The sequence below is a fragment of the Rhodococcus sp. B50 genome (assembly GCF_013602415.1).
Classification (GTDB): Bacteria; Actinomycetota; Actinomycetes; order Mycobacteriales; family Mycobacteriaceae; genus Rhodococcus.
On sequence record NZ_WPAG02000002.1, the window covers coordinates 2,416,865 to 2,473,600 of the forward strand.

Consider the following 56,736-nt stretch of genomic DNA (forward strand, 5'->3'; position numbering starts at 1 on the left):
CGGCAGCGGTGCGCTGCCCGAGACGAGCAGACGCGCACCGCTCAGCGCGCGAGCGGATTCCTCGTCCTCGACGACGCGCGTCCACACCGTCGGCACCCCGAAGTACAGGGAACCCTGCGCGTCCGCATAGGCCTTCGGCGTGGGCCTGCCGGTGTGGACCAGCCGACTGCCCACGCGCAGCGCACCCACCACGCCGAGCACGAGTCCGTGCACGTGGAACAGCGGAAGCCCGTGCACGAGCGCGTCGCGTTCGGTCCAGGCCCACGCCTCGGCGAGCGCGTCGATGCCCGCGGCGATCGCCCGTCGGCTCAGGAGCACACCCTTCGGAGCGCCGGTGGTACCGGAGGTGTAGAGCACGAAGGCGATTCGCGCCGGGTTCGGCTCCGGCAGATGGTGCCAGTCGCGGGCGTGCAACCGGACCGGCAGGCTCGGCAGCTCCGGGACGTCGGGATGCTGTACCTCGGGCGCCGGACCGAGCCAGGCCTGCGCGCCCGAATCGGTCAGGATGTGCGCGAGTTCGGCCGGCCCCGAATCCGGTGGCACCGGCACCACCGTCGTCCCGGCGAGCAGAGCGCCCGTCACGGCGACAACGGTGGTCGCGCCGGGAGTCGCGAGGACGGCCACCCGATCGGCCCGTGCCACCCGCGCGGCGACCGCGGTTGCCGCACCGAGCAGATCGCTACGGGAGAGGGTGTGGCCGTCGATACGAACGGCGTCCGGGAGATCGTCGCCGCGCGCGACGGCCAGCGGGTTCAGCGAACGAAGCAGTGCAGACACAGCAGCCACGATCCCACATCGTCGCCGCGCTCCCATCGGGGCGGTCAGGTGCGGACGTCGCCACGCGTCGCCGACACCGATGCCCGCGCCAGGTGCGGTGGGGGAAGCACCGTGGCCAGTACCGCGCCCAGCAGCATCCCGATCAGGATCGCCACGCCGTGCGCGTCGCCCGCGACCACGAGCACCACACCGAGAACGAAGGTCGTCGCGGACGCGACGAGCAGCGGGCGTGTCGCCCCGACGACCGGCCACAGTCCCGCCAGGGTCGCGGCCGACGCGAGCGTCGCGCCGGTCGTTCCCGCGCCGTCGGACGGGAAGACGAAGGTGGTGAACAGCCCCCACAGCAACTGGCCGACCACGAACAACCCGAGCGCCCGGTACCACCCCCATACCCGCACGATCGCGACGGCGACCACCGCGAACAGCACGAGGTTCACGACGGTGAGGAGCACTCCGCCGTCCTCGATCAGACCGGCGGTGAGGACGCGCCACCACTCCCCCGCATCGCGGGTGCGGACCGGTTGTCTTCGGAAGACGTCGAGCAGTTCCGGGAAGATCAGCCGGGTCAGCGACGCCATCGCGACGATCGACCACAGGACCGTGGCCGCGACGGGCGGGGGCCACCAGAACGATCGGGTCCTTGTGTGCGTGGCACTCCCGGACCAGGAGCGCGACGCACTCACCCCGGCGATCGCCACCGCGGCGACGTAGAGCATCCACAGCAGCGGATCCTCACCGGACGAACTCACGGGGCCAATCTACCGGCGACCCGCCCGCCAGGCGCCGGGTCGAGCGATGACTGCGCTCGATCAGCGCAACCGAGCAGCGGCAGCGGCGATGTCGTCGTCGGTGGCGGTCAGCGCGATCCGGACGTGCAGGACACCACCGGGACCGTAGAACTCACCGGGCGCCACGAGGATTCCTCGTTCGGCGAACCAGTCGACGGTCGCGCGGCATTCCTCACCGCGCGACGCCCACAGGTACAGGCCCGCCTCCGAATGGTCGACGGTGAAGCCGGCCCCGCGCACGGCGGCGAGCAGCACCTCGCGGCGCTTGCGGTACTTCTCGCGCTGCGCGTTCTCGTGCTCGTCGTCGTTCAGTGCCGCGGTCATGGCCGCCTGGATCGGCAGCGGCAACATCATGCCGGAGTGCTTGCGGACCTCGAGCAGGTCGGCCACGAGGGCGGCGTCGCCGGTGACGAAACCGGCCCGGTAGCTCGCAAGATTCGAGGTCTTCGACAGCGAGTGCACCGCGAGGAGGTTGGTGTGGTCGTCCCCGCACACGCTCGGGTGCAGGATCGACAGCGCCTCACCCTCCCAGGTGAGACCGAGATAGCACTCGTCGGAGACGACGATCGCGTCGCGGCTGCGCGCCCAGTCGACGACCTTGCGGAGGTGGTCGGGGCCGAGCACCTTGCCGGTGGGGTTCGACGGCGAGTTCACGAAGACCAGCGACGCCACCTCGGGGCCGAGGCGGGTCAGTCCGTCGGCGCGGATGATGCGGGTGCCGGCGAGCAGGCCGCCCACCTCGTAGGTCGGGTACGCCAGTTCGGGGATGACGACGAGATCGTCGGCGCCGAGACCGAGCAACGACGGCAACCAGGCGATCATCTCCTTGGTGCCGATCGCCGGCAGGATCGCGGCGTCGTCGAGACCGGTGATGCCGTAGCGGCGCTCGAGCGCACCCACGGCCGCCCGCCGCAGTTCGGGGGTGCCGTGCGTGGCCGGGTAGCCGGGCTCTTCCGCGACGGAGACGAGTGCCTCACGGATCACGGGAGCAACCGGGTCGACCGGTGTGCCCACCGACAGGTTGACGATGCCCTCGGGATGCGCCGCGGCCTTCGCTTTCGCGTCGGTCAGGGAATCCCAGGGGAAGTCCGGCAGGTTCTTGGCCACCGAACGGCGGACACGAGCGCTCACGACAGTTCCACCGGTCCGTTCGTCACTCTTCGCCCATGGGAGGGAGGTTCTTGACGAACGGCGGGTCGTAGTCGACCTTGCCGAGCTTCGCGGCGCCACCGGGCGAGCCGAGATCGTCGAAGAAGTCGACGTTGGCCTTGACGTACTCGGACCACTCGTCCGGGACGTCGTCTTCGTAGAAGATCGCTTCGACGGGGCACACGGGCTCGCACGCACCGCAGTCGACGCACTCGTCGGGGTGGATGTACAGCATGCGACCGCCCTCGTAGATGCAGTCGACGGGGCACTCCTCGATGCATGCCTTGTCCAACACGTCCACGCACGGTTCCGCAATCGTGTACGTCACTGCTGTTCTCCCTGCCTCTCTGTAAGCCCGCCGACCTGCGCGGCCTCGCCCGAGCGGACGCCCTCGGCGCCCACGGTCCTCCAGTATCCCCCGACCCTCCGCAGACGTCCGGAGTAAGGGTCCCCTACTTCGACCGGGAGAATCCGCGACAGGTCAGCCCGAGGTGACCGGGATCTCGATGGGGGTGTACGCGGTGGTCCGCTGACGCGCCGGCCGCCCGATGCCCTCGGCGATCGCGACGAGTTCGGCGACGGTCTTCTCCGAACCGTGCTGCGATCCGGCCATGCGCGAGATGGTCTCCTCCATCAGGGTGCCGCCGAGATCGTTCGCGCCGCCTTCGAGCATGGCCCGGGTTCCGGCGACACCGAGCTTGACCCAGCTGGTCTGGATGTTGTCGATACGACCGTGCAGCATGACCCGGGCGAGAGCGTGCGCGGCACGGTTGTCGCGCATGGTCGGGCCCGGCCGCGACGCGCCGGCCAGATACAGCGGCGACGACTGGTGCACGAAAGGCAACAGCACGAACTCGGTGAATCCTCCCGTGCTGTCCTGGATCCCGCGGATCACGTTCAGATGACCCACCCAGTGGTGCGGCTGGTCGACGTGGCCGTACATCATCGTCGAACTCGAGCGCAGACCCACCTCGTGTGCGGTGGTCACCACCTCGATCCACTCGGCCGTCGGGAGTTTGCCCTTGGTGAGCACCCACCGCACCTCGTCGTCGAGGATCTCGGCGGCGGTACCCGGGATGGTGTCGAGTCCGGCCGCACGCAGTTCGGTGAGCCACTCGCGGATCGACGTGCCGCTGCGCGCGACCCCGTTGACGATCTCCATCGGCGAGAACGCGTGGACGTGCATCGACGGCACCCGCGCCTTGACGGCGCGGACCAGGTCGGCGTAGCCGGTCACCGGCAACTCGGGGTCGATGCCGCCCTGCATGCACACCTCGGTGGCACCGGCGACGTGCGCCTCCCACGCCCGGTCGGCGACCTCGCTCGCCGAGAGGGTGAACGCGTCGGCGTCGCCCTTGCGCTGCGCGAAGGCACAGAACCGGCAGCCGGTGTAGCAGATGTTGGTGAAGTTGATATTCCGGTTGACGACGTAGGTCACGTCGTCGCCGACGGTGTCGCGGCGCAGCTGGTCGGCGAGCGCCACGAGCGCTTCGAGGCCGGCGCCGTCGGCGTTGGCGAGGGCGATGTACTCCGCTTCGGAGCAGCCGCCCGGATCGCGCTCCGCGGAGCGCAGCGCCGAGAGCACGTCGCTGTCGAGCCGCACCGGCGCGGAGGCACCGAGCTCGAGCACCTGTTCGCGGACGGTCTCCCAGTCGCCGAAGGCACTCCCCAGATCCGACCGGTGCTCGGTGTTGCGGCCGGTCACGTCGATCTCGGAGTTCAGGTCGACCCGTCCCGACGACTCCCAGTCGACGTCGGGTTCCTGCCAGGGCAGTCCGGACGGGATCACCTCGCGGGCGAGGCCCGTGGCCGGGTCGGCGAGGGCGTGTACGTGGGCGGTGATGCGCGGATCGATCCATGGCTGGCCCGCGAGCACGTACTGCGGCTGCGCGGCGATCCGTTCGGTGAGTTCGAAGCCGGCCTCGGCGCTCAGGCGCGCGAGGGTGTCCAGACCGGGCCACGGCCGCTCGGGGTTGACGTGGTCGGGGGTCAACGGCGAGACACCGCCCCAGTCGTCGACACCCGCGCCGAGCAGCGCGCGGCATTCGTCCGGCGACACGAGGTTCGGCGGTGCCTGGATGCGCATGCCCGGTCCGAGGACGAGTCGCGCGACGGCGATCGCGGCGAGGAACTCGTCGAGCTCCGCATCGTCGTGCTCACGCATCGCGGTGTCGTCCTTGGCACGGAAGTTCTGGACGATCACTTCCTGGATGTGACCGAACGCCTTGTGCGACTTGCGGATCGCGTGGATCGATTCGGCACGCTCGGTGAAGTCCTCACCGATCCCGACGAGGATGCCCGTGGTGAACGGCACCGCGAGACGTCCCGCGTCGGTCAGCACCCGCAGTCGCACCGCCGGATCCTTGTCGGGGCTGCCGTAGTGGCACTGCCCCTTCTCGGTGAACAACCGTTCGGAGGTCGTCTCGAGCATCATGCCCATCGACGGGGCGACCGGCTTCAGCCGCGAGATCTCGGCCCAGCTCATCACCCCGGGATTGAGGTGCGGCAGCAGTCCGGTCTCCTCGAGGACGCGGATCGCCATCGCCCGCACGTAGTCGAGGGTCGAGTCGTATCCGCGCTCGTCGAGCCACTGCTTCGCTTCGGGCCACCGGTCCTCGGGCCGGTCGCCGAGCGTGAACAGGGCCTCCTTGCACCCCAGTTCGGCCCCCTGACGGGCGATCTCGAGGATCTCGTCGGGTTCGAGGTACATGCCGCGCCCCTCGGCGCGGAGCTTGCCGGGGACCGTGACGAAGGTGCAGTAGTGGCATCGATCCCGGCACAACCGGGTGATGGGCACGAACACCTTGCGCGAGTAGGTGACCGTACCGGGACGCCCTTCGGCGAGAAGCCCGGCGTCGCGCACCCGCGCCGCCGACGCACAGAGATCCTCGAGATCGGCCCCCCGGGCCTGCAGCAGGACTGCCGCTTCGTCGACGTTCAGTGCGACCCCGTCGCGTGCCCGGCGCAGCGCACGACGCATTCCCGAGGGTGCCGCCGTGGATCGGGACGCGGCGCCGGGACGCACGGTGGGGATCGGGAGCATCGCGGACTGCGGGGTGTCGTCTGCGGAATCGGTCATGCGCCCGATCATGCGCCTACGCGCACCCCCATGCCACCTCGGGGTCTATTCGTGCGGGTAGTCGTCGTCCACGGGGATCTCGCGGTTCTGCTCGTAGGTGTCGGCGGGGTCCGCCTCCAGCGGCACGCTCGAGGGCAGATCGTCGGCAGGATCGTCGTAGACGGGAGTGGCCTGCTCGAGCCGGTCGGCCTCGGAATCGTTGTCGGACTGGATCTCGATGCCGAGCGCATTCGACTCTGTCATTGCGATCTCCTCCTCTGAACGGACCGATCCGCACTCGTCGGATCGGGCGAGTCCGGCCGGGTTCTACGGATCCCAGCCTAGCGTGGAACCGGACACCGGTCCCGGTGGAGCAGGAGGCGTGGGTGGAGGACGACGAGGTGGCGGTCGAGGGTGCATCGGCGGGGCCGACCGACGGTGCGCGGTCGGAGGCGCGCGTGGTCATGAGGGAACCCTCGTGGCGGCCGAGCCCGAAGGCCCGTGTGCTGTGGGCCGTGAGTGCTGCACTGATGTGGATGCCGCTCGTCGTCGCGCAGGTCGTGTGGGTGCTCGTCGCACCCGTGGGGGCCGGATGGCACATCGCCGCGGCGGCAGCGACCGTCATCCTCGGCGGACTGCACGTCGCGGTGGTGCCGGCCTGGCGTTTCCGTGTCCATCGCTGGGAGATGGACGACACGGCGGTCTACACCCGTTCGGGCTGGTGGACGCAGGAACACCGCATCGCGCCGATCTCGCGGATCCAGACCGTCGATACCGAACGGGGCCCGCTCGACCGTTGGCTCGATCTGACCACCGTCACCGTCACCACCGCGTCCGCGGCAGGTGCGGTGGAGATCGTCGGGCTCGACAGCCGGGTCGCCGACGAGACCGTCGCTCGCCTGACCGCGCTCGCGGCCCGCTCCGAGACGGACGCGACATGAACGACACCGCCGCGCCCGCGGCCGAGACGGACGAGCAGGTGCCGTGGTCGCGCCTGGACCGCAGGATGTTGCTCATCCATCCGATCGAGGAGATCCTGCGCCTGCTGCCCGTGCTCGCCGGATCGTTCGTCATCGGCACCACCAGCGGAAATCCGGGGTGGGGGCTGGTGGCGACGGGCGTGCTCGTGCTGGTCGGATTGCTGCGCTGGTTCACCACCACCTACCGCGTCGGGCCCGTGCACGTCGAACTCCGCCGCGGCCTGCTGCAGCGACGCGAGTTGTCGATCCCCCGCAGTCGCATCCGCTCGGTGGACGTCGAACAGCGCCTCCTGCACCGCGTCCTCGGCCTGGCCGTCGTGAAGATCGGTACCGGGCAGAGCGGAGGTGCCGACCGCAACCGGTTCGAACTCAACGGGCTCCCGATCGCCGCCGTCCCCGAACTGCGTGCCGTTCTCCTGACCGGCGGGGAGCAGGGTGCCGCGCCGTCCGAGCTGTCCGAGCCGATGCCTGTGTCCGCAGTCCCGACCGAGCGGCAGCTGGCGCGGTTCGATCCGGGTTGGGTGCGTTACGCCCCCTTCTCCACCACGGGACTGCTCGCCGTCGCAGCGATCGCCGGTGCCGCCTTCCAGTTCGGACTAGGCCGGTGGATCGCCGAGTCGCAGGTCGTCCGCCGCGCGGTCGAGGCCGCGGAGGATCTGGGACTGGTGGTCGCGCTGGTGATCCTCGTCCTGGTGGTCGTTCTGGTCGCCAGTCCGGCCGCGTGCGTGCGCTACCTGATGGTCTACGGCGACCTGCGCGTCACCGACGACGACCGGGTCCTGCGCATCGCGCACGGCCTGCTCACGACCCGTCACACCACCCTGGACCGGGCGCGGCTGCGCGGTGTCGCACTGCGCGAACCGCTGGCACTGCGACTGGTCGGCGCCGCGCGGCTCGACGCCGTCATGACGGGCAGGACGGCGCAGCAGGGTGGTTCGTCGCTGGTCCTGCCGTCGGCGCCGGACGGGGAGGTCCGGCGGGTCGCGGCCGAGGTGCTCACCCAGCGGCTACCGCTCGATGCGCCGCTGCGCAGTCACGGTCCCCGAGCCCGTCGTCGCCGCTACGTGCGGACGTTGTGGCCGGTGGGTGTCGTGGTGGTCGTGGGGCTCGCCGCCCTCACCGTCACCGAGCGGCGCGTGCCCGTACCGGTGCTCGTCACGGTGATCGTGCTGCTGGTCGCGGGGGCGTGCGCACTGGCGCAGGACCGCTACCGGGGTCTCGGCCACGCCGTCGTCGACGGTCATCTCGTCGCCCGCAGCGGCTCGATCGACCGGCAGCGCATCTGCCTCGACGCGGACGGTGTGATCGGATGGACGGTGCGGCAGACCTTCTTCCAGCGCCGGGCCGGTCTCGCGACCGTCGTCGCGGCGACTCCGGCGGGCTCGGGCCGTTACGAGGTGATCGACATCCCGGTGGACGAGGCATGGGCCCTGGTTCAGGAGGTCACACCGGGTATGGGGGAAGGATGGATCGAGACATGACACCCTCCTCGGGCCGAGGACCGTTGCGCGGCACTCCTCCCGCGACGCTGGCCGAACTCGATGACGTGCTCGTCGACTGCCGCGCCTGTCCGCGGCTGGTCGCGTGGCGCGAGCAGGTCGCGCGGGAGAAACGAGCGGCATTCCGCGACGAGGAGTACTGGGGCCGGCCCGTCCCGGGATTCGGGCCGGCCGATGCATCCCTGCTGATCGTCGGGCTGGCGCCCGCCGCGCACGGCGGGAATCGCACGGGACGGATGTTCACGGGCGACCGGTCGGGCGACGTGCTGTATGCGGCCCTGTACGACGCGGGGCTCGCGTCGCAGCCGACCGCGACGCACATCGGCGACGGCCTCGAACTGTTCGGCACGCGCATCACGTCACCGGTGCACTGCGCGCCGCCGGCCAATCGCCCCACCGTCGTGGAACGCGACACCTGCCGGCACTGGCTGGAACAGGAGCTCGACCTGCTCTCCCCCACCCTGCGGTCGGTCGTCGTCCTCGGCGGTTTCGGATGGCAGGCGCTACTGCCCGTCCTGTCGGCTGCGGGGTGGACGATCCCCGTTCCCCGTCCGAAGTTCGGGCACGGTGCGCACGCGCTGCTGGCTCCGACCGCGGCGCGGGAACGTCCGCTGCACCTGTTCGGTTGCTATCACGTCAGCCAGCAGAACACCTTCACCGGCCGGTTGACGCAGGAGATGGTGACCGACGTACTCAGGGACGCGGCCCGGGCTGCGTCGCTCCTACCGCCTGGGTAGCTTCTACCGCTCGGGTGATCTCTTTGATGCGGGCCGAGAACAGGTAGCCGCCGGCCGGGGCGAGCGCCGCCACCGGCAACAGCAGGGTCCGCCAGTCGCCGATTGCGAGCTGATCGCCACCCGGCCCGCCCACGAGGCAGACGAGAAAGACGACGGCCCACGCCACCAGCGGCAGGGTCGCGGTGCGCAGGGAACCGGTCTCGGCGCGGACGGCCACCACCAGGAGCAGGTTCGCGAGTCCGGCCAGCAGGATCGTGATCGGGAAGGGCACCCCGGCGATGTACAGACCGAGGTAGAAGACCGACAACAGGGCGCACAGCGCCCCATCGAGCACGAGCAGCGCGACGAGGCCCCGGCGTGGCCGGACGTCCGCCGGTGACTCGAGGGGTGCAGCGGTTGCTGGATCGACCGTCATGCTTCGATGGTGCGCTACCGGACGGGCGCGAACGCAACCGGGGTCTGCGGAACCGCCCGTCGCTCACCTACGGGGCGTCAGGGAACCGGCGGGTATCCGAGCATGGTGAGCAGGGCGCTCTGCTGGTCGACGAAGGCGTACAACGCGTGCCAGTAGTCGGCCCTGATCTCGTCGGCGTAGGGCCTCAGCGAGTCCACGAACGCGACGATCTGGTTCTGGACGGACCAGTTGTACATCGACAACCCCCTGCACGGTATGTGTCTGCGTGACGTGAGGACGGGTGACCTGCGCCACTGCCGACCTCACTGATGACGCAGATCACACTAACCGATGCCGGAGAAGAGGTCGTCCTCTCGTCCCGTGGGGTCGGTGAGGCCGAGCCGACCGCGAACGAGCACGAAGTGCTCGTGGTCGAGGACGGGCTGGGCGACGAGGTTGGACAGCACGAACTGCTCGCCGTCCGGCGCGACCAGCACCTGGGTCGCGTGCGCCGCCATCGCGGTTCGCTTCGCGTCCAGCACCGAACGGACGTCGACGACGGTGGTGACCTCGTCGTCGGGCACGCTCGGCAGTTCGCCCGACTCAGGGCGGCGCCATCCTTCGGGCAGCGAGCCCATGGCCGCGACGCCGCGTTCGAGTGCGGACCGTTCGGTGACGGTCCAGTAGACCTTCGCGGGAGTCCAGGCCGCACCGGCGGACGGGTAGTCCTCGGTTCCCGCCGCCTCGACGGCCGCGGTCACCCGTTCGTGTACCGCGATGTGGTCGGGATGGCCGTAGCCGCCGTAGGGGTCGTAGGTGACGACCACGTGAGGACGCGTCTCCCGGATCGCCGTGACGAGCGCCTCGACCGCCTCGTCGCGATCGGCGTTGACCCAGGCGCGGGGATTGTCGGCGGAAGGGGTGCCCGCCATCCCCGAGTCGCGCCAGTGCCCGGCACCGCCCAGGAACCGGGGACGATCGACGCCGAGGGCGCCGAGCGCCCGCGTGAGTTCGAGGATGCGGTAGCCGCCGAGCTGATCGGCACGATCCGCAGTGAGCTGGGCCCACTCGTCGCCGATCACTTCACCTTCCTCACCGAGCGTGCAGGTCACGACGGTGACCTCGGCGCCTTCGGCGACGTACCGGGCGATGGTGCCGCCGGTGGTGAGAGTTTCGTCGTCGGGATGTGCGTGGACGAGCAGAAGTCGGCGATCCGCATCGTTGGGGACGGCCCCCGGAGTGTCGGTCACGGTGTGGTCCTTCCCCACAGATGGGCGTCGCCGAGAATACCGGTGGCGACAGCGGCTGTCAGCGAGACGTTCTCGACACCCGGACCGGCAGCGACGACGGCCCTGTCCTGCAGGATCGGCAGGTTCACCGCGAGATCCCACAGCCTCGGCTGTGCGTCGGCGACGACGTCCGCCGGATCGGCGGCGCCGTTCAGAGCGGCCAGCAGATCCGGTTCGAGGCCCGGATCGCATGCGCCCGAGAGGTTGCTCGGAGCCTCGAGCTGCGCTGCGACGGCGTCCTCGCGTTCCTCCACGTCGTCCTCGTCGAGTGTGGTGGTCGGAGGATCCGACGGGGTTCCGCCCGGTGGCCGTGTCGCCTCCGGGGCGGCGGGTGCGGGCGTCGGCGGGAGGTCCTCCCCCGCCGCGGTGGGTGCTGCGGCCACCGGTACGCATCCGAACCGGGACAGCGCTGCCGTGGCGGGATCGCCTCCGGCGCGCATCCAGCCGACGATCGCGTGCACGCTGCCCTCGACGAGAGCCTCGCCGTACAGCTCGTCCGGGGGCAGTTCGTCGACCGACGCGTCGATCCCGGCGCTGCGCCACAGGTCGACGGCGGTGCGTGCGACGGCCCGCGCGGTCTCGTCTCCCTCCGGCACGCCCAGCACCAGCGTCAACGGCTCCCCGTTCCGGGCCAGGGCGCCCTCGGGCAACGCCGCAGCACCCGCCCGCGTCAGCTCGGGAGCCCCGCTCGTCGGCGATGCGGACGTCGTGGTCTCGGGTGTGGCAGGCGCGGCCGGATCTGCGGGTGCCGGGAGCTCAGCGGGTGGGACCGGCAGATATCCGGCCTCGGCGAGTCGGCCGAGGGCCTCCTCCCGGGGCAGTCGCGGCGGCATCGTGTCGGCGTAGCCCGGATCGGACGGCGCGAGAACCTGAGCACGGGCGCGCACCATCTCGGTGCTGTCACCGGTGGCGACGAGCCCGAGCAGGTCGGGATCGAGCAGGTCGAGCACGCCTCGCCGGACCCTCGGATCGGCGAGTTCGGCGGTGCGGGTGTTGAGGGTCAGGTCGAGTGTGCGCGGCTGGAGCTGAACACCGGTGCGCACGCCCGGCACGGCGGCGAGCTGCGCTTCCAGGGCGACGCCGCCCGCGCTCTGGACCACCTGGGCGTCGTCGCTGCGCACGGATTCGGTCACCTGGGCATCGGTGCCGGCGCGGCGCATCAGCAGTTCGTCGGGTCCGGCCGGGGTGGCCCAGAACCGGTCGTTGCGTTCGAGCAGGACTTCGGCGCGCCCGCGATCGACGTTGTCGACCTGGAACCGCCCACCGGACACGGGGATCGTCTCGGACAGCCCGGTGGAGAATCCACCCGGTGTGTCCTTCACCAGGTGGGCGGGCAGCAGATCGGTGAACAGTTCGCGCCACGCGGGATACGGCTCGCGCAGCGTGACGGTGACGGTCTTGCCTCCGCCCGACGACCGGATGTCATCGATGAGCCGGTAACCGGCAGGGTCGACCACGCCGACCTGGGTGATCATCTGCTGCCACAGATACCGGAAGTCCTCGGCGGCGATCGGCGCACCGTCCGACCACTGGGCCTCGTCGCGCAGGCGGTAGGTGATTGTGAACGGAGCCTCGTCGGTGACCTCGGCGGACAGGAGCAGCGAGTCGTCGGGAACCAGCAGCGTCGCCGCGGGATTCTCCGGATCGGGCACGGCCCGGAAGGCACTGGGGAGCACGAGTTCGGCGACCGCGTTGGCGACCGGCGACTGATCTGCGAGCAGATGCGGGTTGAAGCCCGAGCCGACCTCGTCGATCGCGACCACCACCGTGCTGCGCTGCGGTGCGGGAGCGGGAGTCGTGGTGGGCTCCGCTTGTTCGATCGGCGGAGGCGGGTCGGCGGTGCAGGCCGTCAGGACCAGCGCAGCCACGGCCATGCCTGCCGTCGCCCCGATCAGTCGGCGACGAGCGCGCGTACGCGACACTCGGGCTCCTTCCGTGAGGCAGGTGGTACGTGGGTGGCCCCGGCCAGCATGCGCTCGCCGGGGCCACCCCACACCTGGACTACTTGTTGCGGGCCTTCTCACGGGACCGTGCGCGGGCCCGGTCGGTCTGCGACAGGTGCAGCTTGCGCACCCGCACGATCTCCGGGGTGACCTCGACGCACTCGTCGGCCGCACAGAACTCCATGGCCGCCTCGAGGGTGAGCTCGATGGGCTTGGCGAGCGTCTCCATCACATCGGCGGTGGAGGAGCGCATGTTGGTGAGCTTCTTCTCGCGGGTGACGTTGATGTCGAGGTCCTCGGCGCGCGGGTTGATGCCGACGACGTGGCCCTCGTAGGTGTCGCTGCCCGGCTCGACGAAGAACGTGCCACGGTCGGCGAGCTGGATCATCGCGAACGGGGTGACCGAACCCGCGCGGTCGGACACGAGCGAACCGGTGTGGCGCGCGCGGATCTCGCCCGCCCACGGCGCGTAGCCGTGGAAGACGGCGTTGGCGATGCCGGTGCCGCGGGTCTCGGTGAGGAAGTCGGTGCGGAACCCGATGAGGCCGCGCGACGGCACGATGAACTCCATACGGACCCAGCCGGTTCCGTGATTGGTCATCTGGACCATCTTGCCCTTGCGCGCTGCGAGCAGCTGGGTGATCGAGCCGAGATACTCCTCGGGCGAGTCGATGGTCAGCTCCTCGTAGGGCTCGTGCACCTTGCCGTCGACCTGCTTGGTGACCACCTGGGGCTTGCCCACGGTGAGCTCGAAGCCTTCGCGGCGCATCTGCTCGACGAGGATCGCGAGAGCGAGTTCGCCTCGGCCCTGGACCTCCCACGCATCGGGTCGGCCGATGTCGAGCACACGCAGCGACACGTTGCCGACGAGCTCGGAGTCGAGGCGCGACTTGACCATGCGCGCGGTGAGCTTGTGGCCCTGCGCCCGGCCGACCAGCGGCGAGGTGTTGGTGCCGATGGTCACCGAGATCGCCGGCTCGTCGACGGTGATGCGCGGCAACGCGACCGGGTTCTCCGCGTCGGCGAGGGTGTCACCGATCATGATCTCGGGGATGCCGGCGACGGCGACGATGTCGCCTGCGACCGCGACGTCGCCGGGCTGCCGCTCGACACCGACGGTCTTGAGCAGCTCGGTGATCTTGACGTTCTTGACCCCGTCGGCGTGCATCCACGCAACGGTCTGGCCCTTGCGCAGCTGACCCTGGTGGATGCGCAGCAGCGCGAGACGTCCGAGGAACTCGGAGGCGTCGAGGTTGGTGACGTGTGCCTGCAGCGGGGCCGACGCGTCACCCTTGGGTGCGGGGATGCACTCCATGAGGACTTCGAAGAGCTCGTCGAGGTTCTCCGCGTCGGGGACCTGCCCGTTCTCGGGCTGCTTCCGCGACGCCTTGCCCTCGCGGCCGGAGGCGTAGAGGACCGGCAGTTCGAGTGCGAGTTCGGCCGCCTCGGCAGCTTCGTCGTCGAGGTCGGATGCAAGGTCGAGCAGCAGGGTCTGGCTCTCCTCGACGACCTCGGCGATACGCGCGTCGGGACGGTCCGTCTTGTTGACGACGAGGATCACGGGCAGCGAGGCAGCAAGAGCCTTACGCAACACGAAGCGCGTCTGCGGCAGCGGTCCCTCGGAGGAGTCGATGAGCAGGACGACACCGTCGACCATGGACAGGCCGCGCTCGACCTCACCACCGAAGTCGGCGTGGCCGGGGGTGTCGATGACGTTGATGACCGTGACGGTGCCGTCGGCGTTGTGGCGGTGCACGGCGGTGTTCTTCGCGAGAATGGTGATGCCCTTCTCGCGTTCGAGGTCTCCCGAGTCCATGACACGGTCGACGAGTTCCGCACGTTCGGCGAACGCGCCCGACTGGCGCAACATGGCGTCGACGAGAGTGGTCTTTCCGTGGTCGACGTGCGCCACGATGGCGACGTTCCGAAAATCTGCGGTGCTCACGCGATAGCTCTCCTGGCTGTAGTCCGGCCACACGGCACTGGACCCGGTCGGCACCTCGCCCGTACGGCGTTCGTATCGATGGCCGCGACGCGAAATTGCGAGCTACCTGCCCCGTCCGATACTCGGCGTGCAGGCACTGCGGCCGTCAATACACTTTACAGGCCGCTCGTCGGTTGCCGCGTCTACCTCACCCGATATCCGCAGGTCGGAAACGATCGGGGTGACGTTCGACACTTCCAGGAGAGATGCGCGGGCCGAATCCGGTGCCACGTCGACCCTTGGTCTAGAAGTAAGGGAATGCTAACCTTCGCCAGCCGGTGGATTCGCCGCGCGCTGGTCTGTGAAAGGCAGGCGGGACGTATGGGGAAGGTGAAGGCGAGCAAGGTCGCAGACCTGAAGCCGAAGAAGAAGTGCTGCCGCAAGAAGACTCGGTGCCTGAAATGCCCCGTCGTCGTCATGCGCATGAAGAAGGTCGAGAACGACGGTCTGAGCAAGAAGGAACTGCGCAAATATCTCGACCGGGCCCGTGCCGCCTGACTCAGCGCTGCAGATGCTCCCGTAGATCCGGAATCCACGCGCGGTCGGCCGGGACGAGATCGATCCGCCCGAGTTCGTCCGCATCGACCCACCGCAACGCCGCATGATCGAGCGGCTCGGGGTCACCCGAGACGAGCTCGACGCGGTAGGCACACAACTCCCGGCCCCCGGCCAACGGCACCGCGACGCCCAGACGTTCCGCGCCGCGCACCTCGACACCGAGTTCTTCCCTCAGCTCCCGAACGAGCGCCGCTTCCGCGCTCTCCCCCGGTTCGGCCTTGCCGCCCGGCAGTTCCCACAGACCCGCGAGCTCGGCGGGCCGGAGGCGCTGGGCGAGCAGCACGCGTCCGCCCCGGATGACGGCACCGGCCACGACGTGCCCGTCGGGCGCCGGTGTACTCGCAGACGAAGTGCTTGCAGACATGACCTGCATCGTCCCAGAATGAGTCATGTCCCAGCTGCTGACGGACGGAGAGATCGACGCCGCACTGGCCGAACTGCCGCACTGGCACCGCACAGGGCAGTCGCTGGTCCGCACGATCGAGGCGCCGACCTTTCCCGACGCGATCACGCTCGTCGACCGGGTGGCCGTTGTCGCCGAGGAGGCGAACCATCATCCGGACATAGACATCAGGTGGCGGAAGGTGACCTTCGCGTTGAGCACACACTCGGCCGGTGGCATCACGGAGTCGGATCCGGCTCTGGCGCGTCGGATCGACGAGGAGGCCCGACGCTCGGGTCTGTAGTTCCCTGCTCGTCCCGTCCCCCGCGGCCGACGAGGATCATGGCGACGTAGACGGCGAGGACACCCACGACGTTGACCGCGCCGAGCCAGGCGAGCGGAGCCGGGCGTTCGACGTCCCAGATCGAGTTCTGCGCCGTGCTGAGCACCCAGGGGACGCCGATCAGCGTGATCGCCGCCCAGCTCACGGCGACGGTGCGGGCACCGAGTGTGCGTGCCGCAGGTCCGTAGACCAGCCACAGCAGCAGCGGAACCACCCATACCCAGTGATGGACCCACGAGATGGGCGAGACGAGCAGGCCGAACAGCTGCACGACCAGCAGCGTGCCGAGACGATCGTGGGTTCCGTCGGGCAACGGCCGGAGCGACCGCCACGCCGCGAACGCGAGGACGGCGCAGACGAGGACGGCGAGCAACCACATCGGGCCGAGTCCCACGTCCTCACCGGCGACGCGGCTCAGGGCGCCGCGCAGCGACTGGTTCCACACCGAGACGACCGGCCCGATCCGGTCCGCGTCGCCGAAGAGGGAGCCGAAGTAGGTGGTGGCCTGGGAGCCGAGCACGAGCAGGCTCACCAGGACCGTGCCCGCGAAGACGACGGCGGAGAACGCCGCCTCGCGCCGGCGCCGTTGCGCGAGGAAGTACAGACCGGTGATCGCCGGGGTGAGCTTGATACCGGCGAGCACGCCGACGAGACCGCCCGACAGCCACCACCGCGAACTGTGCACTGCGAGCATCACGCCGAGGACGAGGAAGACGTTGATCTGCCCGTAGTCGAGGGTGGTGCGGACCGGTTCGGTCCATATCCCGACGGCCGTCCACACCATCGCGGTACCGAGCCGCGACCTGCTCCGCGCCCGCGCGTCGGCGCCACCCTCGTCGACATCACCGTCACCTACGACGAGTTCGAGGGAGATCCACACGACGGCGAAGAGCGCAGCGACCGTCAGCAGCTGCCATGCCACGCCCAGGACACCGAACGGGATCAGGTGCAGGGGCAGGAAGACGAGCGCGGCGAAGGGTGGGTAGGTGAACGGAAGGGGGAAGTCGGGGGTGTCCTCCGAATAGGTGAACCCGTAGAGATTCCCCTGCAACAAGGCAGCCGATCCGTCGACGTAGACGTGCAGGTCGACGAGGTTCATCCCGTTGGGAGTGATGAATCCCCAGGCCAGGCGGACGACGACGGACAGCGCCAGTAACGCCGCGCACCACCACATCCGGTGCGAAGGAAACCCTCGTGGCACTGCGGTGCGGCCTCTCCCGTCGAACGTCCGTCCGGTGAACCGGACCCGGCGAAGGAGATTACCGTTCCGATAGGCATGCAAACGAACCGGAGTTCACTCCTGTAACGATTTCATCTACAGTCACAATCTTCTCAGGTCGGACGCGTTATGTTCGACAGGATCCGAGGGACGGAACACCCCGTGGTTAGAATCCCGAACCAGCGATGGGCGCGCCGTTCCGAAACGGCAGGCTTGTCCCGTGTGCGGGGGGTCCATAGAGTGTCCCCTCGAGCCGTCAGCATCCGGTCGTTCGTCCCGAACAACCGGATGCTTCAACGACAAGGATGGGGAACAGTGCTTCGTACTCGAGGAATGCGACGGGCGCTCACGCTGTGCGCACTCGCCGCCACCGCGGGATTGGCCGTGCCTACTCAGGCCGTCGCGCAACCGGCGCCACCCCCGCTGCCGGATCTGGCAGGGCTCGTCGAACTGCCCCAGTTCGAGATTCCCGCCGATCTTTCCGTCGAGTCGTTGACCGACCTGCTCGCCGGGGTCCGGGCAAACCCCGAAGAGGTCGAGGCCCTGGCTTCCCTCGCACCCGCGATCATCGGTGCGGCTGCAGGCCCCGCCGACGTCGCCGACGCGGCCGACGGCAAGAACGACCTGCTCGCGCAGGCCAAGGAACTGCTCGCGAACTCCGAACTCCCCGAGTCCGTGAAGAGCACGCTCCAGCGCGTCATCACCTTCCTCGACGGCAGCGGCGGCGGCGGACCCGACATCCCCGAGCCCGGCGCCGTGGTGATCTCGCAGTTCCTCTACCCGACGATCGGCAAGGGCTGCATCGGCGACAGCCAGGACTCCGTGGGCACCGCCCTCGCGGTCGCGGGTCCGTCGCACCTTCCCCCTCCCGGACCGGGCGCAGGCCAGACCGGCTTCGTCTTCACCGCGCTGGGCACCGCACCCGCCGCCGGCGAACAGCAGCAGCCGCTCACCCTGAGCTGGGTCAACGTCTCCAACGGACGCACGGGCACGCAGCCGCTCACCAACGACGCGAAGATCAACCCCGAGGGCCCGACCACGCTGAGCGCGATCGCCGACACCGGTTCGGGTCAGGTCCTCGCCGTGATCTCCGGTGGAATCACCACGCAGGACGAGGGTGCCGATCCGCGTTCGTGCACCTTCCTGCCCACCGTGGGTCTCGTCGCCGTTCCCTGATTCACGTACTCACCGAAGGCCGCCGGGAGTTTTTCCCGGCGGCCTTCGTGTCTTCCCCGTCGACGCCGGGCGTGATAGACCGGAGCATGGCCTTCACCGCGTCGCGCAACCCGTCGAAGCAGCGTCGTCTCCGGCACCCGGCCGGCGCCGCGTCCGTGAATTCCCGCCGCTCGGTCCTCTCCCACCGTTCGATCCTCTCGATCGCGTCGGAGCGGTCGATCCTGTCGATCGGTTCCTCGTACTCGATCCTGTCGATCGGTAGCTGCGGGTCGGTCCTGTCCATCGGCTCCGTGGGATCGTTCGGTTCGGCCTTGTCCTCGCTGTCGTTCGCGAGCCTCGGTTCGGCGCTGTCGGGCCTGTCGCGCTGGTCGCTGCTGTCGTGGCGCGGCGACCATTCCGCACCCGACGACCATCCGCTGTTCTCCATCACAGTCGACGAATCCGAGCCCGACAAGCACTGTCAGTCCTGACGCAAGGCGACCGATCGCACGGCCGCACGGGACCGGACTGCGGGAAGGTACTAGGGATCGTCGGCCCCGCCGTGTTAGACACGAGATGAGCGTCGTTCGTATCGCGCACGAATTTTCGTCGGCCGCGTCACCCCGGCCCCGGACCGAGGAGTCGCATGGCCATAGAGACACCGATCCCCACCAGGGAGGTTCCCGCTCCGCGGGGCATCGTGCCGGTTCTCGCGACCGTCGGTATCAGCGTCGCGCTCATGCAGACCCTGATCGTCCCGATCCTCCCCCGGCTTCCGGTGCTCGTCGGCGCGACACCCCAGAACACGTCCTGGGCCGTGACGGCAACTCTCCTCGCCGGCGCGGTGATCACCCCGATCAGCGGTCGCCTCGGTGACATGTTCGGCAAGCGCCGGATGCTCCTCGCCTCGTTGACGATGATGGTCCTCGGTTCGACCGTGTGCGCACTGTCGTCCACACTGATCCCGCTCGTCGTAGGCCGTGCCCTCCAGGGCGCCGCGGTGGGTGCCATCCCGCTCGGTATCGCGATCCTCCGCGACGAACTGCCCCCGCGACGCCTGCCGGGCGCGATGGCAACGATCAGCGCGACGATGGGTGTCGGCGGCGCGATCGGATTACCTCTCGCCGCCTTCGTCGCCCAGGCGACGGACTGGCACATGCTGTTCGTCGCGTCGCTGGTGCTCGGGCTCATCGGTATCGCCGCGATCCTGCTCGTCGTGCCCGAGTCGTCACAACGCAATCCGGGACGCTTCGACATCGCCGGGGCGCTCGCGCTCTCCGTCGCCCTCGTGCTGTTGCTCCTGCCCGTCACCAAGGGCAACGACTGGGGATGGACCTCCCCGGCCATCCTCGGGATGCTCGCCGGGGCACTCGTGGTGTTCGTCGGCTGGGGCCTGTACGAACTGCGGGTGCCGAGGCCGCTCGTGGACCTGCGGTTGTCCGCCCGCCGGCCGATCCTCATGACGAACCTCGCGTCGGTGGCACTCGGGTTCTCGATGTACTCGAACATCCTGGCGTTTCCTCAACTGCTGATGGCACCCACGGAGACCGGCTACGGCTTCGGGCAGACGATGGTCACCGCCGGGATCGCGCTCGCTCCCGCAGGACTCGTCATGATGGCACTGTCCCCCGTTTCCGCCCGCATCACGACGCGGTTCGGAGCCCGCGTGACCCTCGGCTGCGGCGCGGTGCTCGTGGGCCTGGGGTATCTCATGGCATATGTGCTGTACCAGGAGGTCTGGCACATCGTGGGCGCCTCGATGCTCATCGGCGCGGGTGTGGGCCTCGCCTACGCCGCGATGCCGGCGCTCATCATGGGTGCCGTACCGCTGCGCGAGTCCGCCGCGGCCAACAGTCTCAACACCCTGATGCGCTCGATCGGCACGACGAGCGCCGCGGCCGTGATCGGCGTGATCCTCGCGGCGATGACCCAGCGGATCGGAGACTCCGTCGTCCCCGCCCTCGACGCCTTCCGCGCCACCTTCCTCGTCGCGGTGGGAGCGGCGGTGCTGGCACTCGTGTTCACGGCGCTCATTCCGTCGGCGGACCGTACGCTGCGACCCGCCGACGAGACCTGACTCGGGGCGCTAGCTGCCCAGGAGCCCCGGGCCGGTGTTCGGTGCGCTGCCTGCGCGCGACCACTGGCCGTAGTCGGGCGTGAGCACGTGGTTGATGTCGACGCCGATGCCGTCGATACGGACCTCGCCCGGGATCTGGTGCAGGTTCGCCCGCGGATGGACGTAGCCCTTGGGCGTGCCCCAGTCGTGCTGCCAGTAGAAGGACCCGAGGGAGACCGCCGATGCCCAGTCGATGGTCGGCGAGTTGGCGTACACACCGAGATTCCCGGCTCCCACGACCTCCTGCCAACCCAGCAGATACGGCACGATGCGGGTCGTGAACTGCTCGAAGTTCGGGTTGTCGTCGATCGAGGCGTAGATCGGACGGTTGTCCGGTCCCCCGGCCGCGTAGTGCAGTTCGAGACCGCGCCGGGCGTGCTTCAGACCCGCCTCGTAGCCGCCGAGCCAGTCGGCGGTCTCGGCCCTGCCGAACTGGTAGCACGAGACCACTTCGAGTCCGCTGCCGATCAGCGCGTCCGCTTCCGATCCGGTGAGCGGCTTGGCCCGCATCCACGCGGCGTCGGGCCGCGCATCGGACACGTACCGGATGGCGCCGATATGGCCGGCGGCACGGATCGAGGAGGGCGACGGCACGGCGGCCGAATAGTCGACGATGGTCCCGAGCACTTGGCGTCCCTGGGCGAGCCCCGGTGCGCCGAGCGCAGAGATCAATGCGACGCCCGATCCGAGCGTCGCGTACCGCAACATGTCCCGCCGCGAAAGGGTCATCGAAAACCTGTCCTTCGTATCGCCGTATGTACGTCCGCCGTATTGCACCACAATCACAGGCGGCTCACCGGCCACACCAGGGAATTGGACAGGTCGCGGCTACAGCGCCTGTCCCGGCGAAGCGGCGTGCTCAGCGACCGGACAGTTCGGCGAAGAAGGCGGGCACCAGGGCGACGTCCTCCACCGTCCGCACGGTGGAGCGGACACCGAGACCGTGCTCCTTGAGCAGATCGCACAACCCGTCGCCGTCGACGAGATCGATCGGCGGGGCACCGTGCCGGTGGGCTTCGGCGCGCGCGTCCTCGGTGAACGATCCGGTGGTGACGAGCAGGCCCTTCTCGCCCCGCCCGACCATCGCGGCGCGGAACTCGCGGACCACGTCGGCACCCGCCTTCTCCGGTGCCCGCAGGAAACGGAAGAACACGGAGAAGCTCAGCAGCGACACGCGCAGGACTCCGGTGCCCTCGACATGGCCCTCGGGGGCGTGGGATCCGCCCGGAGCCGGAATCGTCAGGGTGGTGAATCCGGCCGCGCGCAGCACCGCGGTGGCGAGCCGTTCGAAACCGTCCTCGGACAGGTCGGCGACGGCACCGAGGACCGGTTCGCGCCACAGTTCGGGATCCTCGGGGGCGGCTGCGAGCGGCACGACCTGGGCGCCCTGCGAGACGTTCCGCACCATGCGCTTGCGGCGCTTCTCGGCCGTGTACGCGACCTGCATGGGCTTGATCTCCGACTCGCGCACAGCGCGGCCGCGGTCGGTCACGCTCCACACACCGCGGCGCGTGTTCGACAGCAGACCCATGCCCTTGAGGTACGTCCGGGCCCAGGCCAGCCGGTATTCGATCTCCGTTCCGGGGCCGTCGCCGTGGAGCACTGCCCGTGCTTCCTCGGACAGTCCGGTCCGGGCGATCACGGCGGAATCGATCTCCTCGATGACGCCGGATCCGCCGAGCTCGATCACCGCCTGCACGGTCGGCCAGAGAAGATCCGTGTACGGCGGCAACGTGGCCTCGCCACCTCCGGTGTTCCGGACGGAGTTTCCGATCGCGTTCCGGCGCTGCACACCTTCCCCTAACGTCGCGGCCGTGCGGCCGCACTATCGGTCCTGCACGTAGGCAACAACCCTATCCGATGCACGGCCCCTGTCCGCGGGTGCCGGATCGGGCGCGCCGAATCACGAACCGATCGCCCTTCCCGGTCCTACGATTTCCCCACGGAAGAATTTCGCCTCCACCGAAGCGAGTCGCCATGCAACGTCCGGCGCCTGTCGACCTGACACACCATCCGCATCTCAGTGGCCTGTTCGCGCCTCAACGCGAGGAAGTGGACGTCCGCGATCTCGAGGTCGACGGGGAACTCCCCGCCGATCTGCACGGAAGCTACCTCCGCAACGGACCCAATCCGCGCTTCGACCCGATCGGCCACTACGTCTATCCGATCGACGGTGACGGCATGGTCCATCGCGTGCAGATCTCCGAGGGCACCGCCCGCTACACGAACCGGTTCGTGCGGACCCCGCAGGTCGTCGCGGAGGAGAAGGCCGGCCGCGCCCTGTGGGCCGGCATCACCGATCCGTACTTCCCTCCCGAGGAGGAGGTCGGGCCCGACCTCGCGAACACCATGCGCGAGCTGCCGGACATCAACATCGTCCGGCACGGCGGGCGGCTCATGGCGATGGCCGAGGCAGCGCCGCCGTACACGCTGGGTTCCGACCTCGAGACGCTCGGACGCGAGACCTTCGACGGAACGCTGCCGGTCGGGCTGACGGCGCACCCGAAGATCGATCCGCACACCGGCGAGATGGTCGCCTTCTGCTACATGCTCGACCCGCCGTATCTGACCTGGTCGGTGGTCGCACCGGACGGGACGGTGACGCGCGCGCCGACCCCGATCGACGGCGTCGACCGGCCGTTGATGATCCACGACATGGCGTTGACACCGACCTACGTCGTTCTGGTCCTGGCCCCGCTCGTGTTCGACCTCTCGCAGATCTTCTCCGGCGGGTCGCCGCTCGACTGGAAGCCGGATCTCGGAACGCGTGTCGCGCTCGTCCCCCGCGACGGTGGGGCGGTGCGGTGGTTCTCGACCGACACATTCTGGATGTGGCACACCGCCAACGCGTTCGACCTGCCCGACGGCGACGTCGCACTCGACTACGTGGAATGGGCGTATCCGGGCGCGTTGACCGAGAAAACGGGTCCGAACCGGTCCGTCCTGCGACGCGCCGTGATCGGTCGCAACGGGGTGACCCGCACGACCCTGCACGAACGAGACATCGAGTTCCCCCGCATCGACGACCGGTCGATGACCCTCGGCCACTCCGTCGTCGCGACCATCGGACGCAGCAGGTCGCAGAAACTCCCTGCGGGAGCGGCCGATTCGCTCTTCTGGTTCGATGTGGCGTCCGGAACCGAATCGGTCTGGGCACACGAGACCCTCTCCCCTGGCGAACCGGCCTATCTCTCGGGTGATTCGGGCGGCTACTGGGGCGCGATCGCGACCGACCGGGCGGACATGACGAGTTGGTTCCTCGTCTTCCCCGAGACCGACCCGGCGTCGGGCCCGATCGCGCGGGCCCGTCTGCCGATCCGTGTCCCGGCCGGCCTGCACGGAGCCTGGCTCCCGCCGGACTGAGCGTCGCTCCGGCTAGTTTGGGTGGATGGGTTTCACACGAGCCGAACTCGAGTCCTTCCGCGATGCGGTGATCCCCGATCTCGTCGCGCCCGGTTGCCGCCTGTTGTTCGTCGGCATCAATCCGGGATTGTGGACCGCGGCGACGGGAGCCCACTTCGCGCGGCCCGGAAATCGCTTCTACCCCGCCCTGTTCCGTGCCGGCATCGTCGACCGGCTGATCGACGCGTCGTCCGGTATGAGCGATGCCGACCGCGATCACCTGCTCGAGCGAGGTGTCGGCATCACGAACCTGGCGCCGCGTGCGACGGCCCGCGCCGACGAGCTCACCGATGAGGAGCTGCGTGAGGGCGGACGCCATCTGGCGAACGTGGTGGCGGAGTTCCGCCCTCGCGCCGTGGCGGTCGCGGGCATCACCGCCTACCGCGCGGCCTTCGGCCGGCGCAAGGCGAAGGCCGGGCGGCAGGACGACACGATCGGCGACGTCCCGTTGTGGGTGGTGCCCAATCCGAGCGGGTTGAACGCCCACGAGACGGTGGAGTCGCTGGCGCGGGCCTACGCCGAACCGGCCCGGGCGGCCGGCATCCTGTCCTGAACTACCGCTGAGCGCCGAACACCTTGTCGAGGAAGTGGGTGGCGCGGTAGTCGGGCGGTGTGCCCTGCACGACGACCGCCCATCCCTCGGAGTTCTCGGTGCGAAGCGGGAGGATCGCCTGGTACTCCGGGGATTCGTACCAGGACCGGGCACGGTCGACGTCGGGAAATTCGATGATCACGAGGTTCCCCTCGAAGGGTCCTTCCATCCCTTCGGGGTCGACGCCGTGGACGAGGAAGCGTCCGTCGTACGGGGCGAGGGTGTCGTCGATGGTCTCGATGTACCGGACGATGTCGTCGTTGAGGTCGACGTTGCGGAGATGAGCCACTGCGTATGCGTTCATGGGGACCACCCTGCGCCGCGTCGTGCACGGAATCGATTACCCCGGAAGTAATGGTGACCGTTCCCGGTCGGCTCTACTGTCGGGTGCATGACCACGGTCGACACTCCCCACGCCGGCGCCCTGCTGCGGGCATGGCGCGAGCGCCGCGGCCTGAGCCAGCTCGCCCTGGCCCACACCGCCGGCATCTCGTCGCGGCATCTCAGCTTCGTCGAGACCGGCCGGTCCCGCCCGTCACACGCGACCGTGCTGAAGCTGAGCGACCGGCTGGACATCCCGCTGCGCGAACGCAACACCATCCTGGTCGCGGCGGGACACGCGCCTGTCTACCCCGAGCATCACCTCGGCGATATGCCGATGGCGGCGATCTCCGACGCGATCACGCGAATCCTGTCGTCGCACCACCCTTTTCCCGCACTCGTCGTCGACCGGCACTGGACGATGGTCGATTCCAACGACGCCGTCGGGGTGTTCGTCGAGGGGTGCGCTCCGGAACTGCTGGAGCCGCCGATCAACGTGCTGCGACTGACTCTGCACCCGCGGGGACTGGCGCCGCGCATCGTCGATCTCGGGCAGTGGCGCGGTCATCTGCTCGCCCGGCTGCAACACCAGATCGGTGCGACCGCCGACCCCGTCCTGCTGCGCCTGTACGACGAACTCGCCGGTTATCCCTGCGACGATCCGGTCGAGGAGATCGAACCGCATTCGCTGGTCGTGCCGATGCGGTTGCGGACCGAGGCCGGCGAGTTGTCGTTCTTCAGCACGACCACCCTCTTCGGGACCCCGCTCGACGTGACGGTGTCGGAACTGGCGATCGAGGCGTTCTATCCCGCCGACGAGGCGACGGCCCGGGTCCTGAACGGATCGTGATCGCCGAATCGGCCGATCACGAACGGTTTCCGCGCTAACGTGGGAGGTGCGCGTCTGCCGAGCGGATCATGCGGAGGACACCGACATGAGCACTGCGAAATGGTGGGTTCTCGATCAGCGGGAGTCCGGCTTCGCCCTCGAACACCGCCCCAGCGGCGACCTCGTACTGATGAACACCGCGACGTCGGAGGAACACGTCCTGCACGGCTACGTGTGGAAGCACTGTCCGCACTTCGGCCTGCAGATCCAGAGCGAGGGCCCACCCCCGTACGGACCGTGGGTGGAGAACCCCGAGGAGTGAGTTTCCCTCACGGGATCATCCGTAGCGGCGTGTGCTCGCCGGTGGCGGTGTCGATCAGCACCGCGTGATCGAGTGTCGCTTCGATGGGCAGCACGTCGTAGACGACCGCGCCCAGGCGGTCGAGTTCCTCGCGTCGGGTTCGGGGACTCAGCGAACAGTGCGGGGTCCAGCGCCCCGGGACGTAGTAGCGGTGCAGGTCCGCTCCCGTCGTCTCCACGACCCGCACGACGCGGTCCTGCCGCTGTACGAGTTCGGACGAGGGGGCGGGCACGAGCGACGCCCGGCCGCGCCGGAACAGCCCGAGCGTGTCGATGTAGACCGGGACCGGTCCCCCGTCGGGCATGTCCTCGAGGGCCGAGACGACGGCGGCCCGATCGTAGGTCCGCAGCACCGCGTACGACAGGTGCGGCACGTGCTTGCGGTGCGTGTGGGTGAGCAGGGTCGGGATGCCGCTCTCCTCGAGCCGGCCCCACAGGCGCCGGATCGCGCGGTCGGTCTCGGTGTCGAACAGGAGACAGACCGCCAGCGCCATCAGTTGAGTGTGGCGTGCCAGACGAGCGCGGCAGCGAGGGCACCGGCGCCGTTGAGCGACCAGTGCAGCGCGATGGGCGCGAGGATGCTGCCGCTGCGACGACGCAGCCACGTGAACACGAAGCCCGCGGCGGCGGTCGCGATCACCGCGCCGACGATGCCGGCGATCTGCGCGAGCAGCCCGGCGCCGAGGAAGGCGCTGAGGCCGGCATTACCCGCCGTGAGACCGAACGACGAGGCGACGTGCCACAGGCCGAACAGCAAGGATCCCGCGGCGAAGACCCCGCGTGCGCCCCACACCCGCTCGAGGGTTCCGTGGAGCACCCCGCGGAAGGCGAGTTCCTCGGGGATGACGGTCTGGAGCGGGATGATGATCATCGAGGCGACGAGGGCGCCGGAGATCGTGGCGTAGCGCTCGGAGAGGAAGAACTGCCTGGTGAACGGCAGGGCGATACCGATCGCGACCACCGCCAGGACGAGGGCCACGGCTGCTACCGAGTAGAGCGTCCCCTTCTTCCAGTGCCGGGGTGAGAGTCCGAGTTCCGACCAGCGCATGCCGCGTCGGCGCATCATTGCGACCAGCACGCATGCTGCGATCGGCACGGTCGCGATCGACGCCCACGCGGTGGTGAAGTGGGCGATCAGATTGGTGGTGACGAGCACCGCGATCACGACGGCGAGATCGATCCAGGCGTGGAAACGGGGAAGCCAGGCCAGCGACGGCAGGCGTCCGGTCTCGGGCGAGGGCAACCGTTCGATTTCTGCGGTCACGTGCGATCCCTCCGGAAACTCTCGAACATCCGGTCAAGTGTACGGATCGGGGCCTGCCGGCCGCCGTGACGGCGAACACTCCGGCCTCGACTTCCTTGCGGGATTTCCGGCCGTCGGCGACATAAACACGCCGCCGAAAGTCGCGAGACGCAGGTCACATTCAGCCTGCAGGTCGAGTCCGTCACATGCCCCGTTGTCAAGGCCTTGCGTCGGCGCCGCTAACGTGTACGGCGATCATCAGCCCTCTTCCAGGAGAAACAATGGCCGACTTCCTCTACGAGGACCTGCTGCCGATCGGGGAAGACCCCACCGAGTATCGGTTGCTGACCACCGAGGGGGTGTCCACCGTCGAAGGACCCGACGGCCGCACCTTCCTGAAGGTGGAGCCCGAGGCCCTGCGCCTGCTCACCGAGACCGCGCTGCACGACATCTCCCATTACCTGCGCACGGATCACCTGAAGCAGCTGGCAAGCATCCTCGAGGACCCCGAGGCGTCGAACAACGACAAGTTCGTTGCGCTCGACCTCCTGAAGAACGCAAACATTGCCGCCGGCGGCGTGCTGCCCATGTGCCAGGACACCGGCACCGCCATCGTCATGGGCAAGCGCGGCCAGCAGGTGCTCACCCCGGGCGACGACGAGGAGTCCATCGCGCGCGGTGTGTACGACGCGTACACGAAGCTGAACCTGCGGTACTCGCAGAACGCCCCGCTGACGATGTGGGACGAGAAGAACACGGGCAACAACCTGCCGGCGCAGATCGAGCTGTACGCGGACACCGCGAAGGGCCACGAGAACGCCTACAAGTTCCTGTTCATGGCCAAGGGCGGCGGATCGGCCAACAAGTCGTACCTGTACCAGGAGACGAAGGCCATCCTGAACCCGGACTCGATGATGCAGTTCCTCGAGGCCAAGATCCGGTCGCTCGGCACCGCGGCGTGCCCGCCCTACCACCTCGCGATCGTCGTCGGCGGCACCTCCGCCGAGTTCGCGCTCAAGACGGCCAAGTACGCATCGGCGCACTACCTCGACGAGCTGCCCACCGAGGGTGCGATGACCGGCCGCGGCTTCCGTGATCACGAGCTCGAGAAGAAGGTCTTCGAGCTGACCCAGAAGATCGGTATCGGCGCGCAGTTCGGCGGCAAGTACTTCTGCCACGACGTCCGCGTGATCCGGCTGCCCCGCCACGGCGCCTCGCTGCCCGTCGCGATCGCCGTCTCGTGCTCGGCCGACCGGCAGGCCAAGGCCAAGATCACCCCCGAGGGTGTCTTCCTCGAGCAGCTCGAGTTCAACCCAGGCCAGTTCCTGCCCGAGGTCACCGACAGCCGGCTCGACTCCGAGACGTCGGGTGTCTCGGGCACCGGCAAGGGCGCCGCGGTCAAGATCGACCTCACCCGGCCGATGCCGGAGATCCTCGCCGAGCTGTCCAAACACCCGGTCAAGACGCGCCTGTCGCTCACCGGTCCGCTGGTCGTCGCGCGCGACATCGCGCACGCGAAGATCAAGGAGCGCCTCGACCGCGGCGAGGAGATGCCGCAGTACCTGAAGGATCACCCGGTCTACTACGCTGGTCCGGCGAAGACCCCCGAGGGCCTCGCGTCGGGTTCGTTCGGCCCCACGACGGCCGGTCGCATGGACTCCTACGTCGACCAGTTCCAGGCCGCCGGCGGCTCGATGGTGATGCTCGCGAAGGGCAACCGCTCGAAGCAGGTCACCGACGCATGCCACAAGTACGGCGGTTTCTACCTCGGTTCCATCGGCGGCCCGGCCGCGCGTCTGGCGCTCGACTGCATCAAGAACGTCGAGGTCGTCGAGTATGAAGAGCTCGGCATGGAAGCGGTGTGGAAGATCGAGGTCGAGGATTTCCCCGCCTTCATCGTCGTCGACGACAAGGGCAACGACTTCTTCGCGCACACCGGAGAGGTCACGCTCACGGTCGGCAAGCGCCCTGGTCTGTAGACCCGGCTCGCTGTAGACGCACCACCCCGAACGGTCCGGCAGGATTCCTGCCGGACCGTTCGTCGTCTCAGCTCCGGGGCGGGTCTCCGGCCGGTTGCCGGATCGTGGCGTTGACCCGGTTCCACATGTTGATCGTCGCGATCTGCATGACCAGCGCGGCCAGTTGCTTCTCGTCGTAGATGTCGGCTGCGGCGTCCCACACCTCGTCGGAGACGGATTCGGGCCGGTCGGCGATCCGCGTGACGGCCTCGGTGAGCGCGAGTGCGGCGCGCTCGGCCTCGGTGAATCGTCGCGATTCGCGCCAGGCCGCGACCGCCGTGAGCCGCTCGACGCTTTCCCCGTCGTCCAGTGCTTCACGCGTGTGCATCTCCACGCAGAAGCTGCAGCCGTTGATCTGGCTGGCCCGCAGGTGCACCAGGTGGACCGTGCGGGCCGGGAGTCCGGTGTTCTCGTAGGTCCGGCCCGCAGCCTGCAATGCGTCGAGGGTGCCGGGCAGCACCATCACGGGATTGTTCATTCGTGCTTCCATCGTCCGCTCCTGTCACATCGGTTCTTCGGGATCCGTCACTTCCTTGACGGATCCCGACGGAAGAATGTGACGACGATGGACGAGGAATTTCTGGCGAGGGAGTTCGACGCACACCGTGAGCGCTTGCGCGCGGTCGGCTTCAGGATGCTGGGGTCGGCGGCGGAGGCGGACGATGCGGTGCAGGAGACCTGGTTGAAGGTCGCTCGCGCCGACACCGAGTCCGTGGACAATCTCGGCGGCTGGCTCACCACCGTGATGAGCCGCGTGTGCCTCGACATGCTGCGTGCGCGTTCGGCGCGTCACGAGGTAGTCGTCGGCGAACCCGTCGAATCGCCTCGACGGAACGACAGCTCCGAGGATCCGGAAGACGAAGCAGTGCTTGCGGATTCGATCGGTATCGCGATGATGGTGGTCCTCGACGCACTCGGTCCCGCCGAACGTCTCGCCTTCGTGCTGCACGACATGTTCGGCATGCCGTTCGACGAGATCGCGCCCGTCGTCGGCCGATCCCCCGCCGCGACGCGTCAGCTCGCCAGCCGTGCCCGGCGGCGGGTGCGCGGCGCTCGCACGGCGTCACCGGGTGCCGGGGATCCGCGTCGGGTGCTCGACGCCTTCCTCGTCGCGGCCCGCGAGGGCCGTTTCGAGGACCTGCTCGCGGTGCTCGATCCCGACGTGGTGCTCCGCGCCGACACCGTGGCGGCAGCGAATGCCGAGACGGGCCGGTTGCACGGTGGCCCCGCACTCGAGCCGGAACTGCGCGGCGCCGACACGGTGGCACACGCCTTCCACGGCCGCGCACGCGGCGCGGTGCCCGCGACGATCGACGGCCTGCCCGGGGCGGCATGGGCGCCGGGCGGGATCGTGCGGTCGGTGTTCCGTTTCACCGTCGAGGACGGTCGCATCGTGGCGCTCGAGGTGATCGCGGATCCCGCGGCGATCGCCGCGCTCGACACGACCCTGCTCTGACGCCCCGCCCCGATACAGGTCGAGCCCGGCGGGAATGATCCCACCGGGCTCGAATCCTCGGTTGCCCGTCAGGCGGCGCAGGTGTGCGTCCGCGCGAGCACCGCGGGCGACTGCACGACCACCTGCTGCAGGAAGTCGAGGACGATGCCCGGTGCCGGATCGGCGCCGGGTGCGAGTACCGAGCACAGCACCCGGTACTGGTCGTCGCTCATCACCGGCGCGATACGGAAATGCGTGGTCATCGCGAGCGTGAAGTCGATCCCGAAGTCGCGGGCGCGGACCTGCAGTTGCGGACCGTGCTCCCCCGCGATCAGGCAGATCTCGAAGACGGCCCGTCCTGCGGTGTGCTCGAACGATGCGGCCGGAACGTTGTTGCGGACCATCTGCCGGTAGAGAGGCCGCAGTCCGCCGAGCACGACCGGCGGAAGCGTCACTGCTCGAGGACGGTCGGCGGTGAACATGTGATCACTCCTTCAACCCTGCGACCCATCCGGGTCGCCCACTTTTTTCTGGAATAAATCCAATAAATGGAACTATTCCAGAAAAACGTTCACGGCGCAACCACCTCGTTGGCCGATCATCCAACCGGCGCACCCGCGGCGGACCGAACTCTGTAGCGCTTGTACCTCCCCCGCCGCACGCCCACCGGACAGTATCGAATGCACCGACGAAAGGAGGGTCCGTGCAGCTCACAACGGCCCGGTTCGATGCGATGCCCGAGGACGAGGCCGTCGCTCTGTTGCTCGACTGCTGTTCGAGCCGGACATGGGCACACTCCGTCGTCGCAGCGCGCCCGTTCGGTTCGCGCACCGTGCTGCTCACCACCGCAGCTGCCGCGGCCGAGAACCTCGACGGTGACGACCTCGCCGACGCTCTCGCCGGCCACCCGCGCATCGGCGAACGCAGTGAACACGCTGCTTCCCGTCGCGAGCAGTCCGCCGTCGCCACGGCCGACGCCGACATCCTCGACCGGCTCGCCGCCGGCAACCGCGAGTACGAGGAACGGTTCGGGCACGTCTATCTCGTCCGCGCGGCAGGCCGCACGGCGCCGGAACTGCTGGAGATCCTCGAACGTCGCCTCGACAACGACCCGGAGACCGAGAAGGCCGAGATGCGAGCGGCGCTCGCCGAGATCACCCGACTTCGCCTCGAACGGATCGTCACCGAGACCGCACGGAGCCGCGCATGAACACCCTGAGTACCCACGTGCTCGACGCGACGGCCGGTGCACCCGCGGTGGGACTGCATGTCACCCTCACCGATACGCACGGAACCTCGTTGGGCGCCGGCGTCACCGACGACGACGGTCGCCTCACCGGTTTCACCGGCGCGCTGCCCGAAGGCACCTACCACCTGACCTTCGCCACCGGCGACTGGTTCTCGCGCCGCGAAGTCGCGTCCTTCTATCCGGAGGTGACCGTCACCTTCCGTATCCCGAAAGGCAGCAGCCACTTCCACGTGCCGCTCCTCCTGTCGCCCTATTCGTATTCCACCTACCGCGGGAGCTGACCACCATGATCGAACTGACCGGCAGGATAGTCCTCGGACCGCACCGCTACGGCAAGGCAGAGAACCGGGTGGTGCGCATCGTGCGCGACACCGACCGCCACGAGATCCGCGACCTGAGCGTCTCGTCCTGCCTGCACGGCGATTTCGACGCCGCACATCTCGAGGGAGATCAGGGCACGGTGTTGCCCACCGACAGCCAGAAGCAGACCATCTACTCCTACGCCAAGGAGAAGGGCGGCGGTTTCGGCGCCAAGCAGGAGATGCTGGTCGAGGACGTCGTCGCGGCGGCGGTCCTGAGGACGGGACGCCCGGTGCAGTGGGAGTTCACCCGCTCCGATCAGCTCACCGTCGCTCCGTGCCGGCATCCCATGCGGGTCGACGTCACCCTCGCCGCCGACGCCGACGGCGTCCTCACCGCTCTCGTGATCGACGTGCTCGCCGACGCGGGTGCCTACGGCAACCACAGCCCCGGGGTGATGTTCCACGGCTGCACGGAGTCGATCGCGGTGTACCGGTGCCCGAACAAGCGGGTCGACGCCGAATCCGTGTACACGAACAACCGGCCGTCGGGCGCCTTCCGCGGTTACGGACTCGGTCAGGTGATCTTCGCCGTAGAGTCGGCCATGGACGAACTCGCCGGCAAGCTCGGCATCGATCCGTACGAGTTCCGGCGCCGCAACATCATCGTGCCGGGAGATCCGCTGGTCGCGGCGCATCCCGAGGGCGCCGACCTGACGTACGGCAGCTACGGACTCGACCAGTGTCTCGATCTTGCCGAACGGGCGATGGCGCGCACGGCGGCCGGCCCGCGCCGACCGGTGATCACTGACGGATCGGCGAGGGTATGGCGCTGGCCATGATCGCGACCAACCCGCCCAACGGGCACATCTCCGAAGCCTCGATCGAACTCCTGCCCGACGGCAGGTATCTCGCCCGGGTGGGCACGGCGGAGTTCGGCAACGGCACCACCACCGTCCACACCCAGATCGCGGCCACCGCGCTCGGCACCACCCCCGACCGGATCGTCGTCCACCAGTCCGACACCGACGTCACCACCCACAACACCGGCGCGTTCGGATCGTCGGGCACGGTCGTCGCGTCGAAGGCCCTGCTGGCAGCCTCCCACGAACTGCGACGCCGGATGGCCAAGGCCGCCGCGGAGCTGACCGTCACCGACCCGGAGCAGGCCGAACTGCAGGCCGACGGCGTGCGGTGCGGCGATCGTCTCGTCACACCGGGAGAGTTACTGGAGGTCGCGGGTGGCCGGTTGCGCGCCGAGGGCAGGCACTGCGGTCTGCCGCGGTCGCTCTCGTTCAACGTGCAAGCCTTCCGCGTCGCCGTCGACATCCGCACCGGTGAGGTGCGGATCCTCCGCTCGGTCCAGGCCGCCGATGCCGGCACCGTCCTCAACCCCGAGCAGTGCCGTGGGCAGATCGAAGGTGGCGCGGCGCAGGCACTCGGTGCGTCGATGTACGAGGAGATCATCACCGACGACGCGGGTCGCGTGACGACGGATGTGTTGCGCAACTACCACATTCCGCAGTTCGCGGACGTCCCGCGTACCGAGGTCTACTTCGCTGACACCTACGACGGACTCGGGCCGGTGGGCGCCAAGTCGATGAGCGAGGCCCCGTTCAACCCGATCGCCCCGGCATTGGCGAACGCCGTGCGCAACGCCATCGGAGTACGACCGCACGAGCTGCCGCTCTCCCGCGACCGCATCTGGCGCCTCATGCAGTGACCCCTACCCGTCGAGACCGGTGTTGTATGCGATTTCCGGCGGCCGGATTTCGCACACAACATCGGTCTCGTTGCGTAGATCCGGACTATGTTCGGACGCGCTCGGTGCACCAATCCACCAGCGCCACCGCGAGGTCGTCGCGGGCGGACAGCTGTGGTGCATGGTCGGACTCGAGCGACACGACCTGCGCACCCGGCGTGAGGTGTTGCATCTCCCGTTGGGTGACGACCGGGACCGAATGATCCAGTGTCGCTTCGATGTACAGGCGTGACAACCTTCCGAACCGTTCCGGTGTCCAGGTGGGCGCCATGAGCCGGGCGGTTTCGAGTTGCGGCACGAGCCGGCGTGCGGCACCGATCGCGTCGGCCGCGTCCGCCTCGTGGAAGAACACCGCCGCGCCAGCCCCGGGTGGCACAATAGTGCCGCGACCGTCCTCGGTGGGTTCGAGCCACCGCGAGATCCCCACCGGCGCTTCGAGACCGATTCCGTCGCAGAGCATCCCGAAGTCGACCCCGGACAGGAGCATCATCCCCGCCACGTAAGCGACCCCGGCGATACGCTCGGGCGGCATCTCCGCGACCTGCGTGACGACGATGCCGCCACCGGAATGGCCGACGAGGATTACCGGACCGTCAAGTCCGGCAACGTGGTTGGCCACGACCGTGGCGACGTCGTCGAACGTCACGTCGTCGACGCCCCACGATCCGACACCGGGAAGCGTAGGCGGGTGCGGGACGTACCCGGCCCGGCGGAGCGGTTCGAGCAGCGTGTCCCACACCCAGTTTCCGGCCCACGCACCGTGTACGAGCACGACATGACTCACGCGCGGTTCTCCCCCGTCGCCGCCAGCACACGGGCGGCTTCGCGCACTGCAGCGGTGTTGGCCTTGCCGTGCTACGACCCGGCGAGCTTCGCCTTGATGTGATCGCGGATCAGGATGGGTTCGTAGGGCTCCGGGCCCGCATACTCGGGCAGGATGGAGACCACCGCGTCGACGTTGCCGTCGTGGAAGAACGCCACCGAACGACGGCGCCGGATCCTGCCGTCGACGATCGGCGGCATGACGCGGTGCAGCGTCGACATCCACCGGTCGTCGGTGATGCGGGCGGTGAGATCGCCGAGGTTGACCAGCAGGGCACCGGGCAGCGGTTCGACGTCGTGCCAGATGCCGTCGGAGCCGAGCACCTGCAGGCCCGCGACCCGGTCGGCCCACAACACGGTGACGATCCCGAAGTCGGTGTGCTCACCCATGCCGGTGAGATCGCCGTCGAGGTCGACGGTGCCCTCGGGCAGCGCGTAGTTGTTCATGCGCAGCACGTCGATCGAGTGGTCGGTGAGCCGCTCGAAGTAGTCGGGGGCCTGCCCGAGCGCGTCGGCGAAGATCCGGGTGAGGGTCCGCGCGACCCGCGAGGCCTCGGTGAAATAGGTCTGCACGCGGTCCTCGAAGCCGGGGACCTCGGGCCAGACATTGAGTCCGTAGTCGTCCTCCGACAGATCCAGGTGGGGGAACGACCGGGCCTCCACACCGACGTTGTACGCCTCGAAGAAATCGTTCATGCGGCTGGCGGATTCGACGCCGAGGCTCAGGCTCAGCGACTCGCTCTTCGGCGGGCTGTATCCGCGGTTCGCGCTGACCACCCGGTACTGCTGCTTGTCGTCCATCGGCAGGCCGAAGAAGTCGTCGAGGGCGTCGGCGAGGCCGTCGACCACCGGATCGGGTATGCCGTGTCCGAGGATCTGGACGAATCCCACGCGGCTGCAGGCTTCGTCGATCTCACGGGCGACACGAGCGCGTTCGGCGTCCTCGCCGGCCCGGACGTCCGGGCCGATGTCGCCGCCGGCCCGCAGGTACGGGCCGATGTCGACGGCGGGAACGACGAAGGCGTCAGACGGCGACTGGTTCATGGGCAACTCCGTGGGGAGAGGGGGTGCCGGCCGAGGTGACGGGGGCCGGTGTGCCGGACCGGGACGCGCGAGCCGATGTCCCGAGACGAGTGTGGTTGAACAGCAGGTTCAACGAGAACGCCGCGATCGCGGCGAGCGTGATGCCGCTGCCGAGCAGGATCTGCGCGGCGGACGGGAAGCGCTCGAACATGCCCTCGGCGAGTTCGGGCAGCAGACCCACACCCACCGCGACGGCGGCGATCGTGGAGTTGATGCGGTCGGACAGGTCCACCGAGCGCAACGTGTTGATGCCCACGAGGGCGACGGTGGCGAACAGGATCAGGCCGACACCGCCGACCACCGGCTTCGGCAGCGCCGCGACCACCGAGCTCACCTTCGGCAGGGCACCGAGGACCACGAGGATCGCACCCGACGTGGCGGTGACGTAGCGACTGTAGACGCGGGTGGTGGCGACCGCACCGACGTTCTGGGTGAAGACGGTGTCGACGAAGGCGTTGAAGACACCGGCGAGCACAGCGGACGCCCCGTCACCGGCGAGTCCGCGGGCGATGTCACCCTTGGTGACGCGCTTGCCGGTGATCTCGGCGACGGCGAGCATGCTCGCGGTGGATTCGGCGAAGACCACGGCCATGACGATGCTCATGGCGACGACCGCGGTGATCGGGAACTCCGGTGCACCGAAGTGGAAGGGCGCGGGCAGGCCCACCCACGAGGAGCCGGTCACGCCGCCGAGATCGATCAAGCCGAGCGGAACCGCGACGACCGTGCCGATCGCGAGGGCGATCAACACCCCGAGCTGCGCCCAGATGCCGCGACCGAGGCACAGGAATCCGACGGCGACGACGATGACCAGCACGGCCAGGGCGATGTTGGTGGGCGAGGCGAAGGTGGGAGACGACGGGTCGGTGCCGACGATCAGCCCGCCTGCCACGCCGATGAGCGAGATACCGACGACGGTGAGGACGGCACCGGTGACGAGCGGCGGGAAGAACCGGATGATCCTGGCGAACGGCCAGGCCAGGGCGAGACCGATGATGCCGCCGATCAGCATGGAGCCGTAGACGGCCTGCAGGCCGTATTCCTTCGCGATGAGGATCATCGGCGTCAGGCCGGCGAAGGTCGCACCGCAGACGATGGGCAGGCGGACGCCGACGAGTTTGCCGACACCGAGGCTCTGGACGATGGTGATCAGACCGGCGATCAGCAGGTCGGCGCTGATGAGCATCGCGATGGTGTCGCGGTCGAGTCCGACGGCCGCGCCGAAGACCAACGGGACGGTGATGCATCCGGTGTACATGATCAGGACATGCTGGAGGCCGAACCCGAACTGCCGGAGGAACGGCAGTCGCGCGTCGACGGGTGCGGTGAGGTCATGTGATCGCTCCCATTTCGGATGCAGTGCTGTATACGGTGCCGGATACAGCTTGGGGGCCGAAGTTTTCGGGCTCGAGTCATCGTGTTTCGTGCGGGTAAGGAACCGCTCATCACACCGGCATGCCGTCGCTACGAACGCCTGAAGCCGACGTCATCCTTGCGGTCACGTCCCTCTACCGTGCGAGTGATGGTTCCGACCTCGTCATGAATCGGATCACCGTGTTCGGTGAGCTCCACGCACCAGCACCTCACCGATCCGGTATCGCGGGCATCCAGAGGCCTCCGCGAGTTGCACCACCGGAAGTCACGACAGGGTCGGAACAAGCAGAGACCCTCGATTATGCCCTCAGGCCGAGAGCACTCGGTTGACATCGAGAACGTTGTCCCGGGCGATAATCCTTGCTGTGCTGATCAATACATCGATCAAGCTCCGCGCGCTGGCACTCAATGAGCGATCCGAAGGCATCGTGATACCGATCGAGCGCGGAACAGTCGCGAGAGAGGTCGGTAGTAGCGTGAGGTGCTCGTCGCGCGCCCCGATCAACATCGGTAGCGGTGCGATCGCATCGGTGCTGATCAGAATCGGCCGGAGGGTGAGAATCGTCGAGCACTCGATGATGTTCTGAGGCAAGCCCAGCCCTTCGCGTGCGAACAGTTCGTCCAGTTCATGCCGTAGTTGGGTCGGCCGAGCCGGCAGGATCCACGGATAATCCAGCAAGTCGCGAATATCGGGGTTCTCGAGATCGGCGGCGGGGTGCCCTCGCCTCACCACTGCGCGAACGGGTTCGTCGTACAGGCGAATGCTGTGGGTGGCAGTGCTGTACCCCTGCGGGTCGAGCCGACCCACGACCAGGTCGATCTCGTCCCGCGCGAGACAGGTAGCCAGATCTTCCGGCAATTCTTCGATGACCGAAACCGACAACTTGGGGTGATCACGTTTGAGTGCCACAAGGGCCTGTGGCAACAACGAGTACGCACCGGCCAGATTGGTGCCCACCCGTACCGGGCGCACACCGACCCGTTGCATCTCGTCGATGCTCTCGGCGGCGGCGCGCAGCGAGTTCAAAGCCGTCCGCGCGCTCTCGAGGAATATCTCGCCGAGTTCTGTCGGCGCCACCCCTCGCGGCTTTCGTTCGAAGAGCGTCGCCGACAGTACATCTTCGGCCTCACGTACGGCACGGGTGATGGCGGGTTGAGTGACGCGGAGGACCTCCGCCGCACGAACCATACTGCCCTCGTCGGCCAGCGTCGTCAGGAGAATCAAGTGCCGAATCTTGAGGCGCCCGTCGAACATGCGTTGTGGATTCATCCCTTGTCATTCCTCTGAAACATTGACGAAACATTATGTGATCGGTATTACATCCTGGATATACCGGAACGCACTTTAGCATTGGTTTTGCTCTGGCTCCTCTCGCATGATCAGTCCATGAGCTTCTCGTCCACTTCCCCGAGCGCACTGGCCGCTGTAGCGCTTTCGTTGGCTCGCTCCGACATTCGGGTACTCGACTTGACCGCACCGTTGTCGTCGTCGACGCCGGTTCTCCCACTGCCCGAGGGCATGGCTCCGATCCCCCGTTTCGAACTGGAGGAGTTGGCCAGATACGACGACAGGGGTCCGACTTCCTATCAGAACGGTATTCACACCGGTGAGCACGTAGGGACCCATTTCGACGCGCCCTGCCACTGGATCACGGGTGTGGCCCACGGTGACGTCGCCTCCGTACCGGTCGACAGGCTTGTTGCGCCGGCGGTGGTGATAGACAAGACTGCCGAAGTTGCCGAGAATCCGGACTTCCTTCTCGATATCGATGACGTGATGCAGTGGCAGGAAGAGTTCGGCCCCCTGCCCGCAGGCTGGCTACTTTTCCGAACCGGCTGGTCTGCTCGATCCCAACACCAGGAACGCTTCATCAATGCCGATGACAACGGCCCCCACACACCGGGCGTGACGCCCGCTTGCGCGGAATGGCTTGCCAACGAAGCCCCGATCATCGGACTGGGGGTCGAGACGGTCGGCACCGATGCGGGTCAGGCCTTCCGGTTCGAGCCGGAGTTCCCCGTGCATTCGTTCCTGTTGGGAGCCGGTAAGTACGGAATCACCCAGTTGCAGAACCTCGACCGACTGCCACCGGTCGGCACCCTCCTCGTTGTCGCCCCGCTGCGCATCGTCGGAGGCTCTGGGAGCCCAGCGCGCATCCTCGCACTGATCGAAGGCGAAACATCGAAGGAGACCGAATAACAATGCTGGTAAGAGACGCAATCGGGTACGCCCTCGCAGACATGGGCGTGTCCACGGTCTTCGGAGTCGTGGGTAGCGGAAACTTCCACTTCACCAATGCCATGATCGAACGGGGCGCCCGCTTCGTCGCAGCCCGCCACGAAGGCGGTGCCGCCACGATGGCCGATGCGTACGCGCGCATGTCGGGTGAGGTCGGAGTGCTGTCCCTGCACCAGGGCTGCGGTTACACCAACGCGATCACCGGGATCGCAGAGGCGGCGAAGAGCAACACTCCCCTGCTGGTCCTGACGGCCGAGGCCACCGAACCGACCTCGAACTTCTTCATCGATCAGGAAGGAATCGGCAACGGTGTCGGCGCAGTGTCGATGCGTGTCCGGTCCCCGTTGACCGCATTGGACGACGTCACACGCGCTTTCAATCTGTGCCGGGACGGTCAGCGCACCGTCGTGCTCAACGTTCCGCTGGACGTGCAGGACATGCTCTTTCAGGGCAACACCGCAAAGCGCACCTACGTTCGTGCCGCCGCGCCCCAGCCCGCATCGGACGAGGTTGCACGGTTCGCTGAGCTCATCCTCTCTGCCGAAAGGCCGGTCTTCGTGGCCGGTCGCGGCAGCCGATCTCGCGGGTCCAAGGAAGCCGTCCAGGTGCTGGCCGAGCAGGCCGGCGCCCTGGTAGCCACTTCAGCAGTCGCCCGAGGGATGTTCAATGACGACCCGTGGAGCATCGACGTCTCGGGTGGCTTCAGCTCCCCCCTCACCGCCGAGCTGATCGCAGGTGCCGACCTCATTGTCGGGTTCGGTTGCGCCCTCAACATGTGGACGATGCGACACGGCAAGCTGATCGCAGAAGACGCTTCCGTCGTACAGGTCGACACGAACCCCACCGCGATCGGCCGGCACCGCGACGTCACGCTCGGATTGTTCGGCGGGGTTGCCGAAACCGCCGAGGCCACGTCGGCATGGCTCGAGGCGAAGGGTATGACTCATCGTGAGGGCTACCGCACCGCCGAGGTCAAGAGCCGCATCGAAACAGGGCTGCGGTGGAACCAGGTTGCGTTCGACGACGAATCCGGTGATGGACTCATCGATCCTCGAACCCTGTCGGCCACGTTGAACACCATGCTCCCGACCGAGCGGATCGTGTCCGTGGACTCCGGGAACTTCCTCGGCTACCCGAGCATGTACCTCGATGTGCCCGACGAGTACGGATTCTGCTTCACCCAGGCATTCCAGTCGGTCGGACTCGGCCTTGCAACCGGGTTGGGTGCGGCACTGGCACAACCTCATCGTCTGCCCGTCGTGGCGTGCGGAGACGGCGGATTCCTCATGGGCATCTCCGAGTTGGAAACTGCAGTTCGACTGAAGCTTCCGCTGCTCGTCGTCGTATACAACGACTCCATGTACGGCGCTGAGGTTCACCACTTCGGAACGGACGGACCGCCTCTCGACTCGGTGACATTCCCCGACACCGACATCGCTGCGATCGCACGCGGCTACGGCTGCGAGGCGGCCACCGTCCGGAATGTGACCGACCTGCACCCCGTCGAATCCTGGCTTGCAGCAGATCCCGACCGCCCGCTCGTAATCGACGCCAAGATCGTCTCTCGGGAGGGCTCATGGTGGCTCCAAGAAGCATTCGGTCACTGAGCGGAACCGATGCGATGAGACGCGTCATCGAGGAGGGACAGCACGCCCTCCCACCCATTTCACCACGATATTCAGGGGGCACCCAGTGACCAGCACGACGGAGATCACCCCTACTCTGCCGGTGACACTCAGTACGTCCTCGCAGGACCGCTTCCTCCGCAGGACGAACCTCACCCATCTGTTCTGGGGCACGATCGGAGTGCTCGGTTTCCTCACACTCTGGGAACTCGTCGCCCGCCTGCACCTGCTCCCCCGTGACGCACTCCCCCCCGCATCGACGACCTTGGCGCGGGCCGCCGAACTGCTCACCGACCCCGCCTTTCTGACGCAGATCGGTTACACCCTCTGGGCGGCGCTCGTCGGATACGCCATCGCACTGTTCATCGCGGTGCCTCTCGGACTGCTCCTCGGCCTTTCAAATCGCGTCTACGCTGCTACCTCGACCATCGTCGAGCTGGTACGACCTTTGCCCCCTATCGGTCTGGTACCTCTCCTCGTCCTGGTGGCGGGACAAGGCTTGGAGATGAAGTCCGCAGTCGTGGCTCTCGGCTGCGTATTTCCGTTGCTAGTGAATACCATCCACGGTGTTCACTCGACCAATGGTGTCGCACGAGCCACCGCCCGATCCTTCGGGTGGTCCCCCGCGCTCGTGGCATATCGAGTGGTATGGCCATCGGCCGTCCCGTCCGTACTCACGGGTGTGCGCGTAACAGTATCCATCGCCCTGATCCTCTGCATCGGCGCCGAGTTCATCGGCGGAAGCACCACCGGTCTGGGCTCGTGGCTCCTACTACAGAGCATGCTGCCTCAGGGCATCGACTCCGTCTGCGCCGGTGTCATCATCGCCGGCCTCTTGGGCCTGGTCATCAATGCAATCGTGAGCGTCCTCGAAACGAAGTACGCGTCCTGGGCACGAAGGGATGAAGGATGACGACCACACTGAGTTCGACCACTGTCTCCCGATGGTCGAATGCGGCACTCGGATGGACTGCGGCCGCCGTACTTCTTCTCGTCTGGCAACTGGGGGCTGCCAGTGCCCGATCCCCGTACTTCCCCACGCCGATCGACATCTTCGGCAACGTCTACGACCGTTGGTTCTCCGCGGGATTGTCACACGGCATCCTCACCGACTCGTTCTACTCCGACATCCTTCCCAGCATCGGACGGCTCCTGGTCGGATTGGCGATCGCATGGGTAGTGGGCATCACCTTGGGAGTACTTCTCGGCCGGATTCCCGTGCTGGCGATGACCATCGAACCCCTTCTACATTTCATGCGCGGCCTGCCCGGCCCGGTTCTCCTACCCCTGGCCCTGGTGCTGATAGGAACCGGTTCCGCGATGAGGATCGGCCTGATCACCTTCGGCGCGATCTGGCCCGTCCTGTTCAACACGTACAGCGCCGTACGCCAGGTACCCGAAGGATTCGAGGACGCCGCACGATCGACCCGCATCAGCCGGACAGGAATGCTGTTCCGGGTGATCCTGCCCTCGGCGAGCACGGGCATCTTCGCCGGCATCAAAGTGTCGACATCACTCGGTATCATCCTGCTGATCGCATCGGAACTCTACGCTGCGTCGGACGGCATCGGTTTCGGTCTGTCCCAAGCACAGCGCTCGTTCGAGTTCTTGACGATGTGGTCCTACATCGTCGCCCTCTCGCTCCTCGGCTATCTGTCCAACCTCCTGCTCGTACGTATCGAGCATTCCCTCCTGGACTGGCACCGCCTTCGCATGGCCATCGACAACTGATCGGAACACAAACATGGCTAACGCATTGCTCGAGGTCGATAACCTCAGCCACACCTACCACACCGACCGCGGTGAACAGCGTGTCCTGAACGGGCTGTCGTTCTCGGTCGACGACGGCGAGTTCGTCTCGATCGTCGGACCGTCGGGCTGCGGCAAGACCACTCTCCTGCGCACCCTCTCCGGCCTCCTCAAACCGACAGGCGGCACCATCTCACTCGGAGGACGGGTGATCGACGGCGTTCCCGAAGGACTCGCGATGGTCTTCCAGGACTACCGCGCTTCACTGTTTCCCTGGCGAAGAGTTGGAGCCAACGTCGAATTCCCCCTGCTCGGAATCGTCGGAAAATCCGAACGACGCGCCCGCACAGCCGAATCCCTCGCCGCCGTCGGACTCGAGGGAATGGAGGAACGCTACCCGTGGCAACTGTCCGGCGGTATGCAGCAACGTGTCGCAATCGCCCGGGCTCTCGCGATGCAGCCGAAACTGCTACTGATGGACGAACCGTTCGCATCCGTCGACGCCCAGACACGATCGGACCTCGAAGACCTTCTCCTACGGGTACGCGATCGATACGACATGACGATCCTGTTCGTCACGCATGACGTCGACGAGAGCGTCTACCTGAGCACTCGGGTCGTCTCGCTGAGCAAAGCACCGACAGTCAAGACCGCGGACCTGCGTATCCCGCTCGATTTCCCCCGCGACCAGATCCGCACTCGCGAAGAGGAACTGTTCGTCACCACCCGCGGCGAAGTCGCCCGCCTCATCCGGCAAGCGTGTCCCGGCGGCCTGCACGTCGAAGTCTGAGCCCGTCACACCACCCCCCGAAGTTCCCCCCTCGACCGGAACCTGGAGAACACATGAAGACACGATTCGCACGAGTGTGCGCGGCCGTGGCCACCCTCGCACTGGCCGGCACCGTCGCCGCCTGCGGGGGCGAGGCCTCCTCCTCCGGGGCCCCCTCCGAAGACGGCATCACCCGCATGACGCTGTCCATCCCTCCCGTCGGAGATTCTCTGCCGGTGTACGTCGCCCAGATGAAGGGCTACTTCGCAGACAACGATCTCGAGATCGAACTGACCCCGGCAGCCAACGGGGCGACTACGATCAATGCGTTGATCTCCGGCAGCACCGACCTCGCGCTGGTGTCCTACCCGTCGATCATCAAAGCAGTCGGCTCCGGTCTGCCCGTCACGATCGCTGCAACAGGCATCGATGGAACAGACGATTACAAGGGCGGCATCTACGTACGGAGTGATTCCTCCGCCGCCACGGCAGCAGACCTGCTGGGCAAGAAGGTCGCTACCCCCTCCCTCGGATCCGTGGGCGACATCTTCCTCCGAGGCGTTCTCCTCTCCGAAGGTTTGGATTACAACCAGGTCGACTTCGTCGAGCTTCCTCAGGCGAACATGGCTACCGCCCTTGCAGCCGGCGACGTCGACGCGGCATTCATCACCGAGCCGACACTGAGTTCCGCCCTCGAGACCGTCGATCTGCGCTCCATCGCATACCAGAACGGCCCGCAGGGTCTCTTCGCCACGTCGGAGAAAGTGATCGAAACCAATCCCGACGCCATTCGTGCCTTCCGCGCGGCGCTTGCAAGGGCCGTCGAAGACATCGAGCTCGATCCTCACGCAGTAGCTGCAGAAACGCTGCCTCGGTTCTCGGACATGGACGAGGACACCGCGCGAAACATGAATCTGCCGGAGTACGTCACCGAGTACGACGCCGAGGACGTCCAATCCGTGATCGACCTCATGGTGGAAGTGGGCATCGTCAAGGAATCGTTCAGCGCCGACAAAATGTATCGATCGCTGTAACTGCGCCGGCTTCCTCACTTCATCACGTCACCTCATCACGTCGATCCACAAGCAAGGACATCATTTTGAGCGGCACAGCACTCGTAGTGGGAACTGGAGAGTCCCCCTACACACGGCACGCCCCGCCAGGGACCACCACCGGATCGGTCATCGCCGACGCTGTCCTGCGCGCACTCGCGGACGCAGGTCTGTCCATCCGTGACGTAGACGGTTTCGGAGTCTCGAGCTTCACCCTCGGGCCCGATCATGCTGTCGACCTCGCTTGGCGAATGGGTCTTCGCCTGACGTGGTTGATGCAGGACACCAATGGGGGTGCGAGCGCAGGCGGAATGCTCCAACACGCCGTACGTGCGATCGAAGCGGGTGACGCCTCCGTCGTCGTTCTTGCTGCCGGTGACGTGATGGACAAAGCAGCGCACGAACGGCTCGTTGCCACGTACAACCGGGCGACCGAAGAACATCTGGCACCGCTGCCGATGTCGGGACCCAACGCACTGTTCGCGCTGCAGACGACACGTCAGATGCAGACCTTGGGTCTCGAGCGAGTGGACTACGGAAGGATCGCCACAACACAACGGACCTGGGCGAGCGCCAATCCTGGTGCTGTATATCGTGACCCGTTGACTCTCGACGAGTACCTGAACGCCCCGATGGTCGCCGGCCCCCTCGGACGATACGACTGCGTACCTCCGGTGACGGGCGCAGATGCGGTCGTGGTCGTTGCCGAACATCGCGCCGCGAAGGGTGGGCCCCGCGCTCGTGTCCTGGCCGTCACCACGTCGTACAACAGCGATGACCAGCTCGGCGACGGACTGGTTACAGGTCTCGCCGCTGTCGGACCACGAGCGTGGGACCTCGCCGGCGTGGAGCCGAACGATGCGGATGTGGTGAGCGTCTATGACGACTATCCCTCCATGGTCGTCGCCCAACTCGCAGATCTGGGGTTCCTGACCCCGGACGAGGACACAAGCAAGTTCATCGCCGAGCGAATTGCGACCCGCGATCTTCCCGTGAACACCTCCGGCGGTCAGCTCTCCGCCGGCCAGGCCGGGTCCGCCGGAGGCATGCACGGGCTCGTCGAAGTCGCGCGCCAACTTCACGGACGGGCACCGGGTCGGCAGGTCGACGCCCGAATCGGTGTCGTCAGCGGCTACGGCATGGTGCTCTACAGGCACGGATCCTGTGCCAATGTGGCGATTCTGGAGGCGGCATGAGCATCATCGTTCAGTCCTGCCGGAACTGCGGCGAACACTATTTCCCGTATCGCCTCGTCTGTCCCGCATGCGGGGAAGCGAGTTTCGCCGACGTCGAGATCGATTCCGGCACCGTCGAGGATGTGGTCCGGACCGCCGCCGATGTGGCCATCGGCACCGTACGGTGCGGGCCGCGCCTGTGCGTCATCGCCCGATTGACGCCGACCGACCTGCGTCCCGGCGCGGTGGTGGCACTGAACCACACGATCACCGACGGTGCCGATCCGGCCGGTTTCGTGCCGGCCCGTACCCCCGGTCTGCAGTGAAAGGAAACCTACATCCAGTGAACAGCAATCGATTTCCCGACGATCTGAGCCCGACCGACATGACGTTGCCGGGCATGTTGAGCCTTCGAGCACGATTGACCCCACACGCTCCCACCCTCATCTTCGGTGAGACCCGCCGTACTGCAGCGGAGATGCGCGAAGCAGTGGCCCGAACCGGGCACATGCTGCACAGTCACGGCGTGCACCGAGGGGATCGAGTGGCGCTGATGTCCTCGAACCGAATCGAGTTGCTCGACCTCATTCTCGGCTGCGCATGGATCGGGGCCGTGGCCGTCCCCATCAATACGGCGGCGCGCGGCACCCAACTCCATCAGGTCCTCAGCAACTCCCAGGCACGTCTGCTGGTCATCGAATCCGCGCTCATCGAGCATGTGCAGGCCATCGCGCCGCTGGAGGATGTGACCGACGTCTGGCTGATCGACTCCCGCCCAGGTCACGACGATCTCCCGTGGCGGACCGTATCGTTGCCCACAGCTACGGAACAGATCGATCCGATTCGCCCCGAACTCGGCGATCCGGCAGTGATTCTGTACACCTCCGGCACCACGGGCGTTTCCAAGGGCGTCGTCTGCCCTCATGCCCAGTTCTACTGGTGGGGCCGCAATGTCACCGCTCAGCTCGGCATCACATCCGAGGACACTCTCTACACCTGTCTCCCCCTCTTCCACACCAACGCACTCAATGCGTTCAGCCAGGCGCTGGTGGCAGGCGCATGCTACGCCGTGGGCCCCCGCTTCTCGGCCTCCCGGTTCTGGGTCGATGCAGCGCAGAACAACGCCACGTTCACCTACCTGTTGGGTGCGATGGTGAGCATTCTCTGCAGCAAGCCCGAAAGCTCCGCCGATCGAGCACACAATGTCCGCGCTGCCCTCTCTCCCGCCACCCCGGCAAAGCTGCTCACCCCTTTCCGAGAGCGTTTCGGAGTGACCCTGATCGACGGATACGGCTCTACCGAAACCAACGCGATCATCTCCTCGTCCCGCACCGAGCAGAGGGCCGGATACATGGGACGGATCCAGCCCGGCTTCGTCGCCCGAGTCGTCGACGAGCACGGTCTGGAAGTCGAACCCGGAACTCCCGGGGAACTGCTTCTTCGCAGCGAACAACCGTTCGCCTTCGCATCGGGGTACTTCCGAATGCCCGAAGCTACGGTGGAAGCCTGGCAAGACCTGTGGTTCCACACCGGTGATCGCGTGGCGATCGACGCCGACGGCTGGGTTCGCTTCGTCGATCGGATCAAGGACGTCATTCGTCGACGAGGCGAGAATATTTCGTCGGTCGAGGTGGAGCAGGCACTGCGCCTACATCCGAACATCGACGACGCTGCCGTCTTCGCCGTCGAGTCGGAACTCGGCGAGGACGAGGTGATGGCCGCCGTGGTGGTCGAACCGGGCGTGAGACTCGACTTCGAGGAAGTCACTGCATTCTGCGAGCCCCGCCTGGCCTACTTTGCCATCCCTCGATTCTTCTCGGTGCACCAGGCGCTCCCCCTCACGGAGAACGGGAAGGTGAACAAGAACGTTCTTCGCAAACTCGGAGCCGACGCCGCCGTCTGGGACCGAGAATCCGCCCGTATTCGTGTCAGCGCACCCTGACGGTCACTCGTCCACATCAGCGACTCACCAGGTCCACATCATTCGCAGGGGGTAATCGAGTGCTCGAGTACAAGAACTACATCGGCGGTCGATTCGTGGATGGGACAGGGGCATTCGCTGCTATCGACCCGGCCACCGGACAACCCGCAGCCTGGGTACACGAGGCCGATATACGCCTCGCCGACCGTGCTGTGGACGAGGCGCACGACATGTTCGACCGAGCATGGGGTCGAATCGACAGCGTCGAGAGGTGCGGAATCCTCTACGCTGTCGCCGCAGCTATCGAAGATCATTCCGATGCCCTGGTCGCTGCGGAGGTCACGGATACCGGACAACCGTCGAGCCATGTAGCCGAGTTCGACATCGTCCACGCCGCCGCACAGTTTCGTGCCTGTGCCGACGCACTCGCCACTGCGATTTCGCACGTTACGCCCGGCCGCCGTCCTGCGACCTACCAGATCCGCAAACCGCTGGGTGTGGTCGGGGTGTTTCCCTCGTGGCGTCTACCACTCCTGTCCCTGGCCTCCGGCCTCGCTCCCGTTCTCGCCGCGGGAAACACCGCTGTCGTGAAACCGGCGGTCGATACACCGGGGACCGCGACGTTGCTGGCCGGAATTGCCACCGAAGCCGGTCTGCCGGCCGGCGTCTACAACGTCGTGCACGGGTTCGATACAGGGGCGGCATCGGAACGGTTGTCCAAACATCACAGAGTACGCAGCATCCTGCAGGAGGAAGGACGACGGCTGCGACACCGGTCGGCGTCAGGGACACCGGAGCGGGTCACCTGCGTCGCGATCGTATGCGCGGATGCCGACATCGCTGCCGCGGCCGGGAGCATCGCGAGATCGATTGCGTTCAAGTCCGGCCAGTCCGATGCAAGCGTCGATCGCGTGTATATCGACCGGTCCGTGTACGACGAGATGTGCAGTCGCCTGACGGAGATCCTCGACAGCCAACATGCCGGCGCGGACTTCGGACCGCTCATCTCGCGACCACACTACGAAGCGGTAGTCCACGCTTTCGATCGCGCAGCAGCATCCGGATCGAAACGCATCACGGAACACGACCCGACCGACGTACCCCGCGACCTGCGTGACGGCTTCTGGATTCGGCCGACTCTCTGGGCGGCGGACGATCTGCCCCGAGCCCGAGCGTTCCAGCGCATCGACGGGCCTACCGCGATCCTCGTACCGTTCGACGACGAGCGTGAACTGAATCGGCGCGCCTTCTGCGGAGAGGGCCGTCTCTGGACCTCGATATGGACAAGGGCTCCCGAGCGGGGTCACGACCTCGCTCGAACGATCGACGCCGACACCGTCTGGGTCGACTCGTGGTTCGTCGACCACCCCTATCTTGCAGAACCTCCGGGAAAGACACACGACATGTATGACGCCGGAGATCCGGCGACGCGAATGAACTCGCACACCCACCTCACCAGAATCTTCTCCTTACCACCGGACTGACCGTCCGATCGCCGGAACACCAGAGTCTCTTCCCGATTCGGCAAAAGAGAAAGGAAGTCACCATGTCAGCACACGCCCCCGTACGTATTCTGTATCAGAGCTACACGGACCCGGCCCTCCACCAGCCGTATCTCTCTCGGCTGGCCGACTACCTTGCCGGGATCGCCGCACCGGGTGTCTCGTTCGAGGTCCGCGGAATCAGCCCCGCAGACACTCAGCTGGGACGTCTGAGTGAGCTACGGTGCAGTGTCCAGTCCATCGCCGGCATCGTCGAAGCGGAACGGGAGGGGTTCGACGCGGTACTCGTCGGGCACTTCCAGGACGCGGGCCTGTTCGAGGCACGGACCGCCGTCGACATCCCGGTCATCGGACACGGCGAAGCCAGCATGCATCAAGCATGCATGCTCGGTGGACGGGTCGGGATCGTCTCCATCGACCCCGTCTACCTCCCGTGGCATCACGAACAGATCCGTCGGTACGGACTCGAATCGAGAGTTGTCGACGTCCGATGCATGCAGATCACCCCCGACGAGGCAGTAGCTGCATACGATGATCCGGCCGGATACGAAGCAATCAAAAAGATGTTCCTCGACGCGGCACAGGCCATGGTCCGTGAGAGCGGCGTCGAAGTAGTGATGTCCGCAGGAGGATTGTTCGCATTGCTGAGCGCCACCGACACCGACCTGCAGTTGGACGGCGCCATGGTTGCCAATCCCACCTACCTCGCCGTGCGACAGGCAGAGCTCGCGGTCAGCGTTGCGCGGGCAACCGGCACACCCGTCTCGCGCGGAGGCACATTCGCCCGAGCCACTCCACGTGCAGTGGAAGAACTTCTCACTCTGATCGGAAGGAACTGAAGTGACTGTGATGGAATACACCGCAGAGGCAACCGCAGACGGCAACGGCCGAAACGGCCGTGTCGCTTCGAACGACGGACTGGTCGACGTCGCTCTCGGCATCCCTGTCGAACTGGGGGGCGCCGGCGGCGGATCCAATCCCGAACAACTCTTCGCTGCCGGATACGCCGGTTGTTTCCTGTCGGCATTGTCGTCCGTTGCGCGTGTGCACAAGGTGCGGCTCACCGACCCCACGGTGACCGCGCGAGTCACGATCGCGGATCACGGTGAGGGGTTCGGTCTCTCGGTCGAGCTCGTGGTGAACATGCCCGGAGTCGACGAGGACGTTGCACGCACCGTGGTCGAGGGCGCACATCAGAAGTGCCCGTATTCCAAGGCAGTCCGGAACAACGTCGATGTCGCACTGACGCTGAAATAGTGCACTCCATGCGAGCCGCCCTACTCCACCGCTACGGGCAGTCCCCACGGATCGAGCAGACCGAAGTCCCTCACCCTGTAGCGAACGAATCTCTGGTCGAAGTGGCGGCCGCCGCGGTCGGCCACCTGGACGTGACCATCGCGTCGGGCCGATTCTCGGTTCCGCCCCGCCTCCCCCACATCGGGGGGACCGACGCAGTCGGGACCATCGTCGAATCCGATCGATTCGAACCGGGAGTACGCGTGTTGGTCCGTGGCGGGGGGGTGGGCGTCAACCGGCCCGGATGCTGGGCCGAGTACGTGGCAGCCCCTGATACCGCGCTCATGGAGTTGCCCCGGTCTCTACCTCCAGCCGCAGCAGCCACTTTCCTCTCCCCCTCCACCTCCGGCTACCTCGCGGTCACGGGTGTCGCTCGGATAACACCCGGCGAACGGGTGCTCGTCACCGGAGCGTCGGGTGCCGTGGGCGCCGCCTCCGGCCAGTTCGCCCTCCATGCCGGCGCGGCGAGTGTCACCGGACTCGTCTCGACGCACGCCAAGGCCGCAACTCTCCCCCAGGGAGTCGAGCCGCTCGTGTCGTCTCCGGATGTCCTGGATCGTCTTGCATCGAAACCGATGTTCGACGTACTCATCGATACTGTGGGCGGACAACAACTGGCGAGCCTGCTCGGGGGCGTCGTGCCGGGAGGTCGGGCAGTCCTGATCGGCTACACACGCGGTGAAGCCGTCAGCCTCGACCTGCCCAACTTCCTCCTGCACGACGTGGCGCTACTACCCTTGAACATGATGCGCCGACGAGAGGAACAAGCGTCGCTCGTCCCGATGATGTGTGACCTGATCACCTCGGGCCGACTGGCGCTTCCCGTGCACGAGTTCGCTCTGCACGAACTACCCTCTGCTCTCGATGCCCTGAGGAACGGGCACGTCAACGGCCGCGCTGCCGTAGTCCTCTGAAGCACGCAACTTTCTTCCGGTGACAGGTTCACCCTGTCCCGGAACCGATTTCGAGATGAACCGGGCCGCCGACACAAGCGCATCCGAGTCCTCGGGACCGATTTGCAGTGACGACGCCTCCTCACCGTGTCGGAGTGCCCGGTCGATGGCATCGGTCGGACCCGAGATGCCCTCGTTCGGGGCGCCTTCTGTGTTCGGAGAACGGATCGGCCGAGTCGTCGACAAGAGCAAAGGCTGCGGCCCCTCTCCATTGCTATTACAAAATGGGCATAGCAATCACGTGATTGGCATTTGCCCGTAATCGTTCGAGAACTGAGGATTGAAACATGAAACCCATCCAGGACGGTTGGATTCGCAATTTCGTCGACGGCGAATTCGTCGAACCCGATTCCCGACGCGGGTTCGATCAGATCGACCCCTCGACGGGCCGGATCGTCGCCCGAGTCCACGAAGCAGACCGCCCTCTCGTCGACCGTGCGGTCACCGCGGCGCGCCACGCACTGGACAGCGGCTGGGCCGACACTCCCGTACGAGAGCGCACCGCGCTGCTACGTCGAGTCGCCGATCGGATCGAAGAACGGTTCGACGAGTTCGTCGCCGCCGAAATGACCGATACCGGAAAGCCTCTCACCCAGGCCCGAGAACTGGACGTCACTCGGGCGATCGTGAATTTCCGCACCTTCGCCGACATCGTCGCAGCCGCCGGACAGGAGTCCTTCCTCACCGATCTTGCAGGCGGAAGACAAGCCCTCAATTACGCTGTCCGCAAGCCGCTCGGCGTCGTGGCCGTAATCGTGCCGTGGAATCTCCCACTGCTCCTGCTGACGTGGAAGGTCGCACCCGCACTCGCATGCGGCAATGCGATCGTGGTCAAACCGAGCGAGGAGACCCCCTCGACAGCAACGCTTCTCGCCGAGGTACTTGCCGAAGCCGGCCTGCCCGCCGGTGCCTACAACGTCGTGCACGGCTTCGGCGCCGACTCGGCGGGTGAATATCTGACCACCCATCCGGGTATCGACGGTGTCACCTTCACCGGATCGTCAACGACCGGTGCCCACGTGATGAAAACGGTCGCACCCCGAGTTCGTCCGGTCTCGTTCGAACTCGGCGGGAAGAACGCCGCAATCGTATTCGACGATGTGAACATCGACGAAGCAGTGACCGGGCTGGCAAAGTCGATCTTCACCAATACCGGTCAGGTGTGTCTGTGCACCGAGAGGGTGTACGTCCACCGGGCGATCTTCGACGACATCGCGGCCGGACTCGCCGAGCGCGCCGAGAGCCTTCGACTCGGCGACCCCAACGATCCGAACACGACGACCGGTCCGCTGATCTCCCAGGGGCACCGGGACAAGGTCCTCGGGTATCTCCGGCTCGCCGAGGAATCCGGAGCGAAGGTACTGACCGGGGGCAGCATTCCCGAGCTCGGACCGGACCTCGACGGCGGATCCTGGATCGAACCGACACTGTGGACCGGGCTGACGAACACCGACCGCATACTCCGAGAAGAGATTTTCGGTCCCGTGGCAGCACTCGTACCGTTCGACACCGAAGACGAAGCGATCGCACTCGCGAACGACACGGAATACGGGCTCGCATCAGCCGTGTGGACGAACGACCTCCGTCGAGGCCACCGCGTCGCCCAGAAGATGCACGTGGGCATCTCGTGGGTCAACACCTGGTTCACCCGCGAACTTCGATCTCCGTTCGGCGGGATGGGACTCTCGGGGATCGGACGAGAAGGGGGGGAGTCCTCACTCCACTTCTATTCCGAACCGACCAACGTTTGCGTGCAACTGTGACCGAGAATCACCGATGAAGGACAACCACATGAACATGGCCACGGACACTGTCACAGAGCTGGCCGCCCGCCTGGACTCGGCTGAGCAGGACCGCATCGAAACGAACAGCTTGGCAGACGACATCGACATCGACGTCGACGCCGCCTACGCAATCCAGGAAGAACTCGTCGCCCGTCGATGTGCACGGGGAGAGAATCTGGTCGGCGTCAAACTCGGCTTCACCAGCCGAGCGAAAATGGCCCAGATGGGCGTATCGGAAATCATCGTCGGGCGACTCACGGACGCCATGGAGGTCGCCGACGGCGAGAGCGTAGACCTCTCGCGCTTCATCCACCCGAAGATCGAACCCGAGATCGCGTACCGCATCTCCGCCGATATCGACTTCGACGGACCTATGCCGAATATTGCCGCATACGTAGATGCTGTCGCTCCCGCGATGGAGATCATCGATTCACGGTATCGGGATTTCCGTTTCACCTACACCGACGTGGTGGCGGACAACACCTCCGCAGCAGCTTACGTCATCGGGCCGTGGCATCCGCTGCAGGATGTCAGCAATCGCGCTGTCCGCCTCTCCACATCCGGCACCGTCGTGGAAGGCTCGACGAACGCTGTCCTCGACGACCCGGCCAATGCCGTCCGCGAGTTGTTGGAAATCGCACGACGTCGGCAGATTCCGTTGCGCGCCGGGTATGTGGTGCTGGCCGGAGCCGCAACTGCGGCAACACCGCTGACGACAGGCAGCGTCGAATGTGAAGTGGAAGGTTTGGGAACCGTGAGCCTGAAGGGAATCGCATGACCGGGAACGCACGAGTGATCGAGGGGCTCGCCACACCTCGGGGTAGGTTCCCCCACGTCAAGGTCGCCGGCGATTTCGTTTACGTCTCCGGCACCAGCTCTCGTCGGCCCGACAACACTTTCATAGGTGTCGAGGTAGACGAGATGGGCACGACACGCCTCGATATCCGCGCCCAGACGCGCGCGGTTATCAGCAATATCCAGGCAATTCTCGCGGAGGTCGGAGCCGACCTTACCGACCTCGTCCAGGTCACTACCTACCTCGTGTCGATGAACGACTTTGGCGGATACAACGAGGTTTACGCCGAAATGCTCGACGAAGCAGGCCCGACACGGACGACCGTGGCAGTGCACCAGCTGCCCCATCCGCACCTGCTCATCGAGATGCAAGCAGTAGCCCATCTACCTGGCGCCCGTCACCACTGAACCGAAAGAGAACGCCATGACAACCATTCCGCCCGTCATCGACTTCCACAAGTGGATCGCCGACAACCGGCACCTCCTCGCTCCGCCGGTGAACAACCAGACCATGGCTCTCGGGGACGACTTCATCGTGCAGGTCATCGGTGGTCCCAACCAGCGCACCGACTACCACGTGGATCCATACGAGGAGTGGTTCTTCCAGATCGAAGGCGATATCCACGTCAATGTCATGACCGAGGAGGGCACTCGCGCGGTGCACATTCGCGAGGGCGAATCCTGGCTGCTCCCCGGAAACATCCCCCATTCGCCTCAGCGCCCCACCGAAGGCATCGGACTCGTAATCGAGCGTGTACGGCGCGAAGGAACACTAGAGAAGTTCCAGTGGTACTGCCTCGAGTGCGATGCTCTCATCCACGAAGTCGAACTGCAGGTACGTGACATCGTTGCGGACCTGCCGCCCGTGTTCGTCGATTTCTATAACGACGAGACCGCGCGGACCTGCAGTACCTGCGGCGCACTGCATCCCGGAAAGGGATGACATGAGCGACATCATCGACGTACACACCCATTACGTTCCGAAGGGGTGGCCCGACCTGAGTGCCGACGCCGGGGTCGACGCACCGTGGCTTCGGGTCGAAAGCGAATCCGACGCAATCATCATGATGGGTACGCGTGAGTTCCGCCGTATCCAGTCCGATGCGTGGGATTACGAAGTGCGACTGCGTGACATGGATGCGGACGGTGTCCGGGCACAGGTCGTCTCCCCCACCCCCGCTTTCTTCAATTACGGACGTACGCCCGAAGAAGCCGAGCGGATCGCGCGCATCTTCAACGACCTGGCTCTCACGATCGTCGAACCGGCACCGGATCGGCTCATTCCGTTCTGCCAAGTCCCCCTGCAGGACACGGATGCCGCATGCCGCGAATTGGAACGGTGTGTCGAAAATGGGCACCGCGGCGTCGAGATCGGTAATCACGTCGGTGATCGCGATCTCGACAGCGATGGGATAGTGACCTTCCTGCAGCACTGCGCCTCGCTGTCGGTTCCGGTGTTCGTGCATCCGTGGGACATGGCAAACTCGCCACGCTTGGACCGGTGGATGGCCCAGTGGCTCGCAGGAATGCCGGCCGAGACCCACTTGTCGATTCTCTCGCTGATTCTGGGCGGAGGATTCGACCGGATTGACGAGGGTCTGCGAATCGCGTTCGCTCATGGCGGTGGGTCCTTCGCATTCTGGCTCGGTCGCGTCGACAACGCGTGGCACCGCCGTCACGACATCATCGGCACGTCGGCCAAGCCACCCTCCCAATATGTGGACCGGTTCTACGTCGATTCCGTCGTATTCGACGAGCGAGCCCTTCGACTGCTCGTCGATACGATGGGTTCCGAACGGGTACTCGTCGGTAGTGACTATCCGTATCCCCTCGGCGAGCGACCGGTGGGAAGCGTGGTTCGTAAGAGTGAGTTCCTGACGCTCGAGGCCCGCGCCATGATCGAGCACGAGAATGCAATGCGGTTCCTCGGGGTGAGTTGAGACGGATTGTTGAAAGCGATGGGAAAACGCCTGTCGCACACGAGTCTCGACGGACACGCCTGGGACTGGCAGAGTCGGGCACTCTGCCGGTTCTACGGCGCGGAGATGTTCTTTGCACCCGAAGTCGAAACCCGAGGTGCACGAGCGCGCCGGGAGCAGCTGGCATGCAGTATCTGCATGAGCTGCAGCGTTCGTGGAGAGTGCGGCGACTATGCGCTCGCCGCCGGAGAAACACACGGCATCTGGGGCGCCATGACGGAGCACGCCCGACGAAGAGCGGTGAACCGGTCGACCGGACGTGACACGCACAGCCCACACCGGTCCGGCTTCTGCCCACCGCGCAACGGTTCGTCGTAGCGCGGTGGGCCCGCTTCTTTGGCGGTGACGTCGAACACCGTCGTCACCTGGGTAATACGTTCGTCAGATCTGTCTCAGGTCAGTCGTCCGTTCACGCGCAGACGGGCGATGCCACCGTCGGGATAGACATCGAGCCGCACGAACTCCACCGGGATCGGCGAATCGACGCGGAAACGGTGCCGGCAGTCCGGCAGCAGTGCGGTCCGCGGCACGAGTTCGACCCAGGACGATTCGTCGGACATCGCGTCCTCCCTGGGAATTCCGCTCAAACGCGCCGCTCCTGGTGCGTTGCCGACGAAATAGGAGGTGTCGATCTCGACGTGGTCGACGCAGCCCTGCCCGGCGAGACGGATCACCACGTAGTCGTTGCCGTCGTCACGGCGACGGGCGTTCTCCCAGCCCTCCCCCATGTGCCGCGA

General features: G+C 66.8%; 59 protein-coding genes and 2 pseudogenes (2 of these 61 only partly in view). 36 read left to right on the forward strand and 25 right to left on the reverse strand.

All coding sequences use genetic code 11. The annotated features are described in order from the left end of the window. From GON09_RS11310 to GON09_RS11335, 6 genes are all read right to left on the reverse strand, one after another. Positions 1-777: the 5' portion of an acyl-CoA synthetase gene (locus GON09_RS11310; protein ID WP_213931881.1), read on the reverse strand. It extends 654 nt beyond the left edge of the window; only the first 777 of its 1,431 coding nucleotides appear in the window; it begins with the start codon at positions 775-777; its stop codon lies off the left edge, out of view. 44 nt (positions 778-821) lie between these two features. Beyond that, a complete protein-coding gene (locus GON09_RS11315; protein WP_213931882.1) occupies positions 822-1,526 on the reverse strand; it encodes a rhomboid family intramembrane serine protease in 705 nt (234 codons plus the stop codon). 60 nt (positions 1,527-1,586) lie between these two features. After that, positions 1,587-2,696, reverse strand: coding sequence for a succinyldiaminopimelate transaminase (gene dapC / locus GON09_RS11320; protein ID WP_307854355.1), 1,110 nt, complete (start codon positions 2,694-2,696; stop codon positions 1,587-1,589). Positions 2,697-2,718: 22 nt separating this feature from the next. Then, entirely contained in the window at positions 2,719-3,042 is a 324-nt protein-coding gene (gene fdxA / locus GON09_RS11325) for a ferredoxin (RefSeq protein ID WP_213931883.1), read from the reverse strand. A 153-nt stretch (positions 3,043-3,195) separates the two neighbouring features. Next, positions 3,196-5,793 carry a bifunctional FO biosynthesis protein CofGH gene (locus GON09_RS11330; protein WP_213931884.1) on the reverse strand — a complete coding sequence of 866 codons (2,598 nt, stop codon included), beginning with the start codon at positions 5,791-5,793 and terminating at the stop codon, positions 3,196-3,198. Positions 5,794-5,838: 45 nt separating this feature from the next. After that, positions 5,839-6,036, reverse strand: coding sequence for a hypothetical protein (locus GON09_RS11335; RefSeq protein WP_213931885.1), 198 nt, complete (start codon positions 6,034-6,036; stop codon positions 5,839-5,841). A gap of 104 nt (positions 6,037-6,140) precedes the next feature. Here GON09_RS11335 and GON09_RS11340 point away from each other — a divergent pair, with 104 nt between their 5' ends. The 3 genes from GON09_RS11340 to GON09_RS11350 are packed head-to-tail and all read left to right on the forward strand — an operon-like array spanning position 6,141 to position 8,988. Next, complete coding sequence (locus GON09_RS11340) at positions 6,141-6,713, forward strand: PH domain-containing protein (protein ID WP_213931886.1); 573 nt, start codon at positions 6,141-6,143, stop codon at positions 6,711-6,713. After that, entirely contained in the window at positions 6,710-8,233 is a 1,524-nt protein-coding gene (locus tag GON09_RS11345; RefSeq protein ID WP_213931887.1) for a PH domain-containing protein, read from the forward strand. Before GON09_RS11340 ends, GON09_RS11345 begins: the two co-directional genes overlap by 4 nt. Further along, a complete protein-coding gene (locus GON09_RS11350) occupies positions 8,230-8,988 on the forward strand; it encodes a uracil-DNA glycosylase (protein WP_213931888.1) in 759 nt (252 codons plus the stop codon). The genes GON09_RS11345 and GON09_RS11350 overlap by 4 nt, the downstream gene beginning before the upstream one ends. Here GON09_RS11350 and GON09_RS11355 read toward each other — a convergent pair. From GON09_RS11355 to typA, 5 genes are all read right to left on the reverse strand, one after another. Then, positions 8,945-9,403, reverse strand: coding sequence for a hypothetical protein (locus tag GON09_RS11355; RefSeq protein WP_213931889.1), 459 nt, complete (start codon positions 9,401-9,403; stop codon positions 8,945-8,947). The genes GON09_RS11350 and GON09_RS11355 overlap by 44 nt on opposite strands. 77 nt (positions 9,404-9,480) lie before the next feature. Next, the gene (locus GON09_RS11360) at positions 9,481-9,639 is read right to left on the reverse strand and encodes a hypothetical protein (protein ID WP_213931890.1); all 159 of its coding nucleotides are present in this window, start codon (positions 9,637-9,639) and stop codon (positions 9,481-9,483) included. 87 nt (positions 9,640-9,726) lie between these two features. Continuing rightward, positions 9,727-10,650, reverse strand: coding sequence for an N-acetyl-1-D-myo-inositol-2-amino-2-deoxy-alpha-D-glucopyranoside deacetylase (gene mshB / locus GON09_RS11365; protein WP_213931891.1), 924 nt, complete (start codon positions 10,648-10,650; stop codon positions 9,727-9,729). After that, positions 10,629-12,545 (reverse strand): ABC transporter family substrate-binding protein, encoded by a 1,917-nt coding sequence (locus GON09_RS11370; protein WP_213934413.1) that lies wholly within the window; start codon positions 12,543-12,545, stop codon positions 10,629-10,631. Before GON09_RS11370 ends, mshB begins: the two co-directional genes overlap by 22 nt. Positions 12,546-12,672: 127 nt before the next feature. Next, positions 12,673-14,559: a translational GTPase TypA gene (gene typA / locus GON09_RS11375; protein WP_213931892.1), complete on the reverse strand. Its 1,887-nt coding sequence runs from the start codon at positions 14,557-14,559 to the stop codon at positions 12,673-12,675. 360 nt (positions 14,560-14,919) lie between these two features. Here typA and GON09_RS11380 point away from each other — a divergent pair, with 360 nt between their 5' ends. Continuing rightward, entirely contained in the window at positions 14,920-15,096 is a 177-nt protein-coding gene (locus GON09_RS11380; RefSeq protein ID WP_213931893.1) for a hypothetical protein, read from the forward strand. Between the two features lies 1 nt (position 15,097). On the opposite strand, the gene GON09_RS11385 is transcribed toward GON09_RS11380, so the two are convergent. Continuing rightward, positions 15,098-15,520: a (deoxy)nucleoside triphosphate pyrophosphohydrolase gene (locus GON09_RS11385; protein ID WP_213931894.1), complete on the reverse strand. Its 423-nt coding sequence runs from the start codon at positions 15,518-15,520 to the stop codon at positions 15,098-15,100. Positions 15,521-15,545: 25 nt separating this feature from the next. On the opposite strand from GON09_RS11385, the gene GON09_RS11390 reads away from it, so the two are divergent. Beyond that, complete coding sequence (locus GON09_RS11390) at positions 15,546-15,842, forward strand: 4a-hydroxytetrahydrobiopterin dehydratase (RefSeq protein ID WP_213931895.1); 297 nt, start codon at positions 15,546-15,548, stop codon at positions 15,840-15,842. Here the strand turns inward: GON09_RS11390 and GON09_RS11395 are convergent. Then, positions 15,778-17,055: a mannosyltransferase gene (locus GON09_RS11395; RefSeq protein ID WP_213934414.1), complete on the reverse strand. Its 1,278-nt coding sequence runs from the start codon at positions 17,053-17,055 to the stop codon at positions 15,778-15,780. The genes GON09_RS11390 and GON09_RS11395 overlap by 65 nt on opposite strands. 378 nt (positions 17,056-17,433) lie before the next feature. Here GON09_RS11395 and GON09_RS11400 point away from each other — a divergent pair, with 378 nt between their 5' ends. The 3 genes from GON09_RS11400 to GON09_RS11410 all read left to right on the forward strand — a co-directional run bounded on the left by GON09_RS11400 (position 17,434) and on the right by GON09_RS11410 (position 20,332). Then, entirely contained in the window at positions 17,434-18,276 is an 843-nt protein-coding gene (locus tag GON09_RS11400) for an Rv1157c family protein (RefSeq protein WP_213934415.1), read from the forward strand. 86 nt (positions 18,277-18,362) lie between these two features. Beyond that, positions 18,363-18,746: a hypothetical protein gene (locus GON09_RS11405; protein ID WP_244865493.1), complete on the forward strand. Its 384-nt coding sequence runs from the start codon at positions 18,363-18,365 to the stop codon at positions 18,744-18,746. Positions 18,747-18,901: 155 nt separating this feature from the next. Continuing rightward, positions 18,902-20,332, forward strand: coding sequence for an MFS transporter (locus tag GON09_RS11410; protein WP_060651720.1), 1,431 nt, complete (start codon positions 18,902-18,904; stop codon positions 20,330-20,332). 9 nt (positions 20,333-20,341) lie between these two features. Here GON09_RS11410 and GON09_RS11415 read toward each other — a convergent pair whose 3' ends face one another. Next, positions 20,342-21,100, reverse strand: a complete 759-nt coding sequence (locus tag GON09_RS11415) for a DUF1906 domain-containing protein (protein WP_213931896.1) — start codon at positions 21,098-21,100, stop codon at positions 20,342-20,344. 130 nt (positions 21,101-21,230) lie between these two features. After that, entirely contained in the window at positions 21,231-22,163 is a 933-nt protein-coding gene (locus GON09_RS11420) for a winged helix-turn-helix domain-containing protein (RefSeq protein WP_213931897.1), read from the reverse strand. A gap of 185 nt (positions 22,164-22,348) precedes the next feature. Here GON09_RS11420 and GON09_RS11425 point away from each other — a divergent pair, with 185 nt between their 5' ends. Continuing rightward, complete coding sequence (locus tag GON09_RS11425) at positions 22,349-23,734, forward strand: carotenoid oxygenase family protein (RefSeq protein WP_213931898.1); 1,386 nt, start codon at positions 22,349-22,351, stop codon at positions 23,732-23,734. Between the two features lie 25 nt (positions 23,735-23,759). After that, positions 23,760-24,326 carry a G/U mismatch-specific DNA glycosylase gene (gene mug, locus GON09_RS11430; RefSeq protein WP_060651724.1) on the forward strand — a complete coding sequence of 189 codons (567 nt, stop codon included), beginning with the start codon at positions 23,760-23,762 and terminating at the stop codon, positions 24,324-24,326. A 1-nt stretch (position 24,327) separates the two neighbouring features. Here the strand turns inward: mug and GON09_RS11435 are convergent, their stop codons facing one another. Beyond that, entirely contained in the window at positions 24,328-24,669 is a 342-nt protein-coding gene (locus GON09_RS11435) for a DUF1330 domain-containing protein (RefSeq protein WP_060651725.1), read from the reverse strand. Between the two features lie 87 nt (positions 24,670-24,756). Here GON09_RS11435 and GON09_RS11440 point away from each other — a divergent pair, with 87 nt between their 5' ends. Further along, the gene (locus GON09_RS11440; protein WP_213931899.1) at positions 24,757-25,536 is read left to right on the forward strand and encodes a helix-turn-helix domain-containing protein; all 780 of its coding nucleotides are present in this window, start codon (positions 24,757-24,759) and stop codon (positions 25,534-25,536) included. A gap of 85 nt (positions 25,537-25,621) precedes the next feature. Continuing rightward, positions 25,622-25,837 (forward strand): hypothetical protein, encoded by a 216-nt coding sequence (locus tag GON09_RS11445; protein WP_026061451.1) that lies wholly within the window; start codon positions 25,622-25,624, stop codon positions 25,835-25,837. Positions 25,838-25,844: 7 nt separating this feature from the next. On the opposite strand, the gene GON09_RS11450 is transcribed toward GON09_RS11445, so the two are convergent. Together GON09_RS11450 and GON09_RS11455 are read right to left on the reverse strand one after the other, a co-directional pair. After that, entirely contained in the window at positions 25,845-26,369 is a 525-nt protein-coding gene (locus tag GON09_RS11450) for a 2'-5' RNA ligase family protein (protein ID WP_060651727.1), read from the reverse strand. Next, positions 26,369-27,118 carry a CPBP family intramembrane glutamic endopeptidase gene (locus GON09_RS11455; RefSeq protein WP_085989295.1) on the reverse strand — a complete coding sequence of 250 codons (750 nt, stop codon included), beginning with the start codon at positions 27,116-27,118 and terminating at the stop codon, positions 26,369-26,371. The genes GON09_RS11450 and GON09_RS11455 overlap by 1 nt, the downstream gene beginning before the upstream one ends. 281 nt (positions 27,119-27,399) lie before the next feature. On the opposite strand from GON09_RS11455, the gene GON09_RS11460 reads away from it, so the two are divergent. Next, a complete protein-coding gene (locus GON09_RS11460; protein ID WP_213931900.1) occupies positions 27,400-29,097 on the forward strand; it encodes a fumarate hydratase in 1,698 nt (565 codons plus the stop codon). A 67-nt stretch (positions 29,098-29,164) separates the two neighbouring features. On the opposite strand, the gene GON09_RS11465 is transcribed toward GON09_RS11460, so the two are convergent. Next, positions 29,165-29,626 (reverse strand): carboxymuconolactone decarboxylase family protein, encoded by a 462-nt coding sequence (locus GON09_RS11465; protein ID WP_060651730.1) that lies wholly within the window; start codon positions 29,624-29,626, stop codon positions 29,165-29,167. 75 nt (positions 29,627-29,701) lie between these two features. On the opposite strand from GON09_RS11465, the gene GON09_RS11470 reads away from it, so the two are divergent. Beyond that, the gene (locus tag GON09_RS11470) at positions 29,702-30,592 is read left to right on the forward strand and encodes a sigma-70 family RNA polymerase sigma factor (protein WP_060651731.1); all 891 of its coding nucleotides are present in this window, start codon (positions 29,702-29,704) and stop codon (positions 30,590-30,592) included. A gap of 68 nt (positions 30,593-30,660) precedes the next feature. Here GON09_RS11470 and GON09_RS11475 read toward each other — a convergent pair whose 3' ends face one another. Further along, positions 30,661-31,053: a hypothetical protein gene (locus tag GON09_RS11475; RefSeq protein ID WP_060651732.1), complete on the reverse strand. Its 393-nt coding sequence runs from the start codon at positions 31,051-31,053 to the stop codon at positions 30,661-30,663. 221 nt (positions 31,054-31,274) lie between these two features. Between GON09_RS11475 and uraD the strand changes: the two genes are divergently transcribed. From uraD to GON09_RS11490, 3 genes and pseudogenes are all read left to right on the forward strand, one after another. Beyond that, entirely contained in the window at positions 31,275-31,781 is a 507-nt protein-coding gene (uraD, locus tag GON09_RS11480) for a 2-oxo-4-hydroxy-4-carboxy-5-ureidoimidazoline decarboxylase (RefSeq protein ID WP_084421303.1), read from the forward strand. Next, the gene (gene uraH / locus GON09_RS11485) at positions 31,778-32,101 is read left to right on the forward strand and encodes a hydroxyisourate hydrolase (RefSeq protein ID WP_060651733.1); all 324 of its coding nucleotides are present in this window, start codon (positions 31,778-31,780) and stop codon (positions 32,099-32,101) included. Before uraD ends, uraH begins: the two co-directional genes overlap by 4 nt. A 5-nt stretch (positions 32,102-32,106) precedes the next feature. Beyond that, a pseudogene (locus GON09_RS11490) lies at positions 32,107-33,842 on the forward strand (molybdopterin cofactor-binding domain-containing protein). An 85-nt stretch (positions 33,843-33,927) separates the two neighbouring features. Here GON09_RS11490 and GON09_RS11495 read toward each other — a convergent pair. The 4 genes and pseudogenes from GON09_RS11495 to GON09_RS11510 all read right to left on the reverse strand — a co-directional run bounded on the left by GON09_RS11495 (position 33,928) and on the right by GON09_RS11510 (position 38,430). Next, entirely contained in the window at positions 33,928-34,665 is a 738-nt protein-coding gene (locus tag GON09_RS11495; protein ID WP_064062271.1) for an alpha/beta fold hydrolase, read from the reverse strand. A gap of 74 nt (positions 34,666-34,739) precedes the next feature. Next, positions 34,740-35,747 (reverse strand): annotated as a pseudogene (locus GON09_RS11500) (isopenicillin N synthase family dioxygenase); the annotation flags it as partial. Continuing rightward, positions 35,728-37,044: a nucleobase:cation symporter-2 family protein gene (locus tag GON09_RS11505; protein ID WP_374195309.1), complete on the reverse strand. Its 1,317-nt coding sequence runs from the start codon at positions 37,042-37,044 to the stop codon at positions 35,728-35,730. The pseudogene GON09_RS11500 and the gene GON09_RS11505, both read right to left, overlap by 20 nt. Positions 37,045-37,467: 423 nt before the next feature. Beyond that, positions 37,468-38,430 (reverse strand): LysR family transcriptional regulator, encoded by a 963-nt coding sequence (locus GON09_RS11510; RefSeq protein WP_060651735.1) that lies wholly within the window; start codon positions 38,428-38,430, stop codon positions 37,468-37,470. 117 nt (positions 38,431-38,547) lie between these two features. On the opposite strand from GON09_RS11510, the gene GON09_RS11515 reads away from it, so the two are divergent. From GON09_RS11515 to GON09_RS11600, 19 genes are all read left to right on the forward strand, one after another. Then, entirely contained in the window at positions 38,548-39,360 is an 813-nt protein-coding gene (locus GON09_RS11515; protein WP_081314485.1) for a cyclase family protein, read from the forward strand. A gap of 2 nt (positions 39,361-39,362) precedes the next feature. Then, positions 39,363-41,006 carry a thiamine pyrophosphate-binding protein gene (locus GON09_RS11520; protein ID WP_060651736.1) on the forward strand — a complete coding sequence of 548 codons (1,644 nt, stop codon included), beginning with the start codon at positions 39,363-39,365 and terminating at the stop codon, positions 41,004-41,006. An 85-nt stretch (positions 41,007-41,091) separates the two neighbouring features. Next, positions 41,092-41,937, forward strand: coding sequence for an ABC transporter permease (locus GON09_RS11525; RefSeq protein ID WP_060651737.1), 846 nt, complete (start codon positions 41,092-41,094; stop codon positions 41,935-41,937). After that, positions 41,934-42,755, forward strand: coding sequence for an ABC transporter permease (locus tag GON09_RS11530; RefSeq protein ID WP_060651738.1), 822 nt, complete (start codon positions 41,934-41,936; stop codon positions 42,753-42,755). The genes GON09_RS11525 and GON09_RS11530 overlap by 4 nt, the downstream gene beginning before the upstream one ends. A gap of 13 nt (positions 42,756-42,768) precedes the next feature. Next, positions 42,769-43,563 (forward strand): ABC transporter ATP-binding protein, encoded by a 795-nt coding sequence (locus GON09_RS11535; protein WP_115311553.1) that lies wholly within the window; start codon positions 42,769-42,771, stop codon positions 43,561-43,563. A gap of 53 nt (positions 43,564-43,616) precedes the next feature. Next, complete coding sequence (locus tag GON09_RS11540) at positions 43,617-44,576, forward strand: ABC transporter substrate-binding protein (RefSeq protein ID WP_213931901.1); 960 nt, start codon at positions 43,617-43,619, stop codon at positions 44,574-44,576. Positions 44,577-44,641: 65 nt separating this feature from the next. Then, a complete protein-coding gene (locus GON09_RS11545) occupies positions 44,642-45,790 on the forward strand; it encodes a thiolase family protein (RefSeq protein WP_060651741.1) in 1,149 nt (382 codons plus the stop codon). After that, positions 45,787-46,095 (forward strand): zinc ribbon domain-containing protein, encoded by a 309-nt coding sequence (locus GON09_RS28350; RefSeq protein WP_060651742.1) that lies wholly within the window; start codon positions 45,787-45,789, stop codon positions 46,093-46,095. The genes GON09_RS11545 and GON09_RS28350 overlap by 4 nt, the downstream gene beginning before the upstream one ends. A gap of 17 nt (positions 46,096-46,112) precedes the next feature. Next, entirely contained in the window at positions 46,113-47,711 is a 1,599-nt protein-coding gene (locus tag GON09_RS11550; RefSeq protein WP_307854356.1) for an ATP-dependent acyl-CoA ligase, read from the forward strand. A 59-nt stretch (positions 47,712-47,770) separates the two neighbouring features. Then, positions 47,771-49,174 (forward strand): aldehyde dehydrogenase family protein, encoded by a 1,404-nt coding sequence (locus tag GON09_RS11555; protein WP_213931903.1) that lies wholly within the window; start codon positions 47,771-47,773, stop codon positions 49,172-49,174. Positions 49,175-49,236: 62 nt separating this feature from the next. Next, the gene (locus tag GON09_RS11560) at positions 49,237-50,031 is read left to right on the forward strand and encodes an aspartate/glutamate racemase family protein (RefSeq protein ID WP_060651745.1); all 795 of its coding nucleotides are present in this window, start codon (positions 49,237-49,239) and stop codon (positions 50,029-50,031) included. A 10-nt stretch (positions 50,032-50,041) separates the two neighbouring features. Then, complete coding sequence (locus tag GON09_RS11565) at positions 50,042-50,449, forward strand: organic hydroperoxide resistance protein (protein WP_060651746.1); 408 nt, start codon at positions 50,042-50,044, stop codon at positions 50,447-50,449. A gap of 8 nt (positions 50,450-50,457) precedes the next feature. Beyond that, a complete protein-coding gene (locus tag GON09_RS11570; RefSeq protein WP_213931904.1) occupies positions 50,458-51,402 on the forward strand; it encodes a quinone oxidoreductase family protein in 945 nt (314 codons plus the stop codon). A gap of 326 nt (positions 51,403-51,728) precedes the next feature. Continuing rightward, on the forward strand, positions 51,729-53,204 hold the full coding sequence (locus tag GON09_RS11575) for a 2-hydroxymuconic semialdehyde dehydrogenase (protein ID WP_213931905.1): 1,476 nt from the start codon (positions 51,729-51,731) through the stop codon (positions 53,202-53,204). 28 nt (positions 53,205-53,232) lie between these two features. After that, entirely contained in the window at positions 53,233-54,003 is a 771-nt protein-coding gene (locus GON09_RS11580) for a 2-keto-4-pentenoate hydratase (protein ID WP_202968355.1), read from the forward strand. Beyond that, complete coding sequence (locus GON09_RS11585; protein WP_064062265.1) at positions 54,000-54,428, forward strand: RidA family protein; 429 nt, start codon at positions 54,000-54,002, stop codon at positions 54,426-54,428. The genes GON09_RS11580 and GON09_RS11585 overlap by 4 nt, the downstream gene beginning before the upstream one ends. A gap of 16 nt (positions 54,429-54,444) precedes the next feature. Continuing rightward, a complete protein-coding gene (locus GON09_RS11590; protein ID WP_059381518.1) occupies positions 54,445-54,963 on the forward strand; it encodes a 3-hydroxyanthranilate 3,4-dioxygenase in 519 nt (172 codons plus the stop codon). A 1-nt stretch (position 54,964) separates the two neighbouring features. Next, positions 54,965-55,960: an amidohydrolase family protein gene (locus tag GON09_RS11595; protein WP_213931906.1), complete on the forward strand. Its 996-nt coding sequence runs from the start codon at positions 54,965-54,967 to the stop codon at positions 55,958-55,960. An 18-nt stretch (positions 55,961-55,978) separates the two neighbouring features. Next, a complete protein-coding gene (locus GON09_RS11600; RefSeq protein WP_081314471.1) occupies positions 55,979-56,317 on the forward strand; it encodes a WhiB family transcriptional regulator in 339 nt (112 codons plus the stop codon). A gap of 74 nt (positions 56,318-56,391) precedes the next feature. On the opposite strand, the gene alc is transcribed toward GON09_RS11600, so the two are convergent. Then, a protein-coding gene (alc, locus tag GON09_RS11605; RefSeq protein WP_213931907.1) for an allantoicase crosses the window boundary here: on the reverse strand, positions 56,392-56,736 show its end. It continues 624 nt past the right edge of the window; the window shows 345 of its 969 coding nt (coding positions 625-969); its start codon lies off the right edge, out of view; its stop codon occupies positions 56,392-56,394.

Coding starts and splice junctions, on each gene's coding strand:
- GON09_RS11520 (WP_060651736.1), top strand. CDS start 39,363: ATGCTGGTAAGAGACGCAATCGGGTACGCCCTCGCAGACATGGGCGTG.
- GON09_RS11360 (WP_213931890.1), bottom strand. CDS start 9,639: ATGTACAACTGGTCCGTCCAGAACCAGATCGTCGCGTTCGTGGACTCG.
- GON09_RS11600 (WP_081314471.1), top strand. CDS start 55,979: ATGGGAAAACGCCTGTCGCACACGAGTCTCGACGGACACGCCTGGGAC.
- GON09_RS11540 (WP_213931901.1), top strand. CDS start 43,617: ATGAAGACACGATTCGCACGAGTGTGCGCGGCCGTGGCCACCCTCGCA.
- GON09_RS11465 (WP_060651730.1), bottom strand. CDS start 29,626: ATGGAAGCACGAATGAACAATCCCGTGATGGTGCTGCCCGGCACCCTC.
- GON09_RS11585 (WP_064062265.1), top strand. CDS start 54,000: ATGACCGGGAACGCACGAGTGATCGAGGGGCTCGCCACACCTCGGGGT.
- GON09_RS11395 (WP_213934414.1), bottom strand. CDS start 17,055: ATGTGGTGGTGCGCGGCGTTACTGGCGCTGTCCGTCGTCGTCCGCCTG.
- GON09_RS11400 (WP_213934415.1), top strand. CDS start 17,434: ATGCGACGGGCGCTCACGCTGTGCGCACTCGCCGCCACCGCGGGATTG.
- GON09_RS11445 (WP_026061451.1), top strand. CDS start 25,622: ATGAGCACTGCGAAATGGTGGGTTCTCGATCAGCGGGAGTCCGGCTTC.
- uraH (WP_060651733.1), top strand. CDS start 31,778: ATGAACACCCTGAGTACCCACGTGCTCGACGCGACGGCCGGTGCACCC.
- GON09_RS11345 (WP_213931887.1), top strand. CDS start 6,710: ATGAACGACACCGCCGCGCCCGCGGCCGAGACGGACGAGCAGGTGCCG.
- GON09_RS11370 (WP_213934413.1), bottom strand. CDS start 12,545: ATGGCCGTGGCTGCGCTGGTCCTGACGGCCTGCACCGCCGACCCGCCT.
- GON09_RS11450 (WP_060651727.1), bottom strand. CDS start 26,369: ATGGCGCTGGCGGTCTGTCTCCTGTTCGACACCGAGACCGACCGCGCG.
- GON09_RS11515 (WP_081314485.1), top strand. CDS start 38,548: ATGAGCTTCTCGTCCACTTCCCCGAGCGCACTGGCCGCTGTAGCGCTT.
- GON09_RS11385 (WP_213931894.1), bottom strand. CDS start 15,520: ATGTCTGCAAGCACTTCGTCTGCGAGTACACCGGCGCCCGACGGGCAC.
- GON09_RS11570 (WP_213931904.1), top strand. CDS start 50,458: ATGCGAGCCGCCCTACTCCACCGCTACGGGCAGTCCCCACGGATCGAG.
- GON09_RS11470 (WP_060651731.1), top strand. CDS start 29,702: ATGGACGAGGAATTTCTGGCGAGGGAGTTCGACGCACACCGTGAGCGC.
- GON09_RS11460 (WP_213931900.1), top strand. CDS start 27,400: ATGGCCGACTTCCTCTACGAGGACCTGCTGCCGATCGGGGAAGACCCC.
- GON09_RS11410 (WP_060651720.1), top strand. CDS start 18,902: ATGGCCATAGAGACACCGATCCCCACCAGGGAGGTTCCCGCTCCGCGG.
- GON09_RS11335 (WP_213931885.1), bottom strand. CDS start 6,036: ATGACAGAGTCGAATGCGCTCGGCATCGAGATCCAGTCCGACAACGAT.
- GON09_RS11595 (WP_213931906.1), top strand. CDS start 54,965: ATGAGCGACATCATCGACGTACACACCCATTACGTTCCGAAGGGGTGG.
- GON09_RS11435 (WP_060651725.1), bottom strand. CDS start 24,669: ATGAACGCATACGCAGTGGCTCATCTCCGCAACGTCGACCTCAACGAC.
- GON09_RS11380 (WP_213931893.1), top strand. CDS start 14,920: ATGGGGAAGGTGAAGGCGAGCAAGGTCGCAGACCTGAAGCCGAAGAAG.
- GON09_RS11330 (WP_213931884.1), bottom strand. CDS start 5,793: ATGACCGATTCCGCAGACGACACCCCGCAGTCCGCGATGCTCCCGATC.
- GON09_RS11505 (WP_374195309.1), bottom strand. CDS start 37,044: ATGTACACCGGATGCATCACCGTCCCGTTGGTCTTCGGCGCGGCCGTC.
- GON09_RS11590 (WP_059381518.1), top strand. CDS start 54,445: ATGACAACCATTCCGCCCGTCATCGACTTCCACAAGTGGATCGCCGAC.
- GON09_RS11415 (WP_213931896.1), bottom strand. CDS start 21,100: ATGACCCTTTCGCGGCGGGACATGTTGCGGTACGCGACGCTCGGATCG.
- mug (WP_060651724.1), top strand. CDS start 23,760: ATGGGTTTCACACGAGCCGAACTCGAGTCCTTCCGCGATGCGGTGATC.
- GON09_RS11350 (WP_213931888.1), top strand. CDS start 8,230: ATGACACCCTCCTCGGGCCGAGGACCGTTGCGCGGCACTCCTCCCGCG.
- GON09_RS11510 (WP_060651735.1), bottom strand. CDS start 38,430: ATGAATCCACAACGCATGTTCGACGGGCGCCTCAAGATTCGGCACTTG.
- GON09_RS11580 (WP_202968355.1), top strand. CDS start 53,233: ATGAACATGGCCACGGACACTGTCACAGAGCTGGCCGCCCGCCTGGAC.
- GON09_RS11405 (WP_244865493.1), top strand. CDS start 18,363: ATGGCCTTCACCGCGTCGCGCAACCCGTCGAAGCAGCGTCGTCTCCGG.
- GON09_RS11560 (WP_060651745.1), top strand. CDS start 49,237: ATGTCAGCACACGCCCCCGTACGTATTCTGTATCAGAGCTACACGGAC.
- GON09_RS11390 (WP_213931895.1), top strand. CDS start 15,546: ATGTCCCAGCTGCTGACGGACGGAGAGATCGACGCCGCACTGGCCGAA.
- GON09_RS11565 (WP_060651746.1), top strand. CDS start 50,042: ATGGAATACACCGCAGAGGCAACCGCAGACGGCAACGGCCGAAACGGC.
- GON09_RS11475 (WP_060651732.1), bottom strand. CDS start 31,053: ATGTTCACCGCCGACCGTCCTCGAGCAGTGACGCTTCCGCCGGTCGTG.
- GON09_RS11530 (WP_060651738.1), top strand. CDS start 41,934: ATGACGACCACACTGAGTTCGACCACTGTCTCCCGATGGTCGAATGCG.
- GON09_RS11535 (WP_115311553.1), top strand. CDS start 42,769: ATGGCTAACGCATTGCTCGAGGTCGATAACCTCAGCCACACCTACCAC.
- GON09_RS11355 (WP_213931889.1), bottom strand. CDS start 9,403: ATGACGGTCGATCCAGCAACCGCTGCACCCCTCGAGTCACCGGCGGAC.
- GON09_RS28350 (WP_060651742.1), top strand. CDS start 45,787: ATGAGCATCATCGTTCAGTCCTGCCGGAACTGCGGCGAACACTATTTC.
- GON09_RS11425 (WP_213931898.1), top strand. CDS start 22,349: ATGCAACGTCCGGCGCCTGTCGACCTGACACACCATCCGCATCTCAGT.
- GON09_RS11440 (WP_213931899.1), top strand. CDS start 24,757: ATGACCACGGTCGACACTCCCCACGCCGGCGCCCTGCTGCGGGCATGG.
- GON09_RS11575 (WP_213931905.1), top strand. CDS start 51,729: ATGAAACCCATCCAGGACGGTTGGATTCGCAATTTCGTCGACGGCGAA.